Source organism: Fusicatenibacter saccharivorans, from assembly GCF_027667425.1.
GTDB lineage: Bacteria > Bacillota > Clostridia > Lachnospirales > Lachnospiraceae > Fusicatenibacter > Fusicatenibacter saccharivorans.
Genome location: NZ_JAQEGR010000021.1, coordinates 1 through 48,948 on the forward strand (window position 1 = coordinate 1; position 48,948 = coordinate 48,948).

At 48.2% G+C, this 48,948-nt stretch carries 41 protein-coding genes, 1 tRNA gene and 1 rRNA gene (1 of these 43 only partly in view); 4 read left to right on the plus strand and 39 right to left on the minus strand.

Annotated elements, in window-relative coordinates; translation table 11 throughout:
- From PGS38_RS15620 to PGS38_RS15685, 14 genes are all read right to left on the minus strand, one after another.
- On the minus strand, positions 1-1,019 hold a 1,019-nt coding region (locus tag PGS38_RS15620; protein ID WP_270476411.1), incomplete at its 3' end, for an RNA-guided endonuclease InsQ/TnpB family protein.
- Positions 958-1,614, minus strand: coding sequence for an IS607 family transposase (locus PGS38_RS15625; protein WP_172680768.1), 657 nt, complete (start codon positions 1,612-1,614; stop codon positions 958-960). The genes PGS38_RS15620 and PGS38_RS15625, both read right to left, overlap by 62 nt.
- 179 nt (positions 1,615-1,793) lie before the next feature.
- Complete coding sequence (locus tag PGS38_RS15630) at positions 1,794-2,744, minus strand: TadE/TadG family type IV pilus assembly protein (protein ID WP_147342475.1); 951 nt, start codon at positions 2,742-2,744, stop codon at positions 1,794-1,796.
- Positions 2,698-4,230 (minus strand): DUF5702 domain-containing protein, encoded by a 1,533-nt coding sequence (locus PGS38_RS15635; RefSeq protein ID WP_118640917.1) that lies wholly within the window; start codon positions 4,228-4,230, stop codon positions 2,698-2,700. Before PGS38_RS15635 ends, PGS38_RS15630 begins: the two co-directional genes overlap by 47 nt.
- A 156-nt stretch (positions 4,231-4,386) precedes the next feature.
- Complete coding sequence (locus tag PGS38_RS15640; protein ID WP_022461946.1) at positions 4,387-4,554, minus strand: Flp1 family type IVb pilin; 168 nt, start codon at positions 4,552-4,554, stop codon at positions 4,387-4,389.
- 50 nt (positions 4,555-4,604) lie between these two features.
- Positions 4,605-5,903, minus strand: coding sequence for a type II secretion system F family protein (locus tag PGS38_RS15645; RefSeq protein ID WP_055219115.1), 1,299 nt, complete (start codon positions 5,901-5,903; stop codon positions 4,605-4,607).
- 71 nt (positions 5,904-5,974) lie between these two features.
- The gene (locus PGS38_RS15650) at positions 5,975-6,775 is read right to left on the minus strand and encodes a type II secretion system F family protein (RefSeq protein ID WP_022461948.1); all 801 of its coding nucleotides are present in this window, start codon (positions 6,773-6,775) and stop codon (positions 5,975-5,977) included.
- Entirely contained in the window at positions 6,772-7,950 is a 1,179-nt protein-coding gene (locus PGS38_RS15655; protein ID WP_055226604.1) for a CpaF family protein, read from the minus strand. Before PGS38_RS15655 ends, PGS38_RS15650 begins: the two co-directional genes overlap by 4 nt.
- Positions 7,947-8,984 carry a P-loop NTPase family protein gene (locus PGS38_RS15660; protein ID WP_226906364.1) on the minus strand — a complete coding sequence of 346 codons (1,038 nt, stop codon included), beginning with the start codon at positions 8,982-8,984 and terminating at the stop codon, positions 7,947-7,949. The genes PGS38_RS15655 and PGS38_RS15660 overlap by 4 nt, the downstream gene beginning before the upstream one ends.
- The gene (locus tag PGS38_RS15665) at positions 8,981-9,508 is read right to left on the minus strand and encodes an A24 family peptidase (protein ID WP_118640916.1); all 528 of its coding nucleotides are present in this window, start codon (positions 9,506-9,508) and stop codon (positions 8,981-8,983) included. The genes PGS38_RS15660 and PGS38_RS15665 overlap by 4 nt, the downstream gene beginning before the upstream one ends.
- A gap of 339 nt (positions 9,509-9,847) precedes the next feature.
- Entirely contained in the window at positions 9,848-10,330 is a 483-nt protein-coding gene (gene ybaK, locus PGS38_RS15670; RefSeq protein WP_055219087.1) for a Cys-tRNA(Pro) deacylase, read from the minus strand.
- Positions 10,330-11,202, minus strand: a complete 873-nt coding sequence (locus PGS38_RS15675; protein WP_118640915.1) for an alanyl-tRNA editing protein — start codon at positions 11,200-11,202, stop codon at positions 10,330-10,332. Before PGS38_RS15675 ends, ybaK begins: the two co-directional genes overlap by 1 nt.
- A gap of 19 nt (positions 11,203-11,221) precedes the next feature.
- Positions 11,222-11,749, minus strand: coding sequence for a cysteine hydrolase family protein (locus PGS38_RS15680; RefSeq protein WP_118640913.1), 528 nt, complete (start codon positions 11,747-11,749; stop codon positions 11,222-11,224).
- A gap of 86 nt (positions 11,750-11,835) precedes the next feature.
- Positions 11,836-12,657, minus strand: coding sequence for an alpha/beta hydrolase (locus PGS38_RS15685; protein ID WP_118640911.1), 822 nt, complete (start codon positions 12,655-12,657; stop codon positions 11,836-11,838).
- A gap of 356 nt (positions 12,658-13,013) precedes the next feature.
- On the opposite strand from PGS38_RS15685, the gene PGS38_RS15690 reads away from it, so the two are divergent.
- A complete protein-coding gene (locus PGS38_RS15690; protein WP_022461956.1) occupies positions 13,014-13,274 on the plus strand; it encodes a DUF1292 domain-containing protein in 261 nt (86 codons plus the stop codon).
- Between the two features lie 94 nt (positions 13,275-13,368).
- Here the strand turns inward: PGS38_RS15690 and PGS38_RS15695 are convergent, their stop codons facing one another.
- Positions 13,369-13,821, minus strand: coding sequence for a GNAT family N-acetyltransferase (locus PGS38_RS15695; RefSeq protein ID WP_117761906.1), 453 nt, complete (start codon positions 13,819-13,821; stop codon positions 13,369-13,371).
- 16 nt (positions 13,822-13,837) lie between these two features.
- Positions 13,838-15,172: a carboxylesterase/lipase family protein gene (locus PGS38_RS15700; protein WP_270476412.1), complete on the minus strand. Its 1,335-nt coding sequence runs from the start codon at positions 15,170-15,172 to the stop codon at positions 13,838-13,840.
- A gap of 326 nt (positions 15,173-15,498) precedes the next feature.
- Here PGS38_RS15700 and PGS38_RS15705 point away from each other — a divergent pair, with 326 nt between their 5' ends.
- Positions 15,499-16,557 carry an NCS2 family permease gene (locus PGS38_RS15705; RefSeq protein WP_270476413.1) on the plus strand — a complete coding sequence of 353 codons (1,059 nt, stop codon included), beginning with the start codon at positions 15,499-15,501 and terminating at the stop codon, positions 16,555-16,557.
- Between the two features lie 26 nt (positions 16,558-16,583).
- Complete coding sequence (locus PGS38_RS15710; RefSeq protein ID WP_117813466.1) at positions 16,584-17,153, plus strand: phosphoribosyltransferase family protein; 570 nt, start codon at positions 16,584-16,586, stop codon at positions 17,151-17,153.
- 87 nt (positions 17,154-17,240) lie between these two features.
- Here the strand turns inward: PGS38_RS15710 and PGS38_RS15715 are convergent, their stop codons facing one another.
- From PGS38_RS15715 to PGS38_RS15800, 18 genes are all read right to left on the minus strand, one after another.
- On the minus strand, positions 17,241-17,564 hold the full coding sequence (locus tag PGS38_RS15715; RefSeq protein WP_117509970.1) for a branched-chain amino acid transporter permease: 324 nt from the start codon (positions 17,562-17,564) through the stop codon (positions 17,241-17,243).
- Positions 17,519-18,097: an AzlC family ABC transporter permease gene (locus PGS38_RS15720; protein ID WP_117509971.1), complete on the minus strand. Its 579-nt coding sequence runs from the start codon at positions 18,095-18,097 to the stop codon at positions 17,519-17,521. The genes PGS38_RS15715 and PGS38_RS15720 overlap by 46 nt, the downstream gene beginning before the upstream one ends.
- Positions 18,098-18,225: 128 nt before the next feature.
- Complete coding sequence (locus PGS38_RS15725) at positions 18,226-19,920, minus strand: AAA family ATPase (protein WP_117509972.1); 1,695 nt, start codon at positions 19,918-19,920, stop codon at positions 18,226-18,228.
- 67 nt (positions 19,921-19,987) lie between these two features.
- Positions 19,988-20,506, minus strand: coding sequence for a VanZ family protein (locus PGS38_RS15730; RefSeq protein WP_055226594.1), 519 nt, complete (start codon positions 20,504-20,506; stop codon positions 19,988-19,990).
- Positions 20,507-20,901: 395 nt separating this feature from the next.
- Positions 20,902-22,191 (minus strand): glycoside hydrolase family 125 protein, encoded by a 1,290-nt coding sequence (locus PGS38_RS15735; RefSeq protein WP_055219311.1) that lies wholly within the window; start codon positions 22,189-22,191, stop codon positions 20,902-20,904.
- A 111-nt stretch (positions 22,192-22,302) separates the two neighbouring features.
- Positions 22,303-23,754, minus strand: a complete 1,452-nt coding sequence (locus PGS38_RS15740; RefSeq protein WP_117509974.1) for an ABC transporter substrate-binding protein — start codon at positions 23,752-23,754, stop codon at positions 22,303-22,305.
- A gap of 95 nt (positions 23,755-23,849) precedes the next feature.
- Positions 23,850-24,782, minus strand: a complete 933-nt coding sequence (locus PGS38_RS15745) for a carbohydrate ABC transporter permease (RefSeq protein WP_117509975.1) — start codon at positions 24,780-24,782, stop codon at positions 23,850-23,852.
- 12 nt (positions 24,783-24,794) lie between these two features.
- Positions 24,795-25,682 carry an ABC transporter permease gene (locus PGS38_RS15750; RefSeq protein ID WP_055265684.1) on the minus strand — a complete coding sequence of 296 codons (888 nt, stop codon included), beginning with the start codon at positions 25,680-25,682 and terminating at the stop codon, positions 24,795-24,797.
- A 55-nt stretch (positions 25,683-25,737) separates the two neighbouring features.
- Positions 25,738-26,793, minus strand: coding sequence for a LacI family DNA-binding transcriptional regulator (locus PGS38_RS15755; protein WP_117761903.1), 1,056 nt, complete (start codon positions 26,791-26,793; stop codon positions 25,738-25,740).
- Between the two features lie 315 nt (positions 26,794-27,108).
- A complete protein-coding gene (gene pnuC / locus PGS38_RS15760) occupies positions 27,109-27,750 on the minus strand; it encodes a nicotinamide riboside transporter PnuC (RefSeq protein WP_117761902.1) in 642 nt (213 codons plus the stop codon).
- 8 nt (positions 27,751-27,758) lie between these two features.
- Positions 27,759-30,155: a glycoside hydrolase family 38 N-terminal domain-containing protein gene (locus PGS38_RS15765; RefSeq protein ID WP_117761901.1), complete on the minus strand. Its 2,397-nt coding sequence runs from the start codon at positions 30,153-30,155 to the stop codon at positions 27,759-27,761.
- Positions 30,156-30,205: 50 nt separating this feature from the next.
- Positions 30,206-31,987, minus strand: a complete 1,782-nt coding sequence (locus tag PGS38_RS15770) for a class I mannose-6-phosphate isomerase (RefSeq protein ID WP_117802496.1) — start codon at positions 31,985-31,987, stop codon at positions 30,206-30,208.
- A gap of 145 nt (positions 31,988-32,132) precedes the next feature.
- Complete coding sequence (locus PGS38_RS15775; RefSeq protein WP_117761900.1) at positions 32,133-32,849, minus strand: GntR family transcriptional regulator; 717 nt, start codon at positions 32,847-32,849, stop codon at positions 32,133-32,135.
- Positions 32,850-32,917: 68 nt separating this feature from the next.
- Positions 32,918-33,805, minus strand: a complete 888-nt coding sequence (locus PGS38_RS15780; protein ID WP_117761927.1) for an ROK family protein — start codon at positions 33,803-33,805, stop codon at positions 32,918-32,920.
- Positions 33,806-34,080: 275 nt separating this feature from the next.
- On the minus strand, positions 34,081-34,647 hold the full coding sequence (locus tag PGS38_RS15785) for a hypothetical protein (RefSeq protein WP_117761899.1): 567 nt from the start codon (positions 34,645-34,647) through the stop codon (positions 34,081-34,083).
- A gap of 118 nt (positions 34,648-34,765) precedes the next feature.
- Positions 34,766-35,467: an ATP-binding protein gene (locus PGS38_RS15790; RefSeq protein WP_118640909.1), complete on the minus strand. Its 702-nt coding sequence runs from the start codon at positions 35,465-35,467 to the stop codon at positions 34,766-34,768.
- Between the two features lie 107 nt (positions 35,468-35,574).
- Entirely contained in the window at positions 35,575-39,261 is a 3,687-nt protein-coding gene (gene addA / locus PGS38_RS15795; protein ID WP_118640907.1) for a helicase-exonuclease AddAB subunit AddA, read from the minus strand.
- 79 nt (positions 39,262-39,340) lie between these two features.
- Complete coding sequence (locus tag PGS38_RS15800) at positions 39,341-42,844, minus strand: PD-(D/E)XK nuclease family protein (protein WP_118640905.1); 3,504 nt, start codon at positions 42,842-42,844, stop codon at positions 39,341-39,343.
- Between the two features lie 208 nt (positions 42,845-43,052).
- Here PGS38_RS15800 and PGS38_RS15805 point away from each other — a divergent pair, with 208 nt between their 5' ends.
- A complete protein-coding gene (locus PGS38_RS15805) occupies positions 43,053-43,526 on the plus strand; it encodes a hypothetical protein (protein WP_022462423.1) in 474 nt (157 codons plus the stop codon).
- Positions 43,527-43,657: 131 nt separating this feature from the next.
- On the opposite strand, the gene PGS38_RS15810 is transcribed toward PGS38_RS15805, so the two are convergent.
- From PGS38_RS15810 to PGS38_RS15830, 5 genes are all read right to left on the minus strand, one after another.
- Positions 43,658-45,568 (minus strand): NAD(+) synthase, encoded by a 1,911-nt coding sequence (locus tag PGS38_RS15810; RefSeq protein WP_118640903.1) that lies wholly within the window; start codon positions 45,566-45,568, stop codon positions 43,658-43,660.
- Between the two features lie 15 nt (positions 45,569-45,583).
- Positions 45,584-46,459 carry an Hsp33 family molecular chaperone HslO gene (gene hslO / locus PGS38_RS15815; protein WP_022462421.1) on the minus strand — a complete coding sequence of 292 codons (876 nt, stop codon included), beginning with the start codon at positions 46,457-46,459 and terminating at the stop codon, positions 45,584-45,586.
- A 9-nt stretch (positions 46,460-46,468) separates the two neighbouring features.
- Positions 46,469-47,236, minus strand: a complete 768-nt coding sequence (locus PGS38_RS15820) for a class I SAM-dependent DNA methyltransferase (protein WP_117509992.1) — start codon at positions 47,234-47,236, stop codon at positions 46,469-46,471.
- 108 nt (positions 47,237-47,344) lie between these two features.
- Positions 47,345-47,416: transfer RNA gene (locus PGS38_RS15825), tRNA-Asn, on the minus strand.
- A gap of 81 nt (positions 47,417-47,497) precedes the next feature.
- Positions 47,498-48,948 (minus strand): 23S ribosomal RNA (locus PGS38_RS15830) (it continues 1,567 nt past the right edge of the window).

Genomic DNA, 48,948 nt, shown 5'->3' on the forward strand with positions numbered 1-48,948 from the left:
CAGATTTTTGATGATGGATACCATCTGTCTGCAACCCGAAGTTCAATGCCATTTTCTTTGCTTTTCGCCTTCAGTTTTATTCTGAATTCGTAAAACTTCTGCGAAGCAACTGCTCTTGAAAGATGTTTGTTCTTCATCATCCCCGATACATTTAAGTCTTCAATCGTTATATAAGATGGTTTGGTTTTTACGATCTCTGCGATTGTCTTATTGATGTAATCCGTACGGATATTGTCTATTTTATGATGAAGTTTTTGTACCTTAAGTTTTTGTTTTTGTATATTCGCTCTTTGAGTGGACTCTCCTTTCTTTAGATTTTCATACTTTCGGGAGAGACATCTCTGTTCCCGAACGAGTCGTTTTTCTAATTTCTTTAATCTTGCTGATTTGTTGATATTCTTATAGGTCTTACCATTTGAAACAATGGCAAAATCCTTTAGCCCCAGGTCGATGCCGATTCCTTCGTTAGAAGGATCAGCAGTTTTGTTGTCAGGAATTTCTATAAGAGCCGAAACATAATATCTGCCCGCTTTCATGGAAACATGCCCGCTTTTTATGGTATATCCTTCTTTCGTCGTAGGAATGTATCCTTTTTCTTTGATGCGAACCCATCCAAGCGACGGGATGTTAACTCTGTGTCTCTCGCAGCGACAATCTTTCGGATTATTCTTTACGAAATACATCTTCACATCAGATCTGCCTTTCTTTTTGAACTTCGGAAAAGCACTTTCATGATCGAAGAATTTTTTAAATGCAGTTTGTCCATGATTTACCGCCTGGGTCACTGCTTTTGAGTATGCTTCCTTAATCCATAAATATTCTGGATATTGTGGAAGATATTCATGATTCAGCCAGACTCTGAATTTACTGCTGCTCATGAATTTTTCGCCATTTTGATAAAGTTCCTTGTTATGGGCCAGATAGAAATTGTAAATAAATCTACAAGTTCCTATTGTTTTATGAATCCTGACTTTCTGCTCTTCTGTCGGATGGATTTCCGTCTTGAAGCTCTTTAGCAATTTCCTCGTCCCTCTCTATTTGTTTTTTATACTTACGAAGTCCATACAATCTGCAGGAGAACACATGAAGTATGGAAACAATGTCCTGTACAAGTTCTTCCTGTGGTGATAATTCTTCATTGTTTACCACCACGATCGTTGTATTGAATTTCATACAGAATTTTTCAAACCAATCATAACCGAATCGGATAAATCTGTCTTTGTGGGTTATGATGATCGTTTTTACTTTCTGTTCCATTACTTCATCTAATAATTTATTCCACTTTTTGCGGTTGTAATTAAGACCACTTCCATACTCTTCGATACATTGGTCTACAATGATTCCTCTGGCATTACAAAACTGTCGCAAAAATGCGACCTGGTTTTGCAAATCGTCTTTTTGATTTTTTGTAGATACTCTGGCATAAATAACTGCCTGACGTTTATCATTTTCGATATTTATGCCTTTGAATTGAAGATATTGGTCATACGTATAATAACGCCTGTCGGTCGGAGTTCGATTTGCTTTTAAAATTCCTTCTCTGTCCCAACGCTGTAACGTTTTAACAGATATCCCTAACAGTTCAGCAAAATCTTTCGGCTTGTAGTTTGTGATATTTGATGTGTTCATAATATGATTCTCCTTTTACATATTTAAACACGTTATATCACATTTGACAATATATTTAGTTACTTATATTTTCCTCCTTTCCGCAAACCCGAGTTTCTGTTTACCGTCCTTCTTTCCGGTCTCACCCGGAAAGAAGACACCTGCTCTGCTCATATCCGGCTTTCTTACGCCGCCTTTTTCGCGCATTTCGAGCACTGCGGCAGTCCATCCGTCTGTTCCAGTGCTACAAGTTTTACTTTACGTTTCAGCCCTTTGCAGGAAAGACTGTTATGATACCGGTTTCCGTATTTCGTATAGTAAACTTCCGCACCCGCAGCGCCATTTCCCACGCACTGTTCGCATTCCTTATATTTTTCTCCATCCTGATTCCGTTTCCACGCAAGCGCACCCGGTGAGGAAACCTGGATCGAAAGATTGATATGACTGCACGACGAATCGGTATGATACACACTGCCGTTCTCAGTCACCCACACCATCTGTTTTGCTTCGCCCTCTTCTTCATCCGCCTCCTCTTCTGTCTTTCCGCAGAACAGATGCACTTTCGCACACGCTGCAATTCCCCGGTTCCGCACCGGAACGAGGCGGTTTCCCATTTTCGGCCAGTAAATCGCTTTCAGTTCCAGCCATCCATTTTTCACACGGCTTCCTGCCAGTGTCACCATTCCATTTTCGCGGATTTCTTTTGGAATCTTTGCTTCTGCATAAGCAATGCACGCGGCCGTTTCTGGTATTTCATACGTTTCTTTTCCCGTCTCATCCACCGCGTAGGCACAAACGGAAAGATACCGCGCGGACTCCTGCAGAGATACCGTCAGCATTCCATGCAGCCGGTAAAGATCCACGATTTTTAATAACACAAGAACCGCGATCAGAAAAACAGGAAGTGCCAGTGAAGCTTCCACCGTCAGGCTTGCCCTGTTCCATTTTCGTTTTACAAAAGGCTGCTCTCCTGATCCGGATTTATAAAAATTCCCGGAAGAGTGGATAAGTTTTTTGATAAGGTTCCAGAAATAAATGTGCCGTTCAGAAGAACACCCTTTTGTATCCCTGCCGGAGTCATCCCATTTTTCAGGCTGCTCCCTGCATCTCATATCCATAATTTCTCGTAATCTCATACTCTCGTTTCCCAATTACCGCCGTAAAACCGGCTTCCAGTTCATCGACACAGCAATCCAGTCGGAAAACCGGCTGCTGCTGTTCTGTCCGCATATTGTATTCCACCAGATCCATCGCTCCAAACGTTACCGCTTTTCCCGATTTCTGCATCAAAAGCAGCCGCAGATAATCGGAATACTCCATGCCGCCCGGTGCATTTTTTCTGCTCTGATCCCCTGTTTCCAGCAGTTTCGGAAGCTGTTCCAGAGAAAGCTGCCACGATTCTGCCGTTTTGAACAGTGCTACTTTTCCACCATCCAGCAGTTCCCGCAGATCCAGAATGCTTTCTGCAAATGCCCAGCACACGGCAAGTGCCATTTTCACAACCGGCATCGCCGCCGGAACTCCAAATGACGCGGCAATTACCCCCGCCATTGCTTCCATCTCGCCCTGCTTCTGCGCATCTTTCGCCAGATACACCAGATTTGCCGCCTCCCGCAGCGCCATCAGACGGTTCACGGTTCCCGCCAGATTATCCTGGTCACTGTTTTTTCCGCAGAGCACATATTCCACCTGGCACTGCAGCCCTTCCTTCTTCTCCTTGCTAGTAAAGCACGGAAATTTCCACAGAATATATTCGGACGAAAGCATCTTATCCACAAAGCTCAGTTCTTTTCCACACTCTGCCATGCCAAACCCGCTCTGCAGCTCCCGTTTTGATGCAAGAAACGATACATCCGTTTCCCCCTGCGACAGTGCCTGCCCTTCCGGGAGGACCAGTCCTAAAATTCCCATTTTCATTACTTTTTGAATGACCTCAATCGGATTCACAAAATCTTCCGGTACCGGCTGCTTCTGATCCGGTTCCGAAGGCGTGCCGTTTCCAGATTCTCCTTCACCTTCTGTTTTTTCTGTTCCCTCTTCTGGCTGTTTGGATTCTTCATACTGTTTTAAAACCTCCTCTTCCTCGTAACCGCTCTGTCCGTCCTCCTGACGTTTCACGGTTTCCTGTTCTCCTCTTAATTTCTGGGAAAGCTGCTGTATTCCATAAGTTCCAAGGCTGGCTTTCATTGCCTCACAGATCTGACGGGAGAAAGCACTTCCCTCCTCGTCTGTCGCAAGACGATAGCCGCTAAGATAAACTTCTGTAACCTGTCCGCCAGATAAACTTCCTGATAGAATTCCCATCCCCGATGCAGTGGGGGACAGAACTTCTCCCGCAGTTTCTGCGACTTTTCTGCTCATGGTTTCAGGTTTCCAGACACCGCTCTTATCCCCGCCGTTATAAAAAAACAGCTCGTACTGTCCCAGCAGTGTTCTGTCATACCCGGCAAACAGAGAATACAGTCCCTGTTCCATTGCGCAGGCCGTCATCACCCGTGCATGGGCATTTCGCACCGACGCAATTGTCCCGGAAATCAGTGAAAGCATCAGTATCAGAACGAGACACAAATATGCTGTTATGCTTCCGGCTGCCCATCTTTTCTGTCTTTCCGTTTCCCTCATGGAATACAGCTCCTTCCACTTTACTTTTACTTTTTCGAACTTTAGATGCCGTGGATCGGATAAAGGATATACCGAGACACAGATATGCAAATGACATATAGGTCCGTACCGGCTTCTAAATTTTTCTTTGGAGTTCCGTATTGGACATTTTCCCGTTTATACGGTGTTGCTCTGGTTTGTGACCTTCTCCATCAGACTGTTGACCAGACTCACAAGCTGCTTTTTAAAGATTAGTACGAGTCCGATCAGCACAACGAGAATCAGAATCACTTCCACAACACCCACCGCATCTTCCTCTTTCCAGAACTCCGATATCAGCTTCATAATTCCCACCTCCCTCTCTTTACCAGCTGTTGTGGGGATAAAAACATCCCCTATGCATAAAAGGACAAAAATGCCGGAACCGTGAGTATGACCAATACAACCGCAAGCATCATGCCCATCGGAAGAAGAAGCTTTGTCGATGCCTTTTCTCCTGTTGTTTTCGCCTGCCTTCTTCTCTCCTCAAAGGCCTCCTGCGATTCCTGTTTCAATAATTCCAGCAGTCCTTTACTGCCTTTTTTCAGATTCTGCGTCAGCAGAACAGCAAGGGAACGATACGCTCCGGTTCCCATACGCATTCCCATGCGCTGGTACGCTTCCTGCTCGGAAACACCGTTTTCCATCTCCTGGCAGGTAAATACAATCTCTTCATAGGCAAAACGTTTCTGCCCGCCAAGCGCCAGATTTTTCCGGTAATCCACTGCAATCCGCTCGAGTACTTTCCGCATCCCAAGCCCGGCACCCAGAAGAAGAACCATTTTGCTGACAATTTCGGGATAATCCCGCAGCATCTGTTCTTCTCTTTTCTGCCTTTCTTTTTCTTGTTCCCTTCCTTTTGCCGCCCAGCAGACTGCTCCTGCCGCCGCGGCAAGTGCCATAAGTTCCAGACCTGTCAGATCCGGCACTTTTGACCATGTTACAGTTTCTCCGTTCAGTGTCTCCGGCAGATAATAGGCTGTTTCTTCGGGATGCGCTTCGTTTTCTTTTTCCACTGCTTTTTTCAGTGCCCTAAGAACCGCATCCCGCCCTTTTATCTCCGGTGGATAGACCTGAACCTTCCGTATATATTCTGTTGTTTCCCCCTGAAGTTCCAGTTCCGCTTTCAGCGTAACCTCCACTCCTTCTTCGGGAATCTCGTCTGACAGCAAACCCCGGCTGTCAATCAACAACGGCCTGTCTGTTTCCCAGCTAAGCGCCACCGGGCTTCCCGGTATTTCCGTAACCAGATCCATGTTTCTGTTTACCGTATGAAAAGACAGATTCTCACCTAAGATGATTTCATCCAGCGCCTCTATCGCCGCACTGAACGCCTCTTCTATCTCTTCTGCGCTGTAAGCTCTTGCAGGTACAGACAGTGTAATTCTTTCCGGTTTCTGATTTCCAACAGAAACCTCAAGTTTTTCCTCTGTCGGTTGGCTGCCTAAGGCACCCCGTTCCAGTTGAAGTTCCGCTTTTTCATCTCCTGAAACTTTTCGCACTCCGATCGGAAGGCAGAGTGCAGTGCCCGCTATAAACCCTGTCGCTGCAAGGCAGAAAATCCGTCTCACCAATTTGTGATCTTCCGCCTTTTTTCTCATCCGGAAATACCAGATGAACAGCCCCGCCCATGCGGTCAGACAAATCCACAACATTTGATTCCTCCCCTTTTTTGCGGACGAATCGTTATGATTCGCAGTCTTACTTTTTAAATTTCAATTGCTTCTTAAAATTCAATGTCCAGAATCTTCTTTCCAAGCACCCATGCTGCCAGATACACGGCAAGGCATCCGCTCATGAAGAAAACCCCGATTACATTCCCATACATCACACTTAAGAATTCCGGAAAGGAAAGCTGTACATATCCCAGAATTCCAAACGGCACAACACTCATAATATTCTGCTCGAACCGCCGGGAAGAAACGCCCGCACGGATTTCCCGCATCGTGTCAATTCTCGTACAGAAAATATCCCACGTATTCTGAAAGATCTCGCAGACATTTCCTCCTGTCCGCTTCGCAATCACCAGTACACTTGCAAACGTCGCAATATCGTCAATGCGGCTTCGCACCGCAAGATCCTGAAACAGTTGTTCCACCGGCACGGAAATCATCATTTTATGACGCATCCGGCGCAGTTCCTGTACCAGAATGTTTTCTTTTCCCAGCGACTGTTCCAGCTGTCCTGCCGCCTCCAGCACTGCATTTTCCATGGAATAGCCGGAACGCAGTGCCGTGTGCATCCACGCAATCAGATCCCGGAAGCTGTCGTACAGCTCCTCTTTCCGTCTCTGAATCCGGTTTTTCCGATACGTGTGAAAACATACGATTCCAACCGGAACCACAGCAATGCATGCCCACCACGCCCGGTAACAGAGCAGGTTCACAGCGGCGGCAATCCCAAGACTGATTCCCGCTATTTCGAGATATTCCCGACCGGTAAATTCCCAGGTCTGATAATCGATCCCCTTCGTCTCCTTCTCCTCTGCCATGCCCGTCTTTGCCTGGCTTCCCTCACGTATTCTCATCCTGTTTTCCCCTCCAGTTTTTCTCTGTGTACCAGTTCGCCTGTCTTTTGCAGGCCTCTCCCATATTCTCTTCGAAACAAAGAAACCGTTTTGATTTCGTCCTCCTCCATCCCTGTGATCTCTGCGATCTCCTCCACCCGACGGCTTCCATCCTCCCCGCGTCCTAAATGCACGAGAATTTCGATTCCCGATGCAATCTGGCGGCGGATTGCTTCCAACGGGAGCTGCACTCCCATCAGTACCATCGTTTCCAGACGGGAGATCATATCTTTCACGCTGTTTGCATGTGCCGTGCTCAAAGATCCCGCATGCCCGGTATTGAGTGCGGATAATAATTCAAACGTTTCCGCTCCGCGCACTTCGCCGATAATTACGCGGTTCGGCCGCATACGCAAAGCTGCGCGGATCAGATCGCGGATCGTAATTTCTGTTCCTGATTCCAGATTTGCCTCTTTTGCTTCCAGCCGCACCAGATTCTCCACACCCTGGATCTGCAGCTCTGCATTGTCTTCGATGGTTATGATGCGCTCGCCCTTTGGAATGTAGGCGGAAAGCACATTCAGAAATGTCGTTTTGCCAGATCCGGTCGCCCCGCCGATCATCATGCTGTAGCGGGTCCGGACGAGGGCCTGCAGAAACTCTGCCGCCTCTTTTGTAATACTCCCGATGGAGACCAGAAATTCCATCGTCACCGCCTGCTCCGGAAAGCGGCGGATGGTCAGAATCGGTCCGTTTAATGCGACCGGTTTCATGACAACGTTGACGCGGTCTCCATTTTCCAGCCGTGCATCCACAATCGGATTCTGTTCATTCACCACGCGGTTGCACCGGCCTACAATCTGCTGAATCACATCCTCCAGCTTTTCCGCGGAGGTAAAGCTTTTGCCGTATCTCTCGATTCTGCCGTTCCGTTCCACGAAGATATGTTGATAACCGTTTACCATAATTTCGGTAATTCCCGCATCTTCCAGCAGCTCCTGCAGGACATCGAGCCTCCGCACACTGTAGAACAGCTGTCTGCGCAGCTCCGCCTTCTGTGCCACTGGAAGATACCGTGTTTCTTCTTCCCCTAAAATCAGACCGTCAATCTCTTCGAGAACCTCTCCGTCATCCGGTTCGGATGCGATATCGATCCGCTCCATCAGTTTTCTCCGCAGAATTTCCGGCATTGTCATGTTTCTTCTCCTCTTCTGCCGTCCCGCAGAATCTGACGCACATAGTCGCCCAGCTCGCTCCAGACAAGCTCCTCAAAGTAGGCTTTTCCCGTCCGGTTTGCCGTGTGGAACGGAACGTGGATTTTCCGCATCTTGTCCAGCACCGACTGGCAGTCCCACCGGCGCAGCAAATTTTCAAACTGCTCCATTTTTGCCGCAGAAATCACATCATTCCTTATCGGAACGTAAATTTCATTGCAAAAATCCAGGATCTGATACAAATCCGCCACGCCATCCCCGAGGTCGAGAATCAGCACTTCATAACTGCTGTTCTTCTCAATCTCCTGAAACAGCCATTTCCATTCTTCATATTTTGCAGTCTGAATGTCCATCGGCGATGCGGCGGGCGGCAGATAATCCAGGTTCTGCATCGACTGGACCATTCCGCCCAGTTTGTAGATGATGCCCTGATTTTCCTGTCTCGCATAATACAGAATATCGCTCATCCCCCTGTCGTAGCTGCATTCCAGCAGCCGTTCAAATCCGGAATAGCTTTCCATATTGAGATACAGCACTGCCCGCTCCTTCGCCAGAATCTGCCCCATCGTCAGGGCAAACGAGGTCTTCTGCGTCCGTCCGACCGGCGAATAAATGCCGATAATACGCATTTCCTTTTTCGGCAGCAGTGCAGGCGATGTATCGACACCATTTTCTACGCCGTAGCACGCCATAACCTCGCGGATCACCTTTTCCGATGACTGGTATTTGTAGACCGCCGGATACTGATCCAGCACCGGACTGTGTACGCCCTCAGACAGAATGATAATCTGACGGATCGGATACCGGCGGATCTCTTCTTTCATCGCTTTATCCGAAATCAGAAGAATCTCTGTTTCGTTATTCTTTGCGAACTCCAGGAACATCTCCGCACTGGAAAACGCATGCACTTCGAACGGAATATTTCTCTTCTGGTTCAGATATTCCATAAAATTGCGTGCATATTCCATTTCCGTGTCACAGACTGCAAAAACACTCTTTTTCTTTGCAGTATTCAATAAAATCCCCCAATCCAGAGCAGCACTCCCATCAGCACGGGAACGGAAAAATGGATGCACTCCATGCCCCACTTCCCATCGTAATAGGGAACCGGCTCTGTTTTTTTCTGGTATTTTCTTTTGGTAAAATAAGTTTGGAAATAATTGAAAAATTTGGTAAGACGCTGCGGTAAATTTCCGCAGACGAGAATAATTCCGATAGATAAGACCGCTCCAGACAGGAACGACACAATCATACATTTCAGGATCGCTGGCACACCGAGAAAGCCTCCAACAGCGGATAGGAGTTTGATATCTCCCGCGCCCAGCATATGAAAATAGAACAGAATGTAAAGTGCGAGTATCGGGAAAAGCATCCCAAAAAGAAAAATACCCACTCCCGCGGCGCCATAGCGGATGAGCTGTGTAACCAGCCCGGCGATCCATGCGGTGATAATCCATTCATTTGCAATTCTGCGTGTTCTTAAATCCATCCATACCGCCCCTGTCGCAACTGTCAGTACCAGACAGTGCTGCAAAGACATTTTGTCTCTCACCTCCCGTTTCGTTTGGGTCAACTTGATTGTGAGGTCATTATAGTTGCCTCTTTTCGATTTGTCCAGCGGTTTTCGGCAATTTTTTCCGGTTTGTGAATTGCCTCCAAAAACGGGATGAAAATTTCTCACACCAAAAAGAAAAATCGTGTGAAAGGTTTTCCGTTTTTCGCGGATTCGTAGAATCGTATCGCAATTTCGCCGCTGCTTTTTGGCTATTATTTTATGATCCTTTTTTGAAAGAAATTTTCCAGCCGCATCACAGCAAAAAGAAACAGACCAGAACTTTTTTCTTCGTTCTGGTCTGCTTCCATACAGTTTTTTCTGTTTTTACTGAATAAAATCCGCATACTCCGCTCTGCTGACCTTCTTCAGATCCTCCGGCGCCATGCACAGCGTGGTTCCGATTCTTCCCCCGCTCACGTAAACTTTATCAAATTGTGCCGCACATTCCTGAATCACGGTCGGATACTGTTTTTTCATTCCGATCGGGCTGCATCCGCCGCGGACGTATCCGCTGACTGCAGTGATATCTTTGACATGGATCATCTCGATGGATTTCTCCCCCACCGCTTTCGCCGCTTTTTTCAGATCCACTTCCTCTGCGATCGGAAGCACCAGCACATAATACTGCTTGCTTTTTCCCTGTGCCACAAGCGTTTTAAACGACTGCTCGACCGGCGCGCCGGTTTTCTCTGCTGTGTGAAGCCCGTCGATAAATTCATCGCATTCATATTGAAGAACTTCGTATTTGATTTTCTGGCGGTCCAGAATCCGCATTGCATTTGTTTTGATTTCTTTTTCTTTTGCCATTATTTTCTCTCCGGTGCTCCCTGCAGTGCATACAGTTCTTTTTTGAGCTGTTTGATTTCTTTTTTCATCTCAATATTTTTCTGTTTCAGCCGTACGACAGCATCCCCAGCTTCTTCCGGTTTTACAGAAAGTAAACGTGCAATGCCGAGGGTATTGATGTGTTTTAAGCAGTAATCCGCATACGCTTTTTCACCGGAAAGCATGGTCACGCGGACGCCGCCTTTGTATTTCTGGGCACTTAAGATTTTGATCAGACGGATTTCCCCTGTTTTTGCAACGTGGGTTCCGCAGCACGCACATCTGTCGCAGCCTTCGATCGTCACAATCCGCACCTGGCCCTCGATCTCTTTTTTGCTCCGGTAATCCATGGTTTCCAGCTCTTCCTTTGACGGATAACTGATCGTAACCGGAACATTTCGAAGCACGGCTTCGTTTGCCTCCTGCTCCACATCGTAGAGCTGCTCCTCGGTCAGAACGCCGTCAAAATCAACGGTAATGACATCACTTCCCATATGGAATCCAACGTTGTTGAAACCGTAAATCCGATGCACGATACCTGACACGATATGCTCTCCGCAGTGATTCTGCATATTGGAAAAACGTTTTTCAAAGTCAAGTTTTCCAACTACCGTTTTGCCCGGCTCGAGCGGTGCTTCCACGGTATGCCAGATTTCGCCGTCGATTTCCTGTACATCCGTTACAAAAATTCCATCCAGTGTTCCCTCATCTGCCGGCTGGCCGCCGCCCTCCGGGAAAAATGCGGTCTGATCCAGCAGCACGCGGTACATGCCGCCCTCGCAGACGCTCCGTTCTACGGTTGCCTCAAATTCACCCAGGTACGCATCCTGATCAAATAATCTTGTTGTGCTCATAATTTTTCCTCTTTTCCGTCTATTCGTTTACAATGTCAATCTGGCACATTTTCATAGCTTCCAATGCATTTTTATGACTCTGCGGCGTTACGCCCGCGCACGCGGATGCATCGACCGAAATCGGCACTTCCGGATAAAATGCTTTCAGCAGCATGGCATTGGAAATCACGCAGATGTCGGTGCAGAGTCCCACGAGTTCAATGGATTCCGGCACGCCGCCTGCCAGTTTTTCGATCTCCTCCGGCAGATTTTTTGCACCGAAGGTGATTTTATTCGTCACCACGGCCTGTTTTTTCTCCGCCATTTTCTGAATTGTATCCTGCAGTGCATGACCCTTCGTTCCTTCGATACAATGCTCTACCGGAAGTTTTCTGCCCTCGGAAGTGTTCAGATAGTCTGCAAAATGTGTATCTCTGGTGCAGATGACGGCTCCGTCAAACGAATCCATCACCTCTGCAACACGGTTCACAATTTCAACCGCTTCTTTTGTGCCAAGACTTCCGTCAATAAAATCATTCTGCATATCTACTACAATCAATACCTTCATGCTATATTATCCTTTCGCCTGCTGTCATCCTGTTGATCTCATGCCGGATTTTTTTCTCATTCCGGCAGCCTTTAAAATTCCGTTTTTTATAAATGCCGCATCCAGTCAATCGCAAGAGAAATCCAGCTCTGGCACTCTTCGCGCACGGCATTTTGATACTCATAGCTCTGTGTCTCTTCGTTTGCAAGCCCAAGGCCATGGCCGCCGACCGGATAAATATGCATTTCTACCGGAATCTCCAGTGCATGCAGTGCTGTAAAGAACAGAATGGAGTTTTCTACCGGCACACAGTCGTCCGGCGCGGTATGCCACAGAAACGTTTTCGGTGTATCGAGAGTGACCTGATTTTCCAGAGACATTTCATCTACAAGGTTATCATACTGATCGCCCAGCAGATTTTTAAAGGAATCGCGGTGTGCCTTCGGACCGGATGTGATTACCGGATAGGATAACAACAGTCCGTTCGGGCGAAGCTGCTTCGCGTCTACTTCAAGCTCTTCTGCAAGAAATGTTTTCTTTTTCCAGAATACACCGTACGATGCCGCCAGATGGCCACCTGCGGAAAATCCGGCTACTACTACTTTGTTCGGATCAATGTGATATTCTGCCGCATGCTCCCGCAGATACGCAACAGTCCAGGCAAGCTGGCGAAGTGCGGTCGGGTAATGAGCTGCCGGTGCAACGCTGTAGCGCAGAATAACGGCATGATAACCTGCTCCTAAAAACCTCATCGCAATCGGCTCTGCTTCGCGGTCGGAGACCATTCCATATCCGCCGCCCGGGCAGATCACGATGACCGGACGCACACGGTTCGGATCAATTTCCTGTGAATTGTCCAGAAAATACGTGTATAATTTTCCGATTTCTTCTGTATCCTTTACTTTGACATCTAATACCTGATAATTCATAAGTTCTTCCTTTCCCCCATTTTTCCTGGCACGGCCACAGCCGTCCGTTTTTACTCTGTTGTCATTATACCGTATCAGCGCAAAATATCAAGCGTATCGCACCAGACACTTTTTTCTTTTCAAACCCAACTGCTCATAGTATAATAAATTGTAACTGTTCAGAGCCAAATAAAATTTCAAAAAACAGGTATAAAATGCTTGCATTTTTAAAACTGTTTTTGAAATTTTATTTGACGGATACGCCACACCGACGAAATGCGTAGCATTTTGGAGGCTGACTCTGAACAGTTGCAATAAATTTATATTTGCATGTTTTTGAGCGGCAAAAATAACACATAAAGGAGTATATTGCAATTATGGATTCCAATCTTATTGTCCTTACCGATCAGGACGGAAATTCTGTCCGTTTTGAGCTTCTGGATATCGTAGAATACAAGGAGGATGAGTACGCCGTTCTCTATCCGGCCGACGGCGGCGATGACGAACCGGTACACATTCTGCGCATCATTTCCGAGAATCTCGATGTCAACGAAGCCGAGTTCGAAGGCCTCGATGACGATGAACTGATCGACACCATTTATCAGATCTTCCGCGAGCGCAACGATCTGGACGACTGATTCTGCCACGCAAAAAGAGCAGCATTTTTACCTTTCACACGCCGGTAAAATGCTGCTCTTTCTTTATTCTAATTTTTCCTCTTTCTGAGGGGCATTACAATTTATACTGCATAAAATTCCCATTGTGCACAAATCCAAAATCTGTATACAACTTAACGCCCATATCCGATGCCGTAATCTGTATTGTTCCGCATCCATATTCTTTTGCATCTTCTATCACACGGGACAGCAATTCTTTTGCAATACCTCTTCTTCGATACGCCGGATCTGTAAACATACTGGACAGTAATCCAATTCTGCCGCTCGGGCATCCAAAGTATGGAGGTTTTTCTACAAATGACATTCCACTTGTTGCGATGATGCTCTCTCCGTCAACAGCAATCCAAGATACAAAAGTACCATCCGCCATATGACGTTCATAGTAATCTTTTAACGCAGGTGCTAAATCAATTTCTTCTTTTGCCCCCTCTTCGCGAAGCTGATGGATTCTCATCTGAATGAAAAAATCCAGTTCCTTTTGGGTAAGTCTTTTATATTCGATTGCCATTTTTATTTCCTTCTGCTTATTTTCTCACATCCAGCACCTGCACATACGGGTCGTCCTTTGTGCATGGTTTCCAGTCGTCTTTTCCCTCTGCGTTCGGGTTTCCGGTTTTCATGAAATTGGTCCAGTCGTCCATCATTTCTTTGCTGAGGGCATAGTCGCCTTCGGTTTTCGGGCGCCAGCTTCGGCCCAGGGTTCCGAACATGTACCAGAGTTCGGAGGAATGGAACGCTCCGGCGTCGTCACCTAACAGGGCACGGGTGAAGTAGTAAACGTAAGCCGGTTTTCTTCCGAGTTTTTCCAGCGCAATGCTCCAGTTGATGCATCCCTTATAGATGCCGCCGTGCTCGCCTTTTTCTTTCATCTCCGGGAACACGCCGATGTCGTCTGCGGTTGATCCGAGCATATATGGGATGTCCTTGATTTTTCCTTCGGTTACGGCATCGTTATAGCCGCAGGTCAGCAGATGATTGTCGATGTTCGGTACGAAGCTCAGCATTCTCGATGGATTTACGCGGCCAAACTCCTCCTGCAGCTCCACAATTTTCTCAGCCGGAATCGCACGCAGTTCTTCCAGCGATTTTGCTCCGCTAAGCTCTATAAATTCCTGGCCGATGGTTTCTGCCTCGGAAAGCGGCATATCGCGGTTCAGTCCGGTGTCGTAGCCGCCGGCGCTCTGGAAAATGGCTTTGCTGATCCAGTTTTCAGTCAGCGGAGAACTGACGAGTGTCTGTACGCTCATGCATCCCGCGGACTGGCCGAATACGGTGATATTTTCCGGGTCGCCGCCGAATGCTGCGATATTTTCTTTTACCCATTTCAGTGCTGCGATCTGGTCGAGAATCGCGTAGTTTCCGCTTCTTCCGACACCGCTCTCCTCGGACAGCCACGGATGTGCCAGAAATCCGAAAGCACCGAGACGGTAATTGATCGTAACGAGAATCACGCCGCGTTCGCAGTAAGCAGATCCATCAAATTCGGATTCGTGGCTGAAGCCGTGCATAAACGCGCCGCCGTGAATCCAGAAAGCAACCGGCAGTTTTTCATCCACTGTATTTGCCGGTGTCCAGATATTTAAGTACAGACAGTCCTCACTCTGCTTCATGCCGAATTCCGGGTCGAGATAAAACTCTTTTCCATAGAAGGAGTCCGGCTCATGCTCGGTCTGCGGGCAGACGCATCCGTAATGATCCGCCTTATAAACGCCCTCCCAGCACGCCGGCTCTTCCGGCGGGCAGAATCGTTTTTCGCCTACCGGCGGCTTTGCGTACGGAACGCCGCGGAATACCGTGTAGCCGTCTTTTTGCACACCATGAATCTGTCCATATTTTGTTTTTGTCTCTGTAATTGCCATAAGTAAAAATCCCCTTTCCATTTCTTATAACTGTGATAAAAACCCTCATACAGATTTAGTATAGCAAATCTTTTTCTTCGCTTCTATATGCACAATTCCAAATAATGGCACCCAGTTTTGTAACTATTGATTATTGGTTATGCAGACATTTAAAAATCCTCTTGATTTATTAGCACACAGAAATAATAATATTTTGTATATAAGATTGACTTATTATCACTGACAAAAACCTTTCATGACTGATCTGGTTTACTTTGACCGGTTTTGGTGCTACACTTTTCTTTGCTTCAAAACGACATATTTCATAGTGAGGAGGAGTATTTAGTATGAAAGCCATTTTAACAGATCTTCTGGCAATCATCGGCGTTGTGCTGAATGGTCTGCCGCAGGGTCTTCTTGCTCTGACGTTTGGATTTGCATCGGTTCCGACGGCGCTGGCATTCTTTATTGGTGCGGTGGGCAATACGATTACGCAGAGTGTCGCACCAATTTCCTTCCAGGCGGAGACGATCACTTACGCCGGAACGGCTGGAAAAGACCGTTCGGAACGCTGTACGATGATTTTTATCGGCGGTGTGATTATGGCTCTGATCGGAGTGTTTGGACTGCTGACAAAAATCGTAAACTTTGTAGGTGAGGATGTTGCCTATGGAATGATGGCCGGTGTCGGTATCATTCTGGTAAAGGCCGCGATCGATATGATCAAGAGTGATGCCATTTCCGGCGGTGTTTCCCTGGCCGCAGCACTGATCACCTATTACTTTACCAAAGCCAGTGCCAATACCCTGGTTTATACCATCGTCATTTCCGTTGTAGCATCCTGCATTGCCAATGCATTTTTCAACAAAGAGAAATCCAGCATTGTCGTAGAGGATGATAAATTTGTCCGCCAGAAATTTACAATCAATGCCAACGTAATTCTCGGCGCACTCGGTATGGTCTGCCTGAACATTGGTTCCAACATTTCCTTCGGCGGAATTACCGCAGGAATGGCAACCGGTGGAAATTACAACGTCGATAACCTGACCGTGATTTCTTCCCTGGCCGATATGTTTTCTTCCTTTTTCGGAGGAGCCCCGGTTGAGGCAATCATTTCCGCAACTGCCAATGCACCGCACGCTGTATGGGCTGGTGTCATCATGATGGTTGTGATCGGTGTAATTCTGCTTCTGAAACTGCTTCCGAAAATCGGAAAATTTGTTCCGTCTTCTTCGATCGCAGGTTTCCTGTTTGTACTCGGTATCTTCAAAACCGTTGTACTGGATGCGCCGTCTGCCTTCGCTGTCAATGCAGCCGTCGGCGGAACCACAATGGTTGTCACTGCAGTAACAAACCCGTTCCTCGGAATGCTGGCCGGTGTTGCTGCAAAACTGCTTGGATTATAAATTCAGTAACATAAGAGGAAAATCGTATGAAAGAATACAGCATGGAGCTCTGCGGAGTGAAAAGAACACTTCCATTTATCCCGATCAGTGAGGAGATGGCGTTTGCAAGCTTTGTTGTCCTTGGTGACACCGAGCTGGTAAGTGCATGTGCGCCGGAGCTGGTCGCAAAAATCGGAGAAGTCGATGCCATTGTCACCGCAGAAGCGAAAGGTATTGCCCTAGCGTATGAAGTAAGCAAAGAGCTGGGCCATAAAGAATTTATCGTTGCACGAAAAAGCACAAAATCCTACATGAAAGATGTGGTTTCCGCATCCGTTCATTCGATTACAACAGCGGGTGAGCAGCATCTTTATCTGGATGGAAAAGACGCAGATAAAATCCGCGGCAAACGTGTCTGCCTGCTGGATGATGTCATTTCCACCGGCGAGTCCCTGCACGCACTGGAATGCCTGATGGCGAATGCCAGTGCAGAGGTTGTAAAAAAAGCAGCGATCCTTGCTGAGGGCGATGCTGCTGATCGAAAAGATATTGTATTTCTGCAGAAGCTTCCGTTATTCAAAAAGACGGGCGACGGAGAGTACGAAGTCATCGAATAATTGCCAATCCTTCTAATGCATATAGAGAATAGAAAAACGGTGCAGTTCTGAATTTCTGCCATGAATTCAGAACTGCACCGTTTCTTTTTAAAAGAGACGCAGAAGCATCATATACGAAATGGTTCCAAGAAGGATGGAGACGAGGGTCTGGTGTTTCCATTTGTAGGTGATAAAAACGACCGCTGCTGCGAGCAGTTTCGGTACTGCGGCAGAGATACCGCCGGTGGGAATATCTTTCATACAGTAAATGATCAGTACCGCCATGATGGCAGACGGCAGTGCCTGGCCGAGTCGTTCGAGTGATGCGGGCATTTTACGGCTGCCGGAAAATGCAAGAAACGGGAGTGCACGGAGTCCGAAGGTGATCAGAGCGGAGACAGCGACAGCGTGTGCTTCTCTGCTTTTTCCCATTGGTCAATGAAGATAATGAGAAACAGGGCTGTCATACAGAAATCAAGGCCCGTCAGGTCAAATGGAACGATCTGGCCTAAAATGCCGCCAAGAACCGAACCAACTATCCAATAGCAGCGGCTGAACAGAGCGACGAGGAACATGGTGTCCTCTTTTTCTTTTTTCGGAAGATCTAAGGTACAGTTTACGGCGTATGTCTCATCGGTCATCGTGTGAATCATGTACAGCTTGCGGCGCCCCATCTGTTTGAATTCCTTCAGGAAGGTAATGCTGTAAAAACTCTGGCGGCTGTTCATCAGAAGTGCAGTGAGCGCAATGGTGATGAGGGAAGCGCCGCTAGAAAGAAACGTAATCAGAACGAACTGGAACGCGCCCGTATAGACCGTCAGACTTACCAACAGTGAATCATACCAGGGAAAGCCGGCGGATGCCATCATCATGCCGTAGGCCATGCTGACGAAAACGTAGCTGCAGAAAATCGGGATGGATTTTACGAAAGCAGTTTTTAAGGTAGTGGAAGAAAATCGTTTCATAGATAAAATATCCTCACGTAAAAATAAATTTTAAAAATTAAATTTATCATACTATCTATATCATAGTGAGTCAATAGGAATACCATTTTACGCCAAAAGAAACGGATGACCTTCATCACCCGTTTCTCTCATTCTGCTCCAATCAATACATTCTTCCCCGCAAATGCAAACCCATAATGCCGGATCCTTTCCTGCGGCACGCCAAGGGCCACCAGTTCTGCGTCGTATTTTTTATCCACGATCTGTTTTAAAGCCTCCTGCACCGCATCTTCCAGTGTCTCCTTTTTTACCCGGCTGCAGACTTTAAATTCAATAATAATCGCCGGATCTTTTTCTCTATTCTTCGGAATCATCATCACATCATACCGTCCAAATCCACTTTCCCGATTCGACCGGATCTGATAACACTCCGCACGCTCTGCCATCAGTCCCAGGACGAAGCCATGATAGAATCGTTCCGGCTCCAGACTTTCACTGTTCTCTCCGCCAACGTCAAAATGGCTGAAGGTTGCAAGTGACACTTTATTCATATAATAATTCATCGCTTCCAGATCGCCCTGCATCAGTGCTTTCACAAAGCTGCTGTACCCAGCTTCCGATGCTTCAAACCATCCGCGGAACATATCATCAAACATGCTCACCGTTTCCAGATTGGTGATACGGAGCTGATACCACGGCTTCAAAGTAATTCCGCGATACTCCACCTCTTCCGCTTTCAGATAACCGCTCGCGAGAAGCAGACTCCAGATTGCATTTTCATTGTAATCCAGCTGTTCAAACACCATCTGCTCATCAAAGTTCACCGTGACTGCCTGTCCGTTCAGTAGATCTTCCATATACTCTTTGATTTCCGGCGAGGCGGTGCGGATCAGCTTTCCTGCCAGACCGTTCGAACTCGTATCTGCCCAGTACGGGCGCAGTTTCTTTTCTTTTAAATAATTGGTAATCGACCATGGATTGTAGATATCGCGGTGTCCGCCAAAGATAAATCCATCATACCACTGCTTCACAACGTCCTTTTTGTCTCCCATTCCGAACTCGTCCAGAGATGCAAAAACTTCCTTTTCGGTAAATCCAAAACAGTCCGCATACAGATCCGATGTCGTCGTCACCACACGCAGATTATTTAAGTCAGAAAAAATACTTTCTTTCGAAACCCTCGTGATTCCGGTCATCATCGCACGTTCCAGATAAGGATTCGTTTTAAACGTCGCATTAAACAGACTCCGCACAAACGTTGTAAATTCCGCCCAGTAGCCATGGACATACGCTTCCTGCATCGGCGTGTCGTACTCATCCAACAGAATAATCACTCTTCTGCCGTAATACCGCGCCAGATACATACTCATATTATTGAGTGCCGCTGCGGCCTCCGCATCGCCCATATGCAGATTGACCTCGTTGTATGCTTTCTTCTCATTTCCGCTCAGCAGATCCCCATCCAGAAGATACCGGTTTTCTTCATATACTCTCGCAATCTGCTGTTTGATCTGGATTTTCGCTTCCGAAAGCTGATCTGCTTTCACGGCTGCAAAACTCAAAAAGATCACCGGATATGTTCCCTGAAGTTCCCGATATTTTCCTTCTTCCCAAACGCCAAGTCCTTCAAACAGATCGCCCCGGACGGCATATTTATTAGAGAAAAAGCAGTCCAGCATGCTCATATTCAGTGTCTTGCCAAAGCGGCGGGGGCGGGTGATCAAGGTGATTTCATCCCCGTTTTCCCACCAGTCCTTGATGAAGTGAGATTTATCCACAAAGAAATAATGGTTTTCCCTTAAGGATGCAAAATTCTGTTTTCCTATACTGATTACTTTTTCCATCCATCACACCTGCTTTCGGAATTTGTCCTTTTCTCGATTATACACTATCCTTTCCTGAATTCCAATCTTAAAACATCCTATTCGCCGCAAACGTAAAAAACAATAACGCCAGAAACAGCACTTCCAGCACCGCTCCCAGAATGGTAATGATCTTTCCCGTCTTCTCTTTCCAGATTTTTTTCATCCCCAGATACAATAGAATTCCGATCACCGCGCCAAGCGTATTATCGATCACATCCGTAATATCACTCGCGCCGATCGCAAAAATATACTGCGTCACCTCAAAAAACAGGCTCAGTCCCGATGCAAGGAGAATGCGGTTCTGGATTTCGCTGTCCGGATAGAAGGCTGAGATGCAGAGGCCGAACGGCAGAAAGACCAGCATATTTTCGATAATTTCACTAATCTGCACTTTCCCGTTCACCACAACCGACGCCGCATACGGAATCAGATTAATCCCCCGCAGGTGCGGAATTTCTTCCGGGCGCAGAGCGAATTTGAATAAAATGCACCAGACAAGTAGCGCCAGGTAAATGCCGAATACCACAAGTAATGCTTTTGATTTTTTCTCGTTTTTCCAGGTCATGTTCTTTCCTCTCTCATCTTCACTTGATAAGAGGATTCTACCAAAACATTCTTAGGATTCCGCTTCTTCTTTTCCAAAGAAATCCCTATAGATTTCCTAAGATTTTCTGATGCTCAGATTCTTTTACATTTCTTCATCATGCCAATTTATTATATCTTTCATATCAATTATATCTTTTACATATCGCAAAAAACTGTGTATAATACCCCGTGGGCAGAGAAAAGAAGCGGGATGAAAATCCCATATTCCCCTGGGACAGCAGTATTCTCCCCACTGCTGTCTCTCCTTTCAGTGAAGGCTGTCGCAGACAGTTTTCTGTGGTGTAGGTAAAAGAGGAGGCCGTGCACTGAGCACAGCCTCCTCTTTTCGTGTTTTTCATCTTTATTTTTTCATCTTTATTTCTTAATCTCATATCCGCAATACTGCATCACCAGCTCACAGAACATTGCGTTTGCCCAGGAGAACCACTCTCTGGTGTAAACGGTCGGATCATCTACGAAAACACCCTCGTGCATCAGTCCTGTACCGCCGTCGGTTGCCATCAGTTCGTGGATCATCTGATGTTTCTCCTCTTTTGTCGGTGCGGTCAGTCCCTCGATGGCTTTGGAGATGTGCCATACGTAGCGGACCGGTGTGTGCGGGCTTCCGATACCGGAAAGCTTCGTTCCTGCATAATAGAACGGGTTTGCCTCGCTTAAGATCAGCTTTCTTGTGTTGTCAGCCACTTCCTGGCTTTCCGGCTCGTAGCCGAGATAGCTCATAGCCAGAAGACTCGGTACATTGGCATCGTCCATCAGATTATACTGGCCAAAGCCGTCTACCTCGTAAGCATAAACATCGCCAAGTCCCCAGATATGGGTGGTACCGTAAGTCTCAATGGCCTGTTTTACGGTCTTTGCCATCTCTTCTGCTTTCTTCGCAATCTCCTCTTTTCCGCCGACGAAATCTGCGATCTCCTTCAGATAATTCAGAACGACAACCGCAAACATGTTGGACGGAATCAGATAACCGTAACGGCAGGAATCATCGCTTGGACGGAAGCCGGACCAGATCAGGCCGATGCCGGATTTTACCTGCGCACCTTTTCCATCGCGGGAAAGCGTATCGGTGTAGGAGCAGTTTTTACGGATGAAGCTGTACGGGGATTTCTCCTCGTGGTTCATTTCAGTCTCAAATACAGTCAGGATTTTGTCAACACCTTCCCAGAAAACCTCGTCAAACTGATCCGTTCTTCCGGTGTTCTTCCAGAACAGATAGGAGAACTGCAGCGGATAGCAGAGAGAATCGATCTCATACTTTCTCTCCCAGATCCACGGTCCCATATCGGTCTCGTCCTTCTCCCAGCAGTTGCCGTTCGGTCCTTCGTTGAATGCGTTTGCGTATGGATCAATGTTGATGCACATAAACTGGCGGCGGATCAGGCCTGCGATCAGGTCAGCCAGCTCCGGGTCGTTCTGCGCCGGAACAAGGTACGGGCGCAGCTGTGCTACCGAGTCACGCAGCCACATGGCCGGGATATCTCCGGTGATGACGTAGGTGCTGCCGTCCTCCATTTTCTTTACGGTTGTGTCGAGGGTATTGGAGTAGCATCGTTCAAACATATCAACGATTTCCGGCTCGTCTTTCAGTTTTTCTCTCAGGCTTAAAATCAGCTCCTGAATGGACTTTGGTAAGGTCTCTTTCATTCTTTTTTCATCCTTTCGCTCAATTTTTCTCATTTCCCGTTATTCTACAACAGGGCATCTCCGCAATCGAAAATGCCCTGTTGTAGTTCTTATAAAATTAATGTATCAGACTTATTTCTGTGCGTCAATCTGTTTCTGAGCTTCTTCGCGGATGGTCTCCCAGCCTGCGGTCTCAAGCTCTGCATCGATTGTTTTTACAAGCTCTCTCGGATCCTGTGCGCCGGTGAATAACTCAGAATAGTATTTCTCATATACGGCACGGCAGTTTGCAAGCTCTGTTTCGATGTTGGAGGTATCCAGGTTGAATCCAAGCATCTCAGACGGAGTTGCTTTCTCGTTCAGCTCTTCTACTTCATCCCACTGGTTGAAGTCAACATCGTCTGTCTGAGTTACGTTGAAGAAAGTACCCTGGGTATATCCGGCCATACCCCAGTCAGTGGTCAGGCGGTGTACCTTATTGTCATCGGTGTACTCGAAGTCTTTTCCTTCTGCTCCATAGTAGAACCAGTCACGTACTTTGGAATCCGTATTTACCAGGTTCAGAAGCTGAAGTGCTTTGTCCGGGTGCTTGCATCCGGAGTAAATACCATTGATGGAACCACGTACAGTTGTGTTGGAAACGACTGTGTTGCCATACTGTACTGCTGAACAATTGGCGATACCATTGTTCGGACCCCATGTTGTTTTTGCAGCGCCGCTCCATCCCTGTGCAACAAAGAACATTGCGTATTTGCTGGAATCATCTGCTGTCGGAGCGTCTCCGTTGATGATGCCCTCCTGATACATTTTACGAACGATATCCAGGTTGGAAAGGATTTCTTCGTCATCCAGCGGATTGACAACGGTCTTGCTGTCATCGCCGTATTTAACGCCGATTGCCGGAAGTCCGGAGCTTAAATCATCGTAGTTCAGGTTCAGCAGGAAGTTTGCACCATTTTTGGACATGAAGTACGGAGATCCGCCTTCGCCCTCTTTTACTGTCTTCAGAGCATCGTACAGAGTATTGAAATCTGTTACAGAATTTACATCAATGTTATATTTGTCTGCAATATCCTGATCCCATACAAAGTACTCGGAAAGGGAGCTGTCTTTGTAGGTCGGTACGCCGTAGATTTTTCCATTTACTTCTACTGCTTTCCAGTAATCTTCCGGAATCATGTCATACAGCTCGGAAGCGTTGTCTTTGAGCAGATCTGTAATGTCCATCAGTGCGCCGGTGTTCACCTCAGAAGAGTAACGGTTCTGGTCGGTGAACAGGATATCGAAATACTCGCCGGAGTTTGTGATAACGCTTCTTCTGTTATCCCAGTCACCCCACGGAACGATTTCCATGTCTACATTAACGCCGATTTTCTCCTCCAGATATGGGTTGATCTGTGCAAGCCACTCATCATAATCCTTCGGCATTCCGTTACCAACCTGAATCCATTTCAGTGTAACAACTTCATCTTTTGCATCACTCTTTGAAGAGCTGCTGCTTCCGTTGCTGCTTCCGCAGCCTGCCAGCATGCCACCGGCCATAACAGCAGAAAGTGCAAGAGCTAAAAACTGTTTCTTTTTCATTGTAGCATCCTCCTGATATAAAATATAGAATGTTGAAATTATCCTTAACCGAAGCCTTTTGCTTCAGTATGAGATCCATAAAGGTAAATGGTCGATCAGCCTTTTACCGCACCGACCGTCAGACCGGAAATGAAGTATTTCTGGAAGAACGGATAGCAGCATGCGATCGGGATGATGATGATGATTGCCATCGCCATACGGGCGCCCTCTTTTGGCATCGAGTTCATGTACTGTGCCGTGGTAACGCCAAGAGACGGGTTGTTTGCCATCACCTCAATATTTCTCTGTACGTGATCCAGCAGAGCCTGCAGGGAATACAGCTTGGTATCGCTGATGTACAGGGAAGACTGGAACCAGTCGTTCCAGTAACCGAAGGTGAGGAACAGGGCGATCGTTGCCATCAGCGGTTTCGACAGCGGCAGGGCGATCTTTCCGAAAATCTGGAACTGGGTTGCTCCGTCGATCTGTGCCGACTCAATGATGGATTCCGGAATGTTGGTCTTGAAGAACGTTTTACAGATAACAACGTTGAACGAAGAAACACAAAGCGGAAGGATCAGCGCCCAGATACTGTTTTTCAGGTTGAGGAACTGTGTGTTAACTACATAAGAAGAAATCATACCACCATTGAAGATCATTGGAATAAAAACGACCATGGTGAAGAATCCGTTCAGTTTGTAGGTGCTTCTGGAAAGAACGTAACCCATCAGCATCGTAAGGGCAACTCCGATTACCGTACCGATAACCGTTACCGCAACGGAAACGCCAAGTGCAGTCACAATCATCTGTCCTTCCCGAAGAAGGAATTTGTAGGAATCCAGCGAGTATGCACTCGGGATAAACTGGTAGCCATTCATCTTGATCGAATGCTCGGAAGAAATCGAGATCATGAAGATGAATACCACCGGGATAATGCAGGCCAGGGCAAGGATCACAAAAATAACATTGAAAATTGCATTTGTAGATCCCTGGATCTGATTTAAATGTGAAGAGGAAGCCAGATCAAGATCTTTTTTCTTTTTTGCCATTTTTGTACCTCCTTAAATAATCGCGCTGTCTTCATCAATCTTCTTCACAATGGCATTGGCAAGAAGGATGGTGATGCAGCATGCAACAGACTGGAAGAATGTTGCCGCAGAAGTCATTCCGATCGGAGTGGAAGACTGCAGTGCGTTGTATACATATGTGTCGATAGTTGCTGTCGTTTTGAAGATCGAACCGCTTGCTCCCTGAGAAAGCTGGAAGAACAGTCCGAAGTCGGAGTAGAAGACCTTTCCGACATTCAGGATGAACATCATGATGATGACACTCTTTAAGCAAGGCAGGGTAATGTGCCATACCTGCTGTCTCTTATTGGCGCCGTCCATAACGGCTGCCTCGTACAGTGTGGTATCAATACCGGAAATGCTGGACAGGTAGATAACCATGTTGTATCCGGTAGATTTCCACAGATACATGAAGATCAGGATAAATGGCCATACACCGGCACTCATGTACCACTGAATCGGTTCCTTGCCTGCATTTCTCATTATACTGTTGATCAGACCGTTGTCCTGGTTCAGGAATGCATCCAGGAAGTAGGAAGCTACAACCCATGACATGAAATATGGGAAGAACATCATCGTCTGATATACCTTCGACGCTCTTTTGTTGTGCAGCAGGCTGATCATGATAGCCAGTCCTACGGAAAATACCATACCAAGAACGATAAATGCAAGGTTATACAGGATTGTGTTTCTCAGGATGACGAACAGGTCGTTGGATCTGATCAGGAACGAAAAGTTTTTGAAGCCGGCCCAGTCACTGTGGAGCAGGTTATAAATGAAACTCTTTCCGCCGGTGATTTTGTAATTCTTGAACGCAATGATCAGACCGAACATAGGCAGGAAGCAGAACAGAATATACCAGATGGTGGTCGGCAGCGCCATGACGGTCAGCTCCGTGTCATTCTTGGTCCAGCGTCCTTTTTTCTTTTTGCTTGGTTTACTCAAGATTTTTTCCTCCTTCTCCCGATTGCTCGGGCTTATCACTTGATCCGTTTATCTTACAAACGGAATCCCGGTAAATAATCTTTCCGGGAATGCGGTATACCTCGCCGCTCTTTTTCTGCGGTTCATTCATATGTTTGATCATACGTTTTGCCGCAAGACGTGCAATCGCGTCGGTGTCAACCGCAACCGTGGTGAGCGACGGACTGCACAGTTGTGCATAAATGGAATCATCAAAACCGGTCACGGAAACATCCTCCGGTACGCAGATTCCACGCTCTTTTAATGCCTGCACTAATTTGAATGCGGTGGCATCGCAGTTACAGACAAATGCGGTGGGCAGCTTCTCCGGTAGCAAAAGCGGAATGGCAATGCCTTCCTCGCTTCGGTCCGGGATTCTCCACTCATTTTTCGGGGAAATTCCCTCCTCCAGCATTCTCCGCAGATATCCGAGATATCGGTCGGAAATACTGGTTGTACTTCCTACGGTTCCGACAAATCCGATGTCTGTGTGGCCCTGCTGGATCAGGTAATTGGTCAGCTCATAGGAGCTGTAAATATTCTCGGTGATGACGGAATCGGATTTGTGGGTTCGATCGTAGATGTCCACATACACTTTCGGGAGATCAATCTGTGCAATCTGCTCCCGGACACCCTTATCGAGAATACCAAGAAAGATCAGGCCGTCGAACAGCCCTCTGGTCTGTATCGTGTTCATGTCCGACGGGAGTGTTGCTGTTGTCGGAGAAATCATGATACTCGAACAGGATGCTCTCTGCAGCTCGTAGATGATCCGCTCGTACATTGCCATATAAAATTTTCCTTCGTCTCCGGAGCTGAACCGCGGACTCATGATGATACCGACTTTTTTGCTCTTCCGTTTTCCGTAGTCCGGAAGGACATAACCGGATTCTCTCGCAAGCGCAAAAATCTTTTCTTTCAGTTCTTCTCCCACGCCGTCTTTTCCGTTCAGCGCCTTGGAAACTGTTACTTTACTGATGCCCAGCTTATCTGCCAGGTCCTGCATGGATACTGATTTTCTCTCTGCCATGTTACCAACAGCCCCTCTATTTGTTTCTTAACTTGTGTTTAGATGTTAACATCTTTTAGAAAGATTGTCAATAGCCTTTTCGTTATTTTGTATATTAAAATTCTTATTTTCCAGTCCTAATTTGTATAGATCGAGGAGTATTCTTCTGTTTCTTTTGATTTTTTAGACAGAAAATCTGTGTTCTTGTGTTAAGTCACATAACATCTTAATATTAACGCAGTACTTTTTCGCCTGTTTTCATTTTTAACGAAAAAGCAGCGGAAAGTCTGACTTTTTCGTCTTGTTGTCGCCCTTTCGCTGCCTTTCACTTTTCTATTATCTTCCGTACTGCTGCCGGATCGCCATAGCCGCATTGATTGCCACCGCCAGAAAAAAGACGGCTACAGATATCCCTGTTCCCATTGTTACTGCTTTGAACACCCATAAAATTGTTCCGCCAATCCCGGAACCCAGATTAACAATATAGGCATTTTTATAACAGGCCGCCAGTCCGATACAGGCAATCGCACTGCAGACAAAAAAGAATGTATCAAAGAAAACATTGATATCCAGTGTTCCATTTACTTTTGAGAGGACAGCCGCTATAATTCCAAACAGTATCATCGCTCCAAGAACCGTAAAGCTCAGCTCCCTGCGGTTCATCTTCCGCATAATGGTTTCCGTCTGTTTCTTCTTCCCTCTCCATTTCCAAAAGCTGTAAAGAGCCATCGGAGCCTGCATAAAAATCATAAATACAAAAGTTGCATATATCTTCGTCTGCCATGCCAGAATGCCATTGCAGATCGCATAGACAAAGCCAATCAGGAATCCCGGTGCAAAATTCATGGACACCATAAAATTAAACGTAATGCCGATCAGGGCTGTTACCAGGGCAAACAGCGTGTCCCCGCCAATCACCCCGGCTGCAGCGACTGCTGCAATCTGCAGCAGCAGAACAATATATTTTTTCTTTTCCATATTTTTAGTTATCCGCAAATAAAAGTAACCACACCCTTGTCATTATCCGACAGGCTTTCCATATCTTTCTCTGCGGTTTCCTGCTCCACAATCTCCACTCCATAACGGAACTCACTGAATCCGGACAGGTCCATCTTGAAGTTTGTTTCCCATGTGTTATTCATAATCCAGCTGTAAACCGGCCGTTTATTATTCTCCTCTTTGTTATCGCACAGAAGGATTGGGTGGGATTCCATCTCCCCCATGTAAAGTAACGGTGTGTCAAAAGTATTAACCAGAATCGTCTGATCTTTTGTCCGGTAAACGAGCCCTTCATCCGCAATATAGTATTCCATATTGGTGCCAGGAAGCTGATCAATACCAGGGCGCATGGTAACACCTCCGTTCTGGATCATCACTTCCGCATTCGGAAGATTTAACGATAACGGAAGGTACAGGCTTTCGATATCCTCGCTTAATGTTTTTGCTACCCGGTAAGAAAACTCAATTTTCGGAAGATGACGGTACATTTTGATCACAACACTGCTGTGATACGTTCCCTCTAGGGTAAAGATCAGTTCTACTTTGGTAAACACCGGTCCGTGATCCAGAATTTTCACATCCGTAAGGTCACCCTGATACTGCTCTGCGTGAAGTCCGCGGATATTTCTTCCGATCAGACTGCGTTCCGCATAAACCCCCTTCCGTATTTCGGTGCGTTCATAAACCGGCGTGAAGAACGTTTCCAGACCGGATTTGCACATTTCAACCTCTGCTTTTTTATTGTAAAAGGAGGTAATACCCTCTCCGACTTTCCATTTGATCTGAAAGAAATCGTTTTCCAGACCGTAAGGCAGTTTGTAACTTTCCGGATCGTACGTGTTCACAATATCGCGCACCCGCTCTGCGCCTACCCAGGCAGTTCTGGTGAACAGGGTCTGGGACGGAGCCGGCTGCTCTTCGTACGTGAACGTTTTCTCTTCCATTGGCTCAAATTCTGCCAGAAAACTTATCAGGACTCCGCGCGGATGAGCAGACAGCTGCACCTCCATCTCCTGTTTTGTTTTGTCATCGGTTACTTTAACTGCAGAAAGACTTAAAGTTTCTACGTAAAATTCTACCGGAAATACTCTCTTTTGATGGCTTGTGGAAACAGCTTTCACTTTGCCGGACAGATTGTAATACCGCAGGATATCACCCAGTTTATGGCACTGCTCATTTTTACGCATTGCCGCGGCCTCATGTGCCTTGGAAGCATAGCTGTTTTTTCGCATATCCAGATTTGTTACCATGGTATCATACGGATTGGTTACCGTAGCAGAATGACCCCAGGTGTGCTCTGCATATAAAAGAGAATTATCGCCATATGCCTGAATCAGTTCTTTGTTATGTACCCCTGTTTTTTCTTCCAGTCGGTCGCAGATATGGTTCAGTCGTACGGCTTCTTTGTAATGTTTTACCGCATATGGTGTACTTCCAACGCCATTGCCCCACCAGTCATTGATGGCACCCCGATACACTGGTGCATCCTGCACTTTATCCCGGATTTTGTCATACAATTCCTGAAGCGTCACCATATGCATGGTGACTTCTTCGCCATATTTTTCATTAAACAGCGCAACCGTATCTGCAATGGCCGGGTTGATCGGCGCATTATCCGAAAAAACGCCGGAAACACTGGTGATATAGAAATCGTACGGATAACCGTTTTCTTCATATTCCTTTATGCTCGCAGCCAGATTCGTGTGCAGATTTTCCAGAAGTCCTGTCACATCACCATTCTTTTTGCCGAAGTAGTTTTCCGTCATAAAATTAACATTTTTGTTCAGAACAATGCCGAGGGCATTTCCCAGGTTATAATGCTCACCATTCCATACCAGCAGACGCTGTCCGTTCTCATTTTCCCAGAAATACGGTTTCTGGTTCTGATACAGCGGATACATGCCGTGATGGGTATGGATATTGGTATACAAAAATTCTACTCCGTTTTCGATCAGGGCATCGCGCTGTCCCATGGAGATACCATTAATATCTGCAATCATGGCTGTTTTGATCTGGATTCCTTTTTCGCCGCAGATTTCCTGCATCGTATGGATTTTTTCTTTCAGATATTTGCAGTCGGCAAGATCATTAAAGTTCAGATAATTGGCAGACAGACCGATGTTTCCTTTTTTTACCAGATCGAAAAACTTTTCTTTTTCTTCCTCCGTTGCCATTTTGAAGAACTGCTCCACGCAGTACCATGTCTCACAGTTCCATTTCAGATCTTTCTGGGTTGTGTTGTTTTTGATTCCATTTTCAATCAGTTCGACTGCCCGGCGGATGTTGTTTGCCTGATTGTAGATCACCTGCTCCTGCAGATCGGTGTATCCCACGTCAGTGTGGGAATGATGTACGATGTAGACTTCTCTGATTTTGTGTGTCATGATAATTTCTCCTTTTCCTGTTCTATGTTGCTCAAAATTTTTATCTCTCTTTACCCCACAGATGCCACCAGCATTTTAATCATTTCGCCCTCTTCCGGTACAATCCGGTATGTTCCGACCGCTGCAGGAACGATGGCGGTTTCTGCGTAATGTACCGTGAACGGTGCAAAGCTGCCATCCATGCTCTCGATGCGGGCACTTCGTCCCTCCACAAGATTCATCACATGAACCGTGTCATCCATCGAGATGGTGTGCGGCCCGGAAAGTGTATAGCGGATTGTGTCGATAAACTCGCGGCTGTGCAGTCCGGTGCGCTCTACTTCACAGTTTTCTGTTTTTTCCAGCGTTTTCTGCTGGCCGACGATATTGTCGTACACCCATTTGGTATCGCGGTTCCACTGGATATTTTTCATACCGTGGTCGAGATGGATCGGACGCGGCAGTCCATCCATGCCAAGGCGGCCCCAGTCCCAGAGCTTAAAGGTAAAAATATACGGTGTCGCGCTGATTTCCAGTACCATTGTATTCTTGCCGGAACAGTGCACCGTTCCTGCCGGGATCAGCACATGATCGTGTTTTTTGACCGGAATTTTGTTGACATATTTTTCAGCTGGGAAAAGTTCTTCTCCTTTTTCTGCTGCACGAAGTTCCCGCCCCATCTCTTTTTTATCCACGCCTTCTTTGAGACCGAGGTATACATACGTTTCCTCGTCTTCATCGGCATCCAGAAGATAGTAGCTCTCATCCTGCGTATATGGCATGCCGAATTTTTCATAGATATATTCGGTCAGCGGATGTACCTGCAGGGAAAGGTTCTGACCGCCCATCGTATCCAGCAGGTCAAAACGGATCGGGAATTCTGCGCCGAACCGGCCGTGGACTCTTTCACCCAGCAGTTCATGCGGCGCATAGAAGACAAGATCCTGTGCCGGTACTTTTAAGACTTTTCCGCCGATTTCCAGATTCAGGCTGTTTTCCTCCGGAACTCCGTCAAAGCTCCACGCGAAATTTTCCTTCGATGCATCCAGACCAAAGTTTTCCTTCATCCACTGACCGCCCCATACGCCAGGGTCGAAATACGGCTCCATACGAAATGGCTTTCTGGCAAGCTGCTGCAGTGCGCCTCGGAAGGCATTTCCCGTTGTAAGAACCGGTGCATTTTCTTTCTCCGTATCCAGAAGATACGTGAATTTTTCATACCGCTCTTTTTTATAGCGGTCCGCCAGACGCCATTCAATGAAAAATCCCCGTTTATATTTCGTCAGGATCGGATCATTATAATTGGTACTGTGCCAGTTTGGCATGCCGCTCCGATAGCGGAGCTGAACTTCCCAGCGGGTCAGATCGCAGTAAACAAGTAGATCTGCCTCGGTCAGAAGCTCTGCCGCTGTACCAACGATCACGATCAGACCACCGTTTGTATCTTTTTCTTCCGCACGTTCTGTCTCAATTGCTTTTTTCATGGTTTCCAGCTTTTCGCTCTCAAACCAGGTGTCTATGGTTTTATGACACATAATGCCGAAAACACGGTCATCGGTGATGTAATCTTTAAATTCTCTTAACAGCGTTTCTTCGTCTTTGGCACAGTCTTCGATATCAAAAATCCGGTCTGGCTGCAGCGCATTGGCCAGTTCCATTATTTCTTCTTTTCGTACACCCGGGTACAGATCAAAGGAAAGAATACAGGTTTTCTTTTCTTTCTGTTTTTCCTGAACCGCCCGTTTTAATTCTTCAATGATCTCCTTTTTTTCATCCCAGATTTCATTTTCATATCCTGTGATTTTCATTTGCGGATGTAATTCGTAGTTTCCATATTTCTTTTTTAAATTCATTTGGATTCTTTTCCTTTTCTTAATTTTTCTTCCATCCATTGGGGTGTTTCCTGCGCCGATCAGACCTATCATCTTTGTTTCAACGCTTTCGCATCTGGCGGATTTCGCACTTCTGTCCGGTTTCGTTTTTTTACATGTCATATGTTTACAGTTCCACCGTGTACTTATAACGATTTCCCGGATAATAGCAGATCGAATATTCAAAAACCTCGCCGCCCTTCCGGAATGTCTGCCGTGTCCGGATAAAAATAGGCATCTGCGCATCAATTTTCAGTGCTTTCTGCACCTCTTCCGATGGAAGTGCCGCCTCAAGCGTATCCCGGCCGGATTCAATATAGATTCCATGTTCCTCCCGCAGATACTGATACAGCGATTCCATGTATGGCTCCGGCTCTGTTGGCAGTTCGCAGATTTTTTTCAGATACGTAATGGTATAGACCATGGGTTTTCCCACAGCATTCCTCACACGTTTCAGGCAATAACATGGCTCCGTCAATGGAATCTGCAGACTTCTTGCTACCGTTTCCCCGGGACTTATCAGTTCCATCTTGCAGTATGTTGTCTGCATTTCGATATGATGCTTTTTCATTTCTTCCGTGAAACTGATGACACCTTCCATCTGCTCTTCGACTTTCTCGTAGACAACATCTGTTCCGATGCCACGCCGTGCACGTGCGTAACCGCTCTGTACCAGATTCGCCATCGCCTGGCGTACTGTCACACGCGAAAGCTCGTACTTTTCCATCAGCTCTTTTTCTGTTGGCAGAAAATCTCCTTTTTTGTACGTACCGCATTCGATCTGCTGTTTCAGAATCTGTTCCAGCTGCGCATATAGCGGCGGTGCTCCCGGATTTCTATCCATTTTTGCAGTTTCTCCTTCTTCTTTTCTCTCCATAGCATTATATTTTTGTTTCTGAAAATATTTTTGCTCTATTGTGTTTTTTCAGGAAACTGTGACAACAGGCCTTCCATGGCACGGCCGGATGTTTCCGTTTCTATCTGAATCCGAATCTTTCTTTTCTCGCACTCTCTTTCCAGTTCTTTTCCAAACCAGGAAAAACTTTTTGCAATCTGTCCGCCCAGAAGCAGCAGATCCGGCTGATATTTCTCCAGCACAGGAAGAAGGCCAGCCGCCACATCTGCTCCAAATCTTCTCCAGACTTCTTCTGCCTCCATGTTTCCCGCTTTTACCAGACCATACAATTCTTTTCCACTCCACACTTTTCCTGTCACAGCCAGGCTAATCTGCTCCAGACCGCGCACAGAAAGATAATCGTCCAAAATGGAATCTCCAAACGGCTGTTGATAAATCCATCCATTTTCCGGCACACCTTTTCCTGTTTTCACCGTTTTCCCGTTTTCTACAAAAGCCGACCCGGCGCCGGTTCCGATGCAGACGCACAGAATTTTATCCGCATCACGACAGTTTCCGTACCAGCTTTCTCCCAGTGCAAATGCTTCAATGTCATGTAAAAACAAAAATCGTGCTGATCCAAGTTCCGGCACGCGCGCCTTGATTTCTCTTTCCAGTGGAATCCCGTAAATGGCATCGTACTTATTCAGTCCCTGCATCCGGCTGATTCCATTTTCATAATCAAACGGACCCGGAATCGCCATCCCAACTCCGACAACACTTCCGTCTGCTTCTCTCATCAGTTCCCGGCAGATCTTTGCAAAATTGTCCAGAATCTTCTCTGTGCTCTTCTGCGCCTGTGCTGGAAATTTCCGGATTTTTGTTCTTACTCCATTTCTGTCCGACACACTTCCTTTGATTTCCGTTCCGCCAACATCCAGAAGGATATATTTTTTCTTCTCCATCCCGCTTCCGTCCCTTTTCATCTTTTCCCTGTATTCTTTCTGTTTATATGCCACTAGGATCTCATTTCTTTGTATTGGTTCTCCTGCCACCTTGTTATAATGTTATAACCTATTCATTTTTCTGTTGCAAGCGCCTGTCTGCAATTTTGTCTGCTTTTGCAAAACTTTGTGAAAACGCGATAATACGTTTTATGCACTTGGCGCAGAACGCAAAAAATCCCCTGTTTCCGGGGTTTTTTATACACTCCGGACAGAGGATTTTTCTTATTTTCTACTTATTTTAATACATTTTCCAATTTAACAAAAAGGTTATTCATCTCCTGCACCACGCTCTGCAGACTCTTTTCCCCGACATAGTTTCCAATCGCAAACAATGCCTTATACAAAAAATTAACCGCCCCCTGCAATTCTTCGTTTTGCTCTTTTGTTTCTTTCCGAAGCTGCTGCAGTTTTTCTGCCATCGGAAACAATTCCGCAAGAATCTGCTCTTTTCGTGCCCGATCCGACGGTTCATCTGTCTCCATTTCTTCGAGATCATAGTTATCTGTTCTGCCGCATTTTCCCTTGCACACTGCGCAATCCGGATTCAGACGGTTCTTTTCTGCCTCCACGCGTACAATCCAGGATTTCCCCTCTTCTTCCCTCAGCTCTTTTTCCGGATTTGCCGCACAAATTCCGCCAAGCAGAATCTCATGCGTGGCTTTGTCCGGGCGGTGACCATTGCTGTCACCGCTGGAAAACTCCTGCGATTCACCTTTTGCTGCTTCTCCTCTTCCATCTACCGACCGGGCCAGACCGATCAGCGCACCAAGAAGCTCCTTTTGTATCTTCGTCATACTCATTTTTCTAATACCTCTTACCGAGCTTTTCATTTTTTTCGTCTTACATATTCCACAAAGCAGAATGTACCAATTGTAAAAATACTTTTAAGGGCACACGCTAATTACTATATCTGATTTTCTACAAAATTTCCCCCTCCGTAGAAATCACCACGGTTTTCACCGGAATCTTCTTTCCACTCTCTTTCAGCGCCATCTTCACGGCACGCTCCATTCCTGCGCAGCACGGAACCTCCATGCGTGCAACCGTGATACTCTTAATATCATTCCGCATGAAAATCCGCGCAAGTTTCTCGGAATAATCGATATCGTCAAGTTTTGTACAGCCTACGAGAACGACATGATCCCGAATAAAATCCTGGTGGAAGTTTCCATACGCATACGCTGTACAATCCGCCGCAACGAGAAGGTCTGCTCCTGCAAACATCGAAGCCCGCTCCTGCACCAGCTTGATCTGCACCGGCCACTGGCGGAGCCGGGACGGAACTGCTGCAGAATTTTCCTGCGCATCTGCACGGTTAATCGCCCAGCTGTTTTCACCTGCTTTTCCTGCTCCGGTATTCTCCTGCCCGGCCGCCTCTTTTGCCTTCCGCTGGTTCTCTTTTACCGCCTCCTCATCGTACGGCAGCGCCTCCCGCTCCACAAACGAAATCGCATCTGCCGGACAAACCGGCAGGCAGTCGCCGAATCCGTCGCAGTAGTCATCCCGGATCAGCTTTGCCTTCCCGTCAACCATCGCAATCGCACTTTCATGACAGGCATGCGCACAAAGCCCGCATCCTGTACATCTGTCTTCCTCTATCTGAACAATTTTTCGAATCATCACTGAATCTCCTTTTTTCTCTTTGTTTCTCAATACCTGTTTGTTTCTCAACCATGATATCATACTTTATCCCTGTTTTGACAGTTGTTTTTTTTAGTAGTTTTTTCCTACAATACCAACTCTTCGTCCAAAGCCAGCGAATAAATAATCTTCTCTTTCACCTTTTTTCCTGTCGTCCGCTCCAGTGCCTGCTGGTAGTAGGCGAGCTGTTTTTCATACCGCTTTTTCAGCTCCCCGACTTCTTTCACACGGTCCGTTTTGTAGTCCACAAGAACAATCTCATCCCCCTCCGGGAACCATGCGTCAATGATTCCCTGCACGAGAATGGTTTCGTCTTCCGGATAGGACGGATCTGCCTCACTTGCCGGAACGGACATCACAAACGGCTGCTCCCGTTTCAGGGTTTCATTCAAAAAGGCATTCCGCATCCGCATTCCAACCGGACTTTTTGCGAAAGCGAGGATCGATTTGAAATAAATGCATTCCGCTGCTTCTTTCGTCATCTTTCCTTCTGCAATCAATTCCTCCGTCTGTGCCATCAGCTCTGTGATGCTGTACGCTCTGCGGTAATCGAGACATTCCAGCAGGCGGTGGTACGCCGTTCCGCGGTCAGAGCCCGTCAGAGCCGCAACATGATCCTTTTTCAGAAAGCCCGGCACAATTGGTACGAGTTCTTCCTGCGCAAACAGCTCTTTTCCGATTTCGGATTCCTCCATCCCGACCTTCTTCAGCTGTGAAACGGTAACCTTTACCGGAATCTGTTTTTCCTTCTCATACGGATACTGGTAGGCAAACCGCTCCTCCACAAGTTCCTTCAGCGCTGCTTCTCTCGGCGGCTGCTTCGGAATTTCCATGATTTTCTGCTCATTCACCGCGCGCTCCATCTGATGCAGCACCTCTCCCTCAACAAGTCCTGCCGGTGATACAAGGCGGATCGTTACCGGAATTTTCTCTGCATACAGCGGATTGTCCACATTCCCTGCCAGACCGAATTGTTCATACAGCCCGTCGAAACACCGGTTTCTCGAAAATGCCGGCAAAATCCAGTCGAGATACCCGGATGCACTGCTCAATGTCTGATACGACAGCAGCTCCTCCTGCCGCCCCGCATGTGCCGCGCACTGCTTCACGCGGCTCTCCAGCTTCGACGCCATGCCCGTCATAATCAGCTTCTCCTTCGGGCGCGTCATGGCAACGTAAAGCACCCGCAGCTCCTCCGCCAGATTTTCCAGCTTCATGCTCTGCCGGATGATCTGCCGCGGCAGTGTCGCCTGACGGACGCGGTGCTCCGGATCGATCGCATCCGCGCCGATACCCATGCGGGAATGGAGTACAAGCGCCGCACGGCTGTCCATCTGGTTAAACGATTTGCCCATGCCCGAGAGGAACACAACCGGGAATTCCAGTCCTTTACTCTTGTGAATACTCATGATACGCACCGTGTCTGCGCTCTCCCCGTAAATATTCACCTCGCCGAAATCGACTTCATACTTCTGAAGCTGCTCGATATAACGGATAAAGTTGAACAGTCCACGGTAACTCGTCGCCTCAAATTCCACCGCCTTTTCCACCAGCATCTCCAGATTTGCCCGCCGCTGCACACCACCCGGCATTGCAGATGCATAGCCGCCGTAGCCCGTCTCCTCGAGAATCTGTGTGATCAGCTCATGGATCGGCGTATACGGCACGCGGCTTCGCAGCGTTTCGAGCTGTGCAAGGAACCTCCTCAGCTTCTCCCGGAGTGCTTCATCATCCCCCATCGCCGCATATTTTCCACATGCCTCGTAAATTTTCACATCTTTATCCACACAACGCACCGCCGCAAGCTCCGTGTCTGTGCATCCGCAGATGGGGGAACGCAGAATGGCCGTAAATGGAATCTCCTGACATGGATTATCACACAGGTGCAGATAATTCAGCACCGTAACAATTTCCTGCGTGGAAAAGTACCCTGTTTTTGATGTACTGTAAGCCGGAATTCCAGCCGCCTGGAGCACACGCGAAAACGTCTCCGACCAGCCGCTGACCGCACGGAGTAAAATGACGATATCCCGGTACTGGATTTTCCGGTATTCCCCGGTCTCCTTATCCACAACTTCCTCATTTCCAACCATTTCCCGGATGCGCGCCGCAACGGCAGCCGCCTCCGTTTCCATCTTCGTCTCGCGGGATTTATCATCTTCCAGCTCCGGCGCCTGGTCGTCCAGCAGCAGAAGCTCCGTTTCGTATGCCCTCTGCCACGGATCCGTATTTCCCTCTTCTTTCTTCGGGAACGCCGCACCCGCATGGAGGCTCGCCGCCTCATCATACGCAATGCCGCCAAGCTCCGGACTCATGAGCTTACGGAACACATAGTTCGCCCCTGCAAGCACCTCCGGCCGGCTTCGAAAGTTTTTATCGAGATCAATCCTCTGCTGGCTTTCTCCGTCTTTTTGATACGTGCGATATTTTTCCAGAAACAGCTCCGGCCGCGCCAGACGAAATCCGTAGATACTCTGCTTGATATCGCCGACCATAAACCGGTTCCACCTGCCGTCCTCCTCACCGGACACCGCAGAGAGCAGTGCCTCCTGGATAAAGTTGCTGTCCTGGTACTCATCGATCATAATTTCCCGGAATTGCTCCGACAGCTCCCGCGCCGCATCGGTCCGCACCAGGCAGCCGTCTTTTTGCTGCACGAGAATTTCAAGCGCAAAGTGTTCCAGATCGGCATAATCGAGAATATTTTTGCTCCGTTTTTTCTCCGCAAACGCTTTTGCAAACTGCTCCGTCAGATCAATCAGCACCCCGATGGGCTCCCGGCAGTCGGCAATCTCCTCCGCAATCGCAGCGCTGTCCTTCTCAAAGAACTGCTCTTTTAACTTCTGCAGCTCCTTTTTGCATGCATCGCGCTCCGCCTTTACCTGATCTTTCAGCGTTTCACTCACATCGTCTGCCTTTTTCCGCGAAAGTGCTTTAAACTTCATTCCGGCCATCGCGCGCACCAGTTCATCAAACGATTCTGTTTCCAGCAGTTCTTCCACCATCTGCTGGTCAGAAGCCAGCGCCTCATCATATAAATACGGTCCTCCAGAGCTTACTGCTGTTTTCCGGTTTTCCTGAATCCCTTCCAGAATACTCGAGAGCCGCTTTTTCGCCTCGCTCATCAGCTCCTGTACCCAGATACTCTCCTGCACTGCTTCCGGTGAATCCATCTGGTACGCCGCCCGGCACTCTTCGAGCCACTGCTCCGGCCACGGATAGCTCATGGAAAACTCATACAGTTTCAGCACAAGTGCATCGAGCCCGTCATCCTGCTTTCCCGCCGCGTAGCTCTCCACAAACCGTGTAAATGCAGACTCCTTTTCCGTAAAGCGTTCTTCCATGACCTTCTGGATCACATCGCTTTTCATCAGACGGATCTCCCCTTCATCCGCCATGCGGTACACCGGATCAAGATCGATCATCTGAAAATAATTTTTGATAACGTACGAACAGAATCCGTGAATCGTGCTGATCTGCGCATGGTGAAGCAGGGTCTGCTGCCTCTGCAGATGCTCATCCTCAGGATCTTCCTCGAGACTCTGCTGCAGCGCACGGCCGATTCGCTCTTTCATCTCACCTGCCGCTGCCCGCGTAAAAGTCACAACGAGCAGCTGGTCAACATCGATCGGACGCACAGGATCCTTTACCATCGCAAGGATCCGCTCTACCAGAACCGCCGTCTTTCCGGAACCTGCCGCCGCGCTGACCAGAAGATTCCGGTCTCTCGTATCAATGACTTTCTGCTGTTCCGCTGTCCATTTTACTGCCATTTATCTCTCCCTCTTCTTTCTGGCTGATTACTTTCTCATACATGGAAAACTGCATTTCTCTTTCCTTTCCGGAAGGCAGTCACTCCTTTTGATCACTTTGTGTTATCTCCTGCATCGCCTTCATCAGCAGTTCCGTGTCCATGCCCTTCAGTTTGCGGTACTCGTATCCCTGAATTTTCTGGTCAAAACCGCAGATTCCCTGATATTCACAGTACGCACACGCCGTCGCACCGTCCCGCTGATACGGGGAAATTTTTACATTGCCCGAAAAAATGCCCTCGCCGATCTCACGCACCTTCTTTCTGGTGTACGTACGGATCACATCAAACTGCTCCGGCGATGCTACTTTCGAATAGCTCGTATAACTTCCATCCTTCTTCTTTCCAACCGGAATCACATCGGATGTCGTTCCGTCCTCAAGCACGCGGTCGAGAAGCTCCACAACTTTCCGGTCCGCATTCACAAGACCGTCCATCCGCAGCGCTTTCAGCATCCGCCGGCCCCACGCCTCGTCGGTCTCATCCTCCTCCTGATCGAGCATCGGATCATCAATATGATAATAGAACACGCCCGCCGGCTCCACCTGCTTGCCGGGATGCTTTTTCTGCTCCAGTTCCACCGCCGCATCGAGATAAACAGCAAGCTGCAGCTGCAGTCCATAATAGAGCGCCACCAGGTCGAGCGACGTATTTCCCGTCTTGTAATCGATAATTTTCACATAGACCTTATCGTCCGTCTCGCAGAGATCCACGCGGTCAATCCGTCCGCGCAGACGCATTTTCTCATGCTCCGACAGATCGATGTTGATCGCCGACAGCGAGTCCTCCATCGAGAACGAAACCTCGAATTCCCCTGGCTCAAATTCTCCCTGCCGGATCTGCTGCTGCAGTGCCCAGACAGTTCGTTTCAGGATCCGCTTCACGCGGATAATGCGGTACTGATTCCGGCTTGAACTCTGAAAAATTGTGTTTCCATAGTCCGCCATCGTCTCCTCGACACACTCCTCAATCAGACGGTCACGCGTATCATCGGTCACCGTCTTCCAGGTCTCACCGTTCTCCTGCAGTTTTTTCGAAAACTTCTCAAGCGCCTCATGCATGACCGTTCCCATATCCGCCGCTTTCAGCTCATACTGATCCCGCTCGCGGATCTGAAGGCCGAACTCCATAAAGTGGGCAAACGCACACGCCGCATACTTTTCCAGCCGCGTTGCACTGTTTTTTAACGTATCTCCGTACAGTGCCGATGCCGCACTCCTTCCGATTACGCCGTCCGCACACCGCAGAAACGCCGCTTTTCGATACGTCTCCGCCGGAATTCCAGCCTCCGGGTGCGCCGCATACCAGCGGTAAAGCTCCTCAAACAGCGGATCGATCTCTCCCTCCGCCGCTCTGCCAAGCTCCTCCAGAAACAGTGCCTCGCCGGAACGCGGCATTTCCAGTTTTTCCTCCGGTTTTTCCTCTTTTTCAATATCCCGCACTGGAATCTCCGGGAAGAGTTTTCGTATTTCGTTGATCAGATACGACGGATTCTGCGCCTCGCCGGACGCGCCCGCTTTCGCAAAGGAAAGGTACAGCCGCTCCGACGGTTTTGTCAGATTTCGGTAGAGATGGAATTTCTGCTGATACATCGTCTCCCGCGCCGTCGGGGACAGCTTCGCATCCGCCCGTTCCAGCTCCTCGCGGTCATATTCCGAGAGAATGCCGCCGCCCGCGTCGTGGCGCGGAATCAGCCCGTCATTCACGCCGACGAAAAACAGCACGCGGATGTCCTTCAGACGCGACCGTTCATTATCACCGATCAGTACCTGGTCCGCCGTCGGCGGAATAATACCGACAGATGCCTCCGCAAATCCCGCTTCCAGAATTTCCTGATACTCTGCCAGCGTCATCTTCTCCTCACCCAGCACCTCGACGATCTTGTCCAGCAGCTCCATGACGATGCCATAAATCTGACTGTATTCTTTTGCAAATGCCTCCTGGCCCTGCTGTTCAAACTGCTGCCGCCGCTCCTCGAGTTTTTCCTGCATCTGATTCTGTACCGCCAACGCGTACAGGGCCTCCGTCCGCTCCCGCACCGTGGCATCTTTTTTCTTCATCCGCTCCGCAAACGGCTGCACTTCAGCATAGAACTTCTCCCGCAGAAGATTGCGCTGCGGCACTTCATCCGGCTTGATGCCGCGGTAGCCCCTCGTCCAGGTTTCCCCATACGCTTTCAGCCCGCGGATACCAAGCGCGAGCACATAGTTTTCCATCGCATCCGTCTCCTCGCGGTCCAGACTCGAAAGACCGCAGCGCAGATAGCGGAAGACGCTCTCGTACGAAAAACTCTGTACCACCATCTCGATCGCCGCACGCAGAAATTCCACGAACGGATTCATCAGCACGGAATGCTTTTCGTCCACGAAATACGGAACACCACATTTTTCAAAGATTTCCCGCGCATACGTGCCGTAAACAGAAAGATCTCCGGTCAGAACGGCGAAATCCTGGTAACGCATGCCCTCCTCGCGCACCATGCGGCGGATCAGACGCACCGTCTCTTCCAGCTCGGCACGCGGATTCGGCGCGACGCTGATGTAGATGCCCTGCTGTTTCGCCTCGTATCCTGCTGCCGGATTTCCTGTCTTTGCTTCCGTTCCTGATTCTGGTCTTTTTTCTATTCCATTTCCGGAAAATCCTCTCTTTCCATACCGGAACAGTCTCTGCTCCAGCTGATCCATCGTGCTTCCCGGCTGAAAACGGCCATGTCCCGAGCGTCTGACCCAGATTTCCGGCTCCACCGGGCACCCTGCTTCATCTGCCGCTTTCATGAGCTGCTGGACAAGCTGGCGGCTCATCGCAAAAAGCTGATGCGGAATCGCCTTTTTATACGGGTCCTCCCGCTCATCCATAATAATCGTCACATAAACCTTCGCACAGAGCCGGAACAGCTTTCCAAGCACACCGATCTGCACCGGCGTAAATCCGGTAAACCCATCCACCAGTACCTCACTGTTTTTAATCAGCTCCGATTCTTCCAGCTTTCCCGCCAGAACTTCCAGCACATCCTCCGCCGTCACGTAACGGTTTTCCAGATATTCCTCAAACGCACGGTAGATCACACCGGTGTCCTTCAGCTTTGCCGCCAGCAGCTTTTTCTCTCCCGTCTCTTCCGCCCACGTATCAAGCTCGGACGGCGCAATCTGATACTGCTTCAGCTCGGAAATCAGCGATTTCATCTGCGAAACCGCACCGGTTCTTTTTAACGTGCTGCCAAGAATTGTCAGCTCCTTTTTCTTTTCCTGCGCAACGCGCTTCACCACGAGGCTTTTTCCCGTCTCTTCAAGCACCGGATACAGGCTTCCTCCGGTCTCCTCAAAAATACGGTAGGCCAGACGTTGAAAACTTAAAATATCAATATTTAAAATTCCGCCCGCCGGATGCAGAGACACGAGTTCTTTCTGCGTCTGCATCGTAAACTGCTCCGGCACGACGATCAGATAATTTTTCTCCGGGTGGCGCGCCGCTTCCGCCAGGATTTTTTCATACGCATACCGCGATTTTCCGGCCCCCGAATTTCCCATAATAAACTGCAGACTCATACCTTGCTCCTCCTGTTCTGATCCATTTCTGCCCCAAAATAAACATAGCTACAGTATAGCAGACTCTTTTTTTTGATGCAATCAACCTGCTGTAGAACAACCTTCATAAAAACCATTCTTCCCACATACATTATAGTAAAAACGCCCGCCTGTTCCGCCCCCGCTTCCCGCCCCGCAGACGGCTTTTCAAAAAGGAGTGTGCCCGCCCATGAGTTCCAAAACGAAAATTGTTGTACTACATATGAAAGAAGTGGTTTACACCGCTGTTTTTCTTGCTCTCGCGCTGATTCTTCTCGTGGTGTTTCTGATCATGTTCTCCGGGAAGAAGGATTCTGCGAAAAAACCTTCTGTCACCACTGCTGCTTCCGCCGAAAATGCACGCTACATTCCCGGCATCTACACCTCCACGATCTCCCTCGGCGACCAGACCTTCGATGTGCAGGTCAATGTTGAGCAGGACCGCATCACCGCGATTTCACTGAATAACTTAAGTGAAACCACCGCCGCCATGTATCCGCTCATGGAGCCCGCGCTCGATTCCATCGCAAGCCAGATCTATGTGAATCAGACGACGGAAGGCCTCATCTACGGAGAGGACGACCGCTACACCTCCGAACTGCTCGTCTCCGCGATCAATCAGGCGCTCGAACAGGCTCAAAATCCTTCCTCCGCAGAATCCTGATCTTTCCATGCAAAAAGGCCTCGAAGCATTCTTCTGCTCCGAAGCCTTTTTTCTGTCGTGCATCTCAAAATTTGATTCCCTGCACCAATTTGGATTATCTTTGTTTCTTTCTGTATTTCCTGTTTTGTTTTTTACAGCTGGTCGAGTTCCTCTCTCCAGAGCTTCACGCACGCATCACTCGGCATACGCAGGTCGCCGCGCGGGGATACCGCAACGCTTCCGACCTTCGGGCCATCCGGCAGGCAGGAGCGTTTGAACTGCTGCGCGAAAAATCTCCAGTAGAACGTTTTCAGCCATTTTAAGATCGTCGCATCATCGTAGACACCGGCAAATGCAAGTTTTGCCACACGGTAAATCTTGAGCGGTTCGTACGTCACACGCAGCATATAGTATAAGAAGAAATCATGAAGCTCGTACGGTCCGACGAGATCTTCTGTTTTCTGAGAAATGACACCATCTTTCGGCGGCAGCAGTTCCGGGCTGACCGGCGTGTCGAGCACATCCAGAAGGATATCGGAAAGTGCTTTTTCCCCGCAGGTGTCCGCATAATACTGCACCAGATGGCGCACCAGGGTTTTCGGTACGGACGCATTGACGGCATACATCGACATATGGTCGCCATTGTACGTTGCCCAGCCAAGTGCCAGCTCGGAAAGATCACCAGTTCCAATGACCATACCGCCGGACTGGTTGGCAAGATCCATCAGAATCTGGGTTCTCTCACGCGCCTGTCCGTTTTCATACGTCACATCATGCTTCTCCGGATCCTGTCCGATGTCGCGGAAATGGAGATTGACGGCCTCTTTGATATCAACCTCTTTTAAGGTTGCACCAAGGCACCGCGTCAGTTCACAGGCATTCTGATACGTGCGGTCCGTCGTTCCAAAGCATGGCATGGTCACAGAAAGAATCTGGTTTCTCGGAAGGCCGAGCAGATCGAACGCTCTGGCAGTGACGAGCAGTGCCAGCGTCGAATCGAGTCCGCCGGAAATACCGATAACCGCGCTCTGGCAGTGCGTATGCGCCAGACGTTTTTTCAGTCCCATGGCCTGAATATTTAAAATTTCATCACATCGCTGATCCCGGTTGTGCTTATCCGACGGTACGAACGGCCGCGGATCGAAGTAACGGATCAGCTTTGTTTCTTCTATTGTTAATGAGAACTTAACCACCTGATAACCGTCGGTTCTCTGTTCCGGATATGTGGTCATTCTTCTGCGCTCACTCGTCAGACGATCAACATCGAGATCCGCGCAGACGATCTGATTCTCAAACCGTTTTGCCTCGGCAAGAATCGTTCCGTTCTCCGCAATCAGATGCTGTCCGCCAAAGACGAGATCCGTCGTGGACTCGCCCTCGCCTGCTGTCGCATAAATATAACCGCAGATCAGACGTGCCGACTGTGCACTCACGAGGCTTCTCCGATAGCTATCTTTTCCAACCATCTCATCACTCGCGGAAAGATTGACGATCACTGTCGCACCGGCCAGGGCATGCGCCACACTCGGCGGATTCGGGGTCCAGAGATCCTCGCAGAGCTCTGCAGCAACTTTGAGGCGCGGCATCTCCGCACACTGGAAGAGCAGATTCATGCCGAACGGAACCTCTTTTCCGAAAAATTCCGTCGTTGTCACCGCTTCTTTTCCCGGCGTAAAGTGACGCAGCTCATAAAATTCATTGTAGTTCGGCAGATACTTTTTCGGTACAACGCCGAGCAGCTCTCCATGACAGAGTACAGCGGCCACGTTAAACAGCTTTCCGCCCTGTTCCCACGGAAGGCCGACAAAAATCAGTGCATCGGTCCCTTTCGTTCCGTCGGCAATCTCTTTTAATCCCTCTTTCGCCGCGTCGATCATCTGGCTCTGCCAGAATAAATCACTGCAGGTATAGCCGGTCAGCGCCAGCTCCGGGAGCACCATCACTTTTGCGCCCTCGTCCTCCATTTTATGAATGGTTTCCAGAATGACTCTCGTATTTTCTCTGACATCCGCTACTGCCACCGCACAGGAAGCGGCTGCGACTTTTACGAATCCCTGTTTCATCTCTTTATCCCTCCGCTATTTGCTCTTACGCAATAATTCTTTCAGATCCTCGGTAGAAAATTCATAGGCGCTGTTGCAGAAATGGCATTTCAGCTCCACCGGTTTTGCTTCCTGAATCATCTCGTTCAGTTCTTTTCTTCCGACCGCTATCAGCGCTTTCGATACACGCTCACGGCTGCAGTTGCAGTAAAACTGGGTCGGCACGGTATCGTTGATCACAAGGTCCATGTCTCCAAGCAGTTTTTCAAGAATCTGCTCCGGAGTCAGGCCCTCGTCAAGGAATGCGGTAACGGAATTGACTTCTGCCAGACGCTGCTCCAGTTTTTCAATGACTTTCTCATCGCAGAACGGCATCAGCTGAATGATAAAGCCGCCGGCCTGACGGACGGTATTGTCTTTGTTCATCAGCACACCGAGTCCGACGCTGGACGGAACCTGCTCACTCGTTGCAAAATAGTAGGTCAGATCCTCTGCGATCTCACTCGTCTGCAGAACGCACTGTCCGACGTACGGCTCTTTCAGTCCCAGGTCTTTGATGACATCCATGAATCCGACGCCGACAGCACCTGCCACGTCAAGTTTTCCTTTTTTGTTGGCCGGAATCACGACGTCCGGGTTTCCGACGTAACCTTTTACATTTCCTTTGGAATCTGCTGTTACAGTAATGCCATTCAGCGGTCCGCCGGCATGGATGCGCAAGGTCAGAAGGTCTTTATCTCCCTTCATCATAACGCCCATCATTGCACCTGCTGTCAGAAGGCGGCCCAGCGCTGCGGTTGCAACCGGGCTCGTGTTGTGATCCTGGCGTGCTGTCTCTACGGTTTCTCTTGTTGTCGCTGCAAACGCACGAATCTGTCCGTCTGCCGCTGTTGCTCTTACAATATAATCCATGTTTCTCTCCTATTTCTCACTTTTTCCTTTTTCTCTTGCTACGACATAAATACGTTCGCTCTCCGGTCTCGGCGCATCCTTTGTGAATGCATCGTAAGCCGTTACAAACTCCATGCCTGCCTCTTCCAATAAGCGGCAGATCGTCGCAAGATCGTACGCTCTCTGATAATGTACCTCCTCAAATTTACGGTACAGATCGGAATCTTCTCCCTCCGGGATGAAAATGGCGAGCTCATATTCGTTGATTTCTTCCTCCGGGTCATAGTAATTATCCCAGATGAAGCTTGCCTCTTCGCGGTTTTCCGCAATCGTAGTCTCACCCATCTGTTCATATTTATACTTTGTATTCAAATCAAAAATAAACATGCCCTTCGGATCCAGATAATTGTTGACAAGTGAGAATACTTCCCGCAGATCATCTTCCTCCAGAATATAGTTGATAGAATCGCAGATGCTCACAACCGCCTTCACGGTTCCGTAGAGCTCAAATTCCCGCATATCCTGAAGCAGATATAAAATGTTTAAGCCGGACTCGGCGCGTTTTTCACTGGCAATCTCGAGCATATCCTCAGAATTGTCCACGCCGATCATATCGTAGCCCTCTTTGGCGAGCAGCTCGGTCATGTTTCCCGTTCCGCAGCCAAGATCGAGCACCAGTCCGTCTTCCACCTGATATTCTTTTAAAAGCTGAATCAGATATTTGCTCCAGGCAGGATAGTCCACGTTGTCCATGAACATGTCATATACCTGGGCAAAACTGGTATAACTTTCATTCATCTTTCTTTTCTCCTTCATCGTTTACAGTAGCTACGCCTTATTGTATCACATCACACAGGGCAACTCAATATACGAAAAGACCTGCAGGATCCCTGCAGGTCTCATTCACTCCCCGAGTTGGGCTCGAACCAACAACCCTTCGGTTAACAGCCGAATGCTCTACCATTGAGCTATCGAGGATTATTTAATTGAAGATATTTGATATACCTTCAAAACCGCATACACTACACATCTATCATTCCATCTTGTGAACACAACCATTCAGGTCAAGCCCTCGACCGATTAGTAACAGTCAGCTCCATGCCTTACGGCACTTCCACCTCTGCCCTATCTACCTCGTCGTCTTCAAGGGGTCTTACTTCTTACGAATGGGATATCTCATCTTGAGGGGGGCTTCACGCTTAGATGCCTTCAGCGTTTATCCCTTCCCGACTTGGCTACCCGGCCGTGAACCTGGCGGTTCAACCGGTACACCAGAGGTCAGTCCATCCCGGTCCTCTCGTACTAAGGACAGCTCCTCTCAAATATCCTACGCCCACGCCGGATAGGGACCGAACTGTCTCACGACGTTCTGAACCCAGCTCGCGTACCGCTTTAATGGGCGAACAGCCCAACCCTTGGGACCTACTACAGCCCCAGGATGCGATGAGCCGACATCGAGGTGCCAAACCACTCCGTCGATGTGAACTCTTGGGAGTGATAAGCCTGTTATCCCCAGGGTAGCTTTTATCCGTTGAGCGATGGCATTCCCACTTAATACCACCGGATCACTAAGTCCTACTTTCGTACCTGCTCCACCCGTCGGTGTCGCAGTCAAGCTCCCTTCTGCCTTTGCACTCTTCGAATGGTTTCCGACCATTCTGAGGGAACCTTTGAGCGCCTCCGATACCCTTTCGGAGGCGACCGCCCCAGTCAAACTCCCCGTCTGGCATTGTCCCCCGGCCTGATAAAGGCCGCTGGTTAGAAGCCCAGCAGCACAAGGGTGGTATCCCAACAATGGCTCCCCTGAAACTGGCGTTCCAGGTTCACAGCCTCCCACCTATCCTGTACATGCACTGCCGGACCCCAGTACCAAACTGGAGTAAAGCTCCATGGGGTCTTTCCGTCCTGGCGCGGGTAACCAGCATCTTCACTGGTACTTCAATTTCACCGGATGCATTGTCGAGACAGCGCTCAAATCATTACGCCTTTCGTGCGGGTCGGAACTTACCCGACAAGGAATTTCGCTACCTTAGGACCGTTATAGTTACGGCCGCCGTTTACTGGGGCTTAAATTCAAAGCTTCGCTTGCGCTAACCTCTCCTCTTAACCTTCCAGCACCGGGCAGGCGTCAGCCCATATACCTCACCTTACGGTTTTGCATAGACCTGTGTTTTTGCTAAACAGTTGCTTGAGCCTATTCTCTGCGGCCAACTCTCGTTGGCACCCCTTCTCCCGAAGTTACGGGGTCATTTTGCCGAGTTCCTTAACAATGCTTCTTCCGCCGGCCTTAGGATTCTCTCCTCATCCACCTGTGTCGGTTTACGGTACGGGTATCTTAAAAACAATAGCGGCTTTTCTTGATTCATGGCTCACACACTTCCCTACTTTCATTCGGTCCGCATCACGCCTTTGGATTGCCACACGGTTTTTCCTATGTGACTCCTCCTTCGCTTGCACGCGGCTTTCCGTTCCGCGCCTGTGCTCTCCACAAATGTCCCCACAGTTCTGTT

What these genes read in the sequence shown, in the direction of transcription:
- PGS38_RS15720 (WP_117509971.1), bottom strand. Translation starts at nt 18,097, where the DNA reads ATGAAACGATTTTCTTCCACTACCTTAAAAACTGCTTTCGTAAAATCC.
- PGS38_RS15675 (WP_118640915.1), bottom strand. Translation starts at nt 11,202, where the DNA reads ATGAGCACAACAAGATTATTTGATCAGGATGCGTACCTGGGTGAATTT.
- PGS38_RS15765 (WP_117761901.1), bottom strand. Translation starts at nt 30,155, where the DNA reads ATGACACACAAAATCAGAGAAGTCTACATCGTACATCATTCCCACACT.
- PGS38_RS15645 (WP_055219115.1), bottom strand. Translation starts at nt 5,903, where the DNA reads ATGTTGTGGATTTGTCTGACCGCATGGGCGGGGCTGTTCATCTGGTAT.
- PGS38_RS15695 (WP_117761906.1), bottom strand. Translation starts at nt 13,821, where the DNA reads ATGGCAATCGAATATAAAAGACTTACCCAAAAGGAACTGGATTTTTTC.
- PGS38_RS15755 (WP_117761903.1), bottom strand. Translation starts at nt 26,793, where the DNA reads ATGGCAGAGAGAAAATCAGTATCCATGCAGGACCTGGCAGATAAGCTG.
- PGS38_RS15630 (WP_147342475.1), bottom strand. Translation starts at nt 2,744, where the DNA reads ATGAGATTACGAGAAATTATGGATATGAGATGCAGGGAGCAGCCTGAA.
- PGS38_RS15800 (WP_118640905.1), bottom strand. Translation starts at nt 42,844, where the DNA reads ATGAGTCTGCAGTTTATTATGGGAAATTCGGGGGCCGGAAAATCGCGG.
- PGS38_RS15700 (WP_270476412.1), bottom strand. Translation starts at nt 15,172, where the DNA reads ATGGCAATTACAGAGACAAAAACAAAATATGGACAGATTCATGGTGTG.
- PGS38_RS15785 (WP_117761899.1), bottom strand. Translation starts at nt 34,647, where the DNA reads ATGAGTATGACGAAGATACAAAAGGAGCTTCTTGGTGCGCTGATCGGT.
- PGS38_RS15775 (WP_117761900.1), bottom strand. Translation starts at nt 32,849, where the DNA reads ATGGATAGAAATCCGGGAGCACCGCCGCTATATGCGCAGCTGGAACAG.
- hslO (WP_022462421.1), bottom strand. Translation starts at nt 46,459, where the DNA reads ATGGATTATATTGTAAGAGCAACAGCGGCAGACGGACAGATTCGTGCG.
- PGS38_RS15770 (WP_117802496.1), bottom strand. Translation starts at nt 31,987, where the DNA reads ATGAATTTAAAAAAGAAATATGGAAACTACGAATTACATCCGCAAATG.
- PGS38_RS15650 (WP_022461948.1), bottom strand. Translation starts at nt 6,775, where the DNA reads ATGAGAATACGTGAGGGAAGCCAGGCAAAGACGGGCATGGCAGAGGAG.
- PGS38_RS15805 (WP_022462423.1), top strand. Translation starts at nt 43,053, where the DNA reads ATGAGTTCCAAAACGAAAATTGTTGTACTACATATGAAAGAAGTGGTT.
- PGS38_RS15725 (WP_117509972.1), bottom strand. Translation starts at nt 19,920, where the DNA reads ATGGAAAAAGTAATCAGTATAGGAAAACAGAATTTTGCATCCTTAAGG.
- PGS38_RS15635 (WP_118640917.1), bottom strand. Translation starts at nt 4,230, where the DNA reads ATGAGGGAAACGGAAAGACAGAAAAGATGGGCAGCCGGAAGCATAACA.
- ybaK (WP_055219087.1), bottom strand. Translation starts at nt 10,330, where the DNA reads ATGGCAAAAGAAAAAGAAATCAAAACAAATGCAATGCGGATTCTGGAC.
- PGS38_RS15750 (WP_055265684.1), bottom strand. Translation starts at nt 25,682, where the DNA reads ATGGCGCTGCCGACCACCATCTGGTATATTCTGTTCTGCTTCCTGCCT.
- PGS38_RS15680 (WP_118640913.1), bottom strand. Translation starts at nt 11,749, where the DNA reads ATGAAGGTATTGATTGTAGTAGATATGCAGAATGATTTTATTGACGGA.
- PGS38_RS15715 (WP_117509970.1), bottom strand. Translation starts at nt 17,564, where the DNA reads ATGGGAAAAAGCAGAGAAGCACACGCTGTCGCTGTCTCCGCTCTGATC.
- PGS38_RS15705 (WP_270476413.1), top strand. Translation starts at nt 15,499, where the DNA reads ATGAAAGCCATTTTAACAGATCTTCTGGCAATCATCGGCGTTGTGCTG.
- PGS38_RS15665 (WP_118640916.1), bottom strand. Translation starts at nt 9,508, where the DNA reads ATGTCTTTGCAGCACTGTCTGGTACTGACAGTTGCGACAGGGGCGGTA.
- PGS38_RS15655 (WP_055226604.1), bottom strand. Translation starts at nt 7,950, where the DNA reads ATGACAATGCCGGAAATTCTGCGGAGAAAACTGATGGAGCGGATCGAT.
- pnuC (WP_117761902.1), bottom strand. Translation starts at nt 27,750, where the DNA reads ATGGAAAAGAAAAAATATATTGTTCTGCTGCTGCAGATTGCAGCAGTC.
- PGS38_RS15690 (WP_022461956.1), top strand. Translation starts at nt 13,014, where the DNA reads ATGGATTCCAATCTTATTGTCCTTACCGATCAGGACGGAAATTCTGTC.
- PGS38_RS15730 (WP_055226594.1), bottom strand. Translation starts at nt 20,506, where the DNA reads ATGACCTGGAAAAACGAGAAAAAATCAAAAGCATTACTTGTGGTATTC.
- PGS38_RS15735 (WP_055219311.1), bottom strand. Translation starts at nt 22,191, where the DNA reads ATGAAAGAGACCTTACCAAAGTCCATTCAGGAGCTGATTTTAAGCCTG.
- PGS38_RS15745 (WP_117509975.1), bottom strand. Translation starts at nt 24,782, where the DNA reads ATGGCAAAAAAGAAAAAAGATCTTGATCTGGCTTCCTCTTCACATTTA.
- PGS38_RS15780 (WP_117761927.1), bottom strand. Translation starts at nt 33,805, where the DNA reads ATGGAGAAGAAAAAATATATCCTTCTGGATGTTGGCGGAACGGAAATC.
- PGS38_RS15820 (WP_117509992.1), bottom strand. Translation starts at nt 47,236, where the DNA reads ATGAATGAAAGTTATACCAGTTTTGCCCAGGTATATGACATGTTCATG.
- PGS38_RS15790 (WP_118640909.1), bottom strand. Translation starts at nt 35,467, where the DNA reads ATGATTCGAAAAATTGTTCAGATAGAGGAAGACAGATGTACAGGATGC.
- PGS38_RS15640 (WP_022461946.1), bottom strand. Translation starts at nt 4,554, where the DNA reads ATGAAGCTGATATCGGAGTTCTGGAAAGAGGAAGATGCGGTGGGTGTT.
- PGS38_RS15810 (WP_118640903.1), bottom strand. Translation starts at nt 45,568, where the DNA reads ATGAAACAGGGATTCGTAAAAGTCGCAGCCGCTTCCTGTGCGGTGGCA.
- PGS38_RS15685 (WP_118640911.1), bottom strand. Translation starts at nt 12,657, where the DNA reads ATGAATTATCAGGTATTAGATGTCAAAGTAAAGGATACAGAAGAAATC.
- PGS38_RS15710 (WP_117813466.1), top strand. Translation starts at nt 16,584, where the DNA reads ATGAAAGAATACAGCATGGAGCTCTGCGGAGTGAAAAGAACACTTCCA.
- addA (WP_118640907.1), bottom strand. Translation starts at nt 39,261, where the DNA reads ATGGCAGTAAAATGGACAGCGGAACAGCAGAAAGTCATTGATACGAGA.
- PGS38_RS15740 (WP_117509974.1), bottom strand. Translation starts at nt 23,754, where the DNA reads ATGAAAAAGAAACAGTTTTTAGCTCTTGCACTTTCTGCTGTTATGGCC.